The sequence below is a fragment of the Denitraticella aggregata genome, assembly GCF_048158365.1.
Taxonomy (GTDB): domain Bacteria; phylum Pseudomonadota; class Gammaproteobacteria; order Burkholderiales; family Rhodocyclaceae; genus Azoarcus_F.
Window position 1 is genome coordinate 222682 of the sequence record NZ_JBLLNL010000003.1, and the last position, 53322, is coordinate 276003.

The window sequence follows — 53322 nt, forward strand, 5'->3', positions numbered from 1 at the left end:
CCGGTATCGCTCGCCAGCAAGGTCCTCGAACAGATCGTGGCGAGCGGCGAGGTCACGCGCGGCTGGGTAGGGGTCGAGATACAGGAGATCACGCGGGATCTCGCGCTGTCCTTCGGCCTGAAAAACACCGCTGGCGCTTTGATCTCCGGCGTGCTGCGGGGCAGCCCCGCCGAAAAGGCGGGAATCCGCCCCGGCGACATAGTGGTCGAACTCGATGGCCGCGCGGTCATCGGCGCACGCGAAATGCTGGAGATGGTGGCGGAACTCGCACCCGGCCAGAGGACGCCATTCAAGCTTCGCCGTTCAGGTGGAGAGGTCGAGGTGGCGGTCGGAATCGGACGCCGCCCGACCCCGTCCGCCAACCGGCGGCCCTGATTACTTCGGACCCTGTTCCGCTTCCTCGATCCGATCCAGTTCCTTGTCCAGATCCTCTTCGCTCGGCGTTGTGTAGACCTCGTCCTTATCGGTGGCGGATTTCGGTTTCGACAACATTCTCGCAAGGATGATGCCGACCTCGTACAGCACGATCATCGGCACCGCGAGCATGAACTGCGAGATCACGTCGGGCGGCGTAATGATTGCGGCGATGATGAAGGCACCGACGATCACGTAAGGGCGGGCGTCCTTGAGCTTTTCCACGCTCACCACACCGGCCTTGACCAGCAGAATCACCGCGACCGGCACCTCGAAGGTGATGCCGAACGCGATGAACAGCGTCATCACGAAGGACAGGTACTGCTCGATGTCAGGCGCCGGGACGATGCTCTTTGGCGCGAACTCGGCGATGAACCTGAACACCGTGCCGAACACGAAGAAATAGCAGAACGCCATGCCAGCCAGGAACAGCAGCGTGCTGCCCAGCACCAGCGGCAGGCCGACCCGCTTTTCGTGCGAATAGAGGCCCGGCGCGATGAAAGACCACGCCTGATAGAGAACTACGGGTAGTGCCAGAAGGAAGGACACCAGCAGTGTGACCTTGACCGGCACGAAGAACGGCGTCACGACGCCGGTCGCGATCATGTTCGTGCCCTCGGGCAGCGTGTTCATCATCGGTAGCGCGAGGATGTCGTAGATGTCCCCGGCCCACGGCATCAAGACGACGAAGAACACCAGGATCACGACGACCGCGCGCAGCACGCGGTCGCGCAATTCGACCAGATGCGAGATGAAGGTTTCCTGCACGGTGCTCATGATCGGTCGACCGTCTGCTTGCGCTTGGCCGATGCATCCAGACCGAGTTCGAGTTGCGGCCCGCCGCCACCGGCATCCGTCGCATCCTGCGGTCCTCCCCCTGAGGCGTCTAGCGACTTGCCATGGGTGTCCGGCATCGGCGGGGACGAGTCATGCGCGAGTGCGCCGGTGACCGCACCGGAAGCCGGCCTGACCGGGGAGGTGTTGTGCTGCCCGATCGCAAGATCCTTTTCGAGCCCCGCCGCCGTCTTTCCGATGTCGCCCTCGACCTTGCTCATCTGGCTACGGACCGAGGTCTCGAGATCGCGCGCCTGCTCCTCGACCTGCTTCTGAAGCTTCTTGAGATCCTCCAACTGCATTTCACGGGTGATGTCGGACTTGACGTCGGAAACATAGCGCTGCAGACGGCCGAGCAGATGTCCGGCAGTCCGCGCCACCTTGGGCAGGCGCTCCGGTCCGACGACGATCAGCGCCACCAGCGCCACCAGCATGAGTTCCGTGAAACCGAAATCGAACATTTAGGAAACCATCAAAGCAGAGGGGCGCCCTACCGCCGCCCCTCGATCCATCGTTCTGAAACCCGGACTGTCGCGTCAGGAACTGACCTTGTCGGATTTTTCCCGGACTTCGGCATCGATCGTCTTCTCGCTGGCCAGCTTTTTCTTTTCGGCGTCGGCGTCGGCATCCGCTTCCTTGATGCCTTCCTTGAACCCCTTGACCGCACCGCCGAGGTCCTGGCCGATGTTGCGCAGCTTCTTCGTTCCGAACACCAGCATGACGATCAGCAGCACGACCAGCCAGTGCCAGATACTGAATGAACCCATTGGTTTCTCCTTATCTCTTCAACATGGCAGGAAGTACCTCCGTGCCACCGAGAACATGAACGTGCAGATGATACACCTCCTGGCGCCCCACCCGACCCGTGTTGATTATGGTCCGAAAGCCCTCGGTGCATCCTTGTTCCCGGGCAAGTTTTCCGACCATCGTCATCAACTTCCCGAGCAGCGGTGAGTCCTCCGCCTGCACATCGGCCATCGACGGAATATGGCGCTTCGGGATTACGAGAAAATGAACCGGGGCGACCGGATGGATATCATGGAAGGCGACGATGTCGTCGTCCTCATGGATCTTATTGGACGGAATCTCCCCCGAGCCGATCTTGCAGAAGATGCAATCACCCATGTCGATCTCCCTTTGACGCACGCGCTTTCTTCTCGTCTATGCCTGAGACCCCTTCCCGACGCCGGAATTCGGCCAGCACGTCATCCACGGACAATCCGTGATGGGCGAGCAACACCATGGAGTGGAACCACAGATCGGTGACCTCCCATACGACATGCAGCAGGTCACCGTCCTTGGAGGCCATGATGGTTTCCGCGGCCTCTTCCGCGATCTTCTTGCAGATCGCGTCGGTGCCCTTCGCGTACAGGCTAGATACATACGACGCATCCGGATCGGCGGCCTTGCGTTCGGCCAGCGTTGCGGAGACGCGGTGCAATACTTCGATATCGATCATTTGTATATGTCCTCGGGTGCTTTCAAAATCGGATCGACGGCTTCCCACGCGCCATCGGCGAGGTATCGCTGGAAGAAACAGCTGTGCCGCCCGGTGTGGCAGGCGATGCCACCTACCTGCTCGACCTTGAGCAGGATCACGTCGTTGTCGCAGTCGATGCGCATCTCGACGACTTTCTGGATGTGACCGGATTCCTCGCCCTTGTGCCAGAGCTTGCGGCGCGAGCGCGACCAATAGACTGCCTGCCCGAGCTCTGCGGTGCGCTCCAGCGCCTCGCGGTTCATCCATGCGAACATCAACACGTCGCCGGTGCCCGCCTCCTGGGCGATCACCGGCACCAGGCCCTGGTCGTCCCATCTGACCTCGTTCAGCCAGCTCGAGCGTCTTACGATCGTCACAGCCTCACCTCGATGCCACGCGAGCGCATCAGTTCCTTGGCTTCGCGAACCGTATGCTGCCCAAAATGAAAGATGCTGGCGGCCAGCACGGCATCGGCATGCCCGTCCGAGACGCCTTCGGCCAGGTGTTCGAGCGAGCCGACGCCGCCACTGGCGATCACCGGCACCGAAACCGCATCGGACACGGCGCGGGTCAGGCCGAGATCGAACCCGCTCTTCGTTCCGTCCCGATCCATGCTGGTCAGCAGGATCTCGCCTGCGCCCAGGCATACCACCTTGCGGGCCCATTCGATTGCATCGAGTCCCGTGTTGTTGCGCCCGCCATGGGTGAAGACCTCCCACTTGCCGGGCCCGGTCTGCTTTGCGTCGATCGCGACCACGATGCACTGGCTGCCGACCTTGCCGGCCGCATCGGCCACCACCTGGGGATTGTTGACCGCTGCAGTGTTGATGCTGACCTTGTCGGCACCTGCATTCAGCAGGCGGCGCACATCCTCGACGGTACGCACGCCACCGCCGACCGTGAGTGGAATGAAGACCTGGTCGGCGACCTGTTCGACCACGTGCAGGATGATTTCACGGGCATCGGAACTGGCGGTGATGTCGAGGAAGGTGAGCTCGTCCGCGCCCTGTTCGTCATATCTTCGCGCAATCTCGACCGGGTCTCCGGCATCCCGCAGCGAGACGAAGTTCACACCCTTGACGACACGCCCGGCGTTGACATCGAGACAGGGGATGATGCGCTTGGCCAGCATCAGCGGGGACCGCCGCCCAGTTCGTCCGCACGCGCCTGGGCACGTGCGAAATCGAGGGTGCCCTCGTAGATGGCGCGACCCGTGATCGCGCCCATCACGCCTTCGCCCTCTACCGCGCACAGGGCATCGATATCCGCGAGTGTGGCGATGCCGCCACTGGCGATGACCGGAATGCGCAGCGCGCGGGCCAGTCGCACCGTCGCGTCGATGTTCACCCCGGAAAGCATGCCGTCGCGTCCGATGTCCGTATAGACGATCGCTTCGACCCCATAATCCTCGTACTTCCTGGCCAGATCGATGACGTCATGGCCGGTCATCTTGGACCAGCCGTCGGTGGCGACCTTGCCCTCCTTCGCATCCAGTCCGACGATGACATGTCCCGGGAAAGCGCTGCACGCATCATGCAGAAAGCCCGGGTTCTTGACCGCTGCCGTCCCGATGATCACATAGGTGATGCCGTTGTCGAGATAGGCTTCGATCGTGTCCAGATCGCGGATGCCGCCGCCGAGCTGCACCGGAATATCGTCACCGACCTCTTCGACGATGGCACGTATCGCAGCCTGGTTCTTGGGCTTGCCCGCAAATGCGCCATTCAGATCGACCAGGTGCAGTCGCCTCGCCCCCTGATCGATCCAGCGCCGCGCCATCGCACCGGGGTCTTCCGAGAAGACGGTCGCGTCGTCCATTTCGCCTTGCTTCAGGCGAACACAATGACCGTCCTTGAGGTCGATGGCAGGAATAAGCAGCATAGGGAAGAGAGTCTGAGGAGTTGATCGGATCAAACGGAGAACGGCGCCGTCACGGCACCCAGCGAACGAAGTTGGCCAGTAGCTGCAGTCCGGCCTTCGCGCTCTTTTCGGGGTGAAACTGGACCGCAAAGATATTATCCCTTGCCACTGCGCTGGTAAACCGCGAGCCGTATTCGGTTTCGGACGCAATCAGCGCGGCTTCGGCCGGCGCGACATGGTAGCTATGCACGAAATAGAAGCGCTCGCCATCCGGAATCGCGTCCCACAATGGGTGCGGACGCGTCCGATACACCTGGTTCCAGCCCATGTGAGGCACCTTGAGGTGACCGCCGTCGGCAGTGGGCATGCTCTCCGCGGCCGGAAAGCGCACCACCTCGCCCGGCAGGATGCCCAGGCCCGGCACGTCGCCTTCCGCGCTATGGTCGAAGAGCATCTGCTGGCCGATGCAGATGCCCAGAAACGGTTTGTTGCGGGCCGCGTCGAGCACGGCCCGCCGAACCCCGCGCTCATCGAGCTGACGCATGCAGTCCGGCATCGCGCCCTGACCGGGAAACACCACCCGCGCGGCTGCCGCGACCACGCCGGGATCCGACGTGACGACGACATTCAGCCCGGGGGCGACATGTTCGATGGCTTTCGACACCGAACGCAGATTGCCCATTCCGTAGTCGATAATGGCCACATCAGTCATGGCGTTTCACTTGATTGGAGTCGCTGGAAAGGCGGGTCCGGCGGCGCGCACCGGATCAGAGCGCGCCCTTGGTCGAAGGCACGGCCCCGGCTGCCCGCTCGTCGCGCTCGGCCGCCATGCGCAGTGCACGCCCGAAGGCCTTGAAGATGGTTTCGCACTGATGGTGAGCGTTGTCGCCGCGCAGATTGTCTATGTGCAGCGTCACGCCGGCGTGATTCACGAAACCCTGGAAAAATTCGCGCGCCAGATCAACGTCGAAGTCACCGATGCGCGCGCGCGTGTAGTCGACGAAGTAGTGCAGGCCCGGACGACCCGAGAAATCGACCACGACCCGCGACAAGGCCTCGTCGAGCGGCACATAAGCATGGCCGTAACGGCGAATGCCGCGCTTGTCGCCGAGCGCCTTGGCGAAGGCCTGACCGAGCGTGATGCCGACGTCCTCGACGGTATGATGATCGTCGATATGGGTGTCGCCGCTCGCACTGACGTCGAGGTCGATCGCGCCATGGCGCGAGATCTGGTCCAGCATGTGGTCGAAGAACGGCACGCCGGTCGCGAGGCAGGACTTGCCGCTGCCGTCGAGATCGATCTTGACCGTGATGCGGGTTTCCAACGTGTCCCGACTGACTTCTGACTGCCGCATGAGATTCCGGATGAGCTACGCTTGCGTTGATGGGGGTCTTCGTCCGACATGATAACATCGGCGGGTGTTTCGGCCACACTCCGGACGGTCACGCACGCCCCGGGCGTCCTGTGCCGCGCGAGCTCCGAACGCACGATCCGATCCTGACCCAATGGCGATCCAACACGATGAGCCGATACTGGAGCCCCCTCGTACGCGGGCTGACACCATATGTGCCGGGCGAGCAGCCCAAACTGGACCGGCTGGTCAAGCTCAATACCAACGAACATCCGTTCGGTCCGTCGCCCCGCGCGCTCGACGCGATTCGCGCCGAGACTTCTGATGTGCTGAGGCTGTACCCGGATCCGAATGCGGATCGCCTCAAGCGGGCGCTCGCGGCGCGTTTCAAGGTGGAACCGGACCAGGTATTCGTCGGCAACGGATCGGACGAAGTGCTGGCCCACACCTTCCTGGGCCTGCTGAACCAGGACCGTCCGCTGCGGTTTCCGGACATCACCTACAGCTTCTATCCGGCCTACTGCCGCCTGTATGGCATCCGGTTCGAGACGCGCGCGCTCGACGAGCACTACCGGATCGTGCCGGAAGACTATCTGCCCGAACGTGACGGGCCCGCCGGCGGCATCATCTTCGCGAATCCGAATGCGCCGACCGGCCGATTCATGCCGCTTCACGATGTGGCGCGCATCGTGGCCGGCAATCCTGACTGCGTCGTGGTCGTCGACGAGGCCTATGTGGATTTCGGTGGCGACAGCGCGATCGCACTGGTGGACCGTCACCCGAATCTGCTGGTGGTGCACACCTTCTCGAAATCGCGCTCACTCGCCGGCCTGCGGGTCGGTTACGCGATCGGGCAGCGCGATCTGATCGAGGCGCTCGAGCGCGTGAAGAACAGCTTCAACTCCTATCCGCTCGATCGGCTCGCGATCGCCGGCGCGGTCGCGTCGGTCGAGGATGAGGCCCACTTCACCGAGAGTTGTCGCAAAGTGATCGCGCTGCGCGAGGAACTGACCCGCAAGCTGTCGGCCCTCGGCTTCGACGTACTGCCCTCGGTCGCGAATTTCGTCTTCGCGCGTCACCCCGCCCATGCCGGCGATGCGCTGGCGCAGGCCTTGCGCGAGCGCTCGGTCATCGTGCGACATTTCGCCAAGCCGCGGATCGATCAATTCCTGCGCATTACGGTCGGAACCGAAGCACAGTGTCAGGCCCTGATCGACGCGCTCACCGACATTATGGACCGCTGACGCGGCCCGACAGGCCACGCCGGGCCCGCCGCGCTGACATGCCGCACACCCTCGTGGGAGGGCGAGCGGTCCAGCAAACCTGATGCGGCGCGCTGGAAGGGGGCGGGCGCCCCCTATCAGTTGCGTAACCGCATCTCCGCCGAGCGCGCATGCGCCTGCAGGCCCTCGCCATGCGCGAGCACCGAGGCGACCCGCCCCAGCGTCTGCGCGCCGGCCTCCGAGATATGCACGATGCTGGTGCGTTTCTGGAAGTCATACACGCCGAGTGGCGACGAAAATCGGGCGCTGCGCATCGTCGGCAACACATGATTGGGCCCGGCACAGTAGTCGCCCAGCGCCTCGACCGACCAGTGACCGACGAAGATCGCGCCGGCGTGGCGGATGTGGTCGACCCACCGCTCGGCATCCTCGATCGCGAGCTCGAGGTGCTCCGGCGCGATCCGGTTGGCGAGCGCACATGCCCGCTCCAGACTTTCGACATGGATCAACGCACCTCGGTGGGTCAGCGACGCGGCGATCGTCTCGCGCCGCGGCATCGTCGGCAACAGGCGCGCAATGCTGCTGGCCACCGCGTCGATGAAATCGCGATCGGTGCTCAGCAGAATCGATTGCGCGAGTTCGTCGTGCTCGGCCTGCGCGAACAGGTCCATCGCGACCCAGTCGGGGTCACCGCTGCCATCCGAGATGATCAGCACTTCGGAGGGACCCGCGACCATGTCGATGCCGACCGTGCCGAACACCCGGCGCTTGGCCTCGGCGACGTAGGCGTTGCCCGGGCCGACGATCTTGTCGACCTGCGGCAGCGTCTGCGTGCCATAGGCGAGCGCGGCGACCGCCTGCGCCCCACCTATCGTGAACACGCGGTCGACGCCAGTGATCGCCGCGGCCGCAAGCACCAGCGGACTGCGTTCGCCGCGCGGCGTGGGCACGACCATGATCAGTTCCTGGACCCCCGCCACCTTGGCTGGGATCGCATTCATCAGCACCGAACTCGGGTAGGAAGCCCGCCCGCCCGGGACGTACAGCCCGACCCGATCGAGCGGCGTGACCTTCTGGCCGAGGCGCGAACCGTCGGGCTCGGTATATTCCCACGACGACGCGACCTGGCGCTCGTGATACATCCGTACCCGGTCGGCGGCGATGCGCAGCGCCTCGCGCTGCTCGATCGAAAGGCTGTCGAGTGCGGCCTTCAACTCCGATTTCGGCAGTTCGAGCTCGAACATGGCACGCACGTCGAGTCGATCGAAACGGCGCGTGTACTCGATCACGGCCGGATCACCGGCGGTGCGCACCGCCTGCAGGATTTCGGTCACGGCGTCATTGATCCGCTGATCCGCGCCCCCTTCGAACGCAAGCAGCGCATCCAGCGTCGCCAGGAATTCGGCATCCCGGGCATCCAGACGGCGGATGTCGGCATGCACCTGCCTGTCGTTCGTCACGATGGTTGGATCGGTCATTTGACAGCTCCTGAAATGGCCTCCAGCACCGGCTGGATCAAGTCGCGCTTGAGTTTCAACGAGGCCTGATTCACGATCAGGCGCGAGCTGATCGGCATGATCTCCTCGACCTCCTCCAGATTGTTCGCGCGCAGCGTCCCACCGCTCGAAACGAGGTCCACGATCGCATCGGCGAGCCCCACCAGCGGGGCCAGCTCCATCGAACCGTACAGCTTGATCAGGTCGACATGCATGCCCTTGGCCGCGAAGTGCGCCCGGGCACTGTTGATGTACTTGGTCGCCACCCGGATGCGGCCGCCGGGCCGGGCCGCAGCCGCATAGTCGAAACCCTTGCGCGTGGCCACGCACAGCCGGCATTTCGCGATCCGCAGGTCGAGCGGCTGATAGAGTCCGTCCCCGCCATGCTCCAGCAACACGTCCTTGCCCGCGATGCCCAGATCGGCCGCGCCATACTGTACGTAGGTCGGCGTATCGGTGGCTCGTACGATGACCACCCGCACGTCGGGCCGGTTGGTCGCTATGATCAGCTTGCGCGAAGACTCCGGATTGTCGACCGGCTCGATCCCTGCGGCTGCGAGCAGCGGCAGGGTCTCCTCGAAGATGCGCCCTTTCGAGAGGGCTAGTGTGATACTGGACACGCGTGAAACCCCGCAATGGTTGGACCCGGGATTGTAACCCGTGAGGCTGCGTGATAGCCTAGGCGTCTGGCTGAGCCGTCACGTGCGGGCTCGGCCTTTTTACTTCTCCAGCCTTGACGGAACCGCATGACCATGAAACCCGAGATCATCATCTCCTCAGCCGACATGGAGCGTCTGGAAGGTCTGCTCCACGCCCCCGGCGCACGCAACCGCGCCGACCTGGACGGCCTGCGCGACGAACTCGAGCGCGCCGACGTCAGGGCGTCGGAGGACATGCCGGCCGACGTGATCCGGATGAACAGTCGCGCGCGGATTCGCGAACAACCCAGCGGCAAGGAACGCGAACTGACCCTCGTGTATCCGGGCAATGCGGTCGGCGACAGCAGTCGCATCTCCATCTTTTCGCCCGCGGGCAGCGCGCTGCTCGGCCTGGCCAAAGGGCAATCGATCGACTGGCCGACCGTAGAGGGACACATCGTTCACCTCGAGGTGCTCGAGGTCACGAATCCGGCGAGCGTCGCTGACGACGGCCGTTGATGGATGCTCCTGTGCGCCGCCGCGGGACGCTCAGCTGATCCGGCGTGCCCGGGCTCCGAGTGCGGCGAGCTTTTCCTCGAGGCGCTCGTAGCCTCGGTCGAGATGGTAGATGCGCTCGATGAGCGTCTCCCCCTCGGCCACCAGACCGGCGATCACCAGACTGGCCGACGCGCGCAGATCGGTGGCCATCACGATCGCACCCTGTAGTCGGGGCACGCCGGTCACCACCGCGGTGTTGCCGTCGATGCCGATCTCGGCGCCGAGTCGCTGAAGCTCGACCGCATGCATGAACCGATTCTCGAAGATGGTCTCGCGAATCACCGCCGTACCGTCCGCGATCGCATTCAGGGCCATGAACTGGGCCTGCATATCCGTCGGAAACGCCGGATAGGGGGCGGTGCGCAGATTCACCGCCCGGGGACGAACCGGTGCCTTGAGCCGGATCGCATCGGACTCCATGCCGACTTCGCAACCGGCGTCGATCAGCTTGTCGACCACCGCCTCGAGATAAGAGGCCGACGTTCCGGTCAGACGCCCTTCACCCCCGCTCGCCGCAATCGCGCACAGATAGGTTCCGGTCTCGATCCGGTCGGGCATGATCCGGTGGGTCGCACCGTGCAGCCGCTCGACACCGATGATCCGGATCACGTCGGTTCCGACGCCGGAAATCTTCGCCCCCATCGCGATCAGGCAATACGCCAGGTCTGCGACTTCGGGCTCGCGGGCCGCATTCTCGATCACCGTCTCGCCGTCCGCGAGACAGGCCGCCATCATCAGATTCTCGGTGCCGGTTACCGTGACCATGTCGGTGAACAGGCGTGCTCCGTGCAGACGCTTCGCGACCGCATGCACGTAGCCATGCTCGACCGAGACTTCGGCGCCCATCGCCTGGAGACCCTTGATGTGCTGATCGACCGGGCGCGCACCGATCGCACAGCCTCCCGGCAATGACACCCGCGCCTCGCCACAGCGTGCCACCAGCGGTCCGAGGACCAGGATGGACGCGCGCATGGTCTTGACCATCTCGTAGGGCGCGACCGGGTTGTCCAGGGCGGAGGCGTCCAGGGTGACCGTATCCCCGTCGCGCTCTATCCGCACGCCCATCTGCCCGATCAGCTTCAGCAGGGTGCTGATGTCGTTGAGGTGCGGCACGTTGGTGAAGGTCACCGGGTCACGCGTCAGCAGCGCGGCGCACAGGATCGGCAGCGCAGCGTTCTTCGCGCCCGAGATCGCGACCTCGCCTTTCAGCCGCACCCCGCCTTCGATCAAAAGCTTGTCCATCAGAGCCCGAGATCCTTGCGCACCACCTCCCAGCGCGCGGGCGAGTAGGTCTTCAGGCCGAGGGCGTGGATCTCGTTGCCGAGCAGCTTGCCCAGCGTCTGCTTCACCGCCCGATGCTGGTCCAGCATCGATTTCCCCTCAAAGCTCTGGCTGACGACGATGCCCGAAAAATGCACACCGTCGTCACCCTGCACCATTACGAACTCGCACGGAAGACCGGCCGAGATCAGGCGCTCGATTTCTGCTGCATCAAACATTTCACACCTCAGTTACGCAACTTGTAGCCCCGCGCCAGCATGCCGAGCGTCAGCATCGCCAGAACGACGAAACAGCCGCCGACCACCGCCAGGCTCAACCATGGCGACACATCGGACTGGCCGAAGAATCCATAACGGAAACCGTCGATCATGAAGAAGAACGGATTCACATGTGACACATCCTGCCACAGCCTGGGCAGCGAATGAATCGAGTAGAAGACACCGGACAACATCGTCAGCGGCATGACCAGGAAGTTCTGGAATGCGGACAGCTGATCGAACTTGTCCGCCCAGATCCCGGCAATGACCCCGAGCGAACCCAGGATCGCCCCGCCGAGCACCGCAAAACCCAGCACCCACAGCGGATACGCAATCGGAAGATCGATGAAGGGCAACGCGACCAGCCACACGCCGACGCCGACGAACAGACCACGCAGCACCGACGCGACGACATAGGCGGCATAGAACTCACGATGGGAGATCGGCGGCAACAGCACGAAGATGATGTTGCCGGTGATCTTGCTCTGTATCAGCGACGACGAACTGTTCGCGAACGCGTTCTGCAGCAGCGACATCATGATCAGGCCGGGCACCAGGAAGGTGGTGTAACCGATGTCGCCATAGACGGTCACATGCCGGTCGAGCACATGCGAGAAGATCAGCAGAAAGAGCACTGCATTGAGCACCGGCGCGGCCACCGTCTGGAAGGCGACCTTCCAGAAGCGCAGGATTTCCTTGTAAAGCAGCGTTCTGAAACCGATCCAGGATGCGTGCACCGGCTGGGCGGGCTCAGTCACGATTCATGACCTCCACGAACACCCTTTCCAGGTCCGGTTCCCCAAGCTGAAGTTCCTCGATGCCGGCACCGGCCTCCCGCAGGCGCGCCAGCAGTTGCTCCACGTCGGCGTAGGCATCGAAGCCGAACCCGACCCAGTCGTCACCCTCAGCGGTGCCGCCGAGCGCGATGCCGGCCTCAGGCATGCTCAGGCGCGCGCGCAGACTGTGGGACGCGAACTGCTTCAGCAGTGCCCGCGTGCTGTCCAGCGCCACGACACGGCCGGCCTTGAGCATCGCGATGCGACCACACAGCGTCTCGGCTTCTTCCAGATAATGGGTCGTCAACACGATCGTGTGACCATCCCGATTGAGCTTGCGAATGAATTCCCACAGGCCGTGGCGCAATTCGACATCCACACCGGCGGTCGGCTCGTCGAGCACGATCACCGGCGGTCGGTGCACCAGCGCCTGTGCGACCAGCACTCGGCGCTTCATGCCGCCGGACAGCGTGCGCATGTTGGCATTCGCCTTGGGCAGCAGATCCAGGCTGCCCAGTATCTCGTCGATCCAGTCGTCATTGTGCCGGATACCGAAATACCCCGACTGGATCCGCAACAGTTCGCGCACCGAGAAGAACGGATCGAAGACCAGTTCCTGCGGCACCACGCCAAACTTCATGCGAGCCCGCCGATAGTCGGACACGACATCGTGCCCCATGACCGCCAGGCTGCCCGAACTCGGTCGGGTCAGGCCCGCCAGGGCCGAAATCAGCGTGGTCTTGCCTGCCCCGTTCGGACCGAGCAGACCGAAGAACTCACCCTGCGCAACCTCGAGGCTCACGCCTGCAAGCGCCTGGAAGTTTCCATACAGCTTGGTGACCGAATCGATCCGGATCGCGGGAATGGCCATCGAAGAACCCGGACCTAGGCTTCGACCGGCAACAGATCGGTCAGATCGTAGAGGTCGGCGAGACTCGTCATGCCCGCCGGAACACCTTTCAGGGACAACGCATGCCCGGACCTGCGCGCGGCCCGGCACCAGTCGAGCAGGAGGGCCAGGGACGCGGAATCGACCTCGGTCACCGCAGACAGGTCCACCGCCAGAGGTCCGCGCTCGAGCCTGGAACGCCCCTCGGCCAGATGACGCGCCACGGTGGACATCGTCAACGGCCCCTGCAGCACGAGGCAGTCGCGGTCCTGCTGCGCCATCAGGATTGTCCGGCCGGCTTTTCTATCGGCATCTCACGGCTTTCAAGGGACTTGATCAGCCCGTCGATGCCGCCGACGCGAATCTCCTGTGTGAAGGTCCCGCGATAATTCGTCACCAGGCTCGCACCCGCGACCACCACGTCGAAGACCTTCCAGCCGTCGGCTCCCTTCTCCATCACGTAATCGACACCGACCGGCTGCGCGCCCGATTGACGGATCGACGTCTGCACCCGCACCGTGGTGTCGCCCGGACTCATGCGCAACGGACGAAAGTCGATCGTCTGGTCCTTGTACTGGGTCAGCGCGTTGGAATAAGTCCTGACCAGCATGTGGTAGAACCCGTCCATCAGACGCTGCTGCTGCTCCGGTGTCGCGTCACGCCAGTCGCGCCCGACCGCAAGCATGGTCATCCGGCGGAAGTTGAAATGCGGCAGCACGACCTCTTCCACCAGTTGGACCACCTCGCTCGGATCCCCGTTGCGCAGCTTTTCATTGCTGCGAACGATGTCCAGCACCTGATCCGACAGATGGCGCACCAGCTGATCCGGTTCGAGCGCTTCGGCCGATACGTTAAGCGGCGCCAGCGCCACCAGAAACATCAGTAAGAATCCGTGCAGAAGCTTCATCGTCATCACCTGATTACAAATTGCTCGAGCTCGGAGCGCGTTTCGACCAGACTGACCAGTTCCAGGCTCTCCACCGCGATCTCCGCCACCGCGTCCGCTTCGCTGCGAACCGGCAGCATCGACACGCCGTTGTCGAAATCCTCGTATTCGAGCGGCACATCGCCGTCCCTGACCTGGTAGCGACGCTGCTGGAGGAAGAAGTCGCGGGTGAACGCATATTTGTCGAGCGCGCCTTCCTCGAGCGTCTTTTCAGCGCCGAGCAGCGTCGCTCTTCCATGCACGACCCACAAGCCGAGCAACGTATTGCGGGTCGGCACGTGATCGACCGTCGCGATCAGGTTGCCCTGCCAGTCGACCGGCAAGGCCGCGGTGTCGCGAATCGTGCTCGGCCCCAGCAGCGGCAGCACCACGAACGGCCCCTCTCCCACGCCCCACACCGCCAAGGTCTGGCCGAAATCCTCGTCGTTCTTGTCCAGCCCCATCCCGGTCGCGATATCCAGCACGCCGAGCAAGCCCAGGGTCGAGTTCACGGCGAAGCGCATCAGATCGGACATGCCGTCGGCGACCTTGCCCTGCAGTATGTTGTTCACCGCGATCCAGGGGTCCCTCAGGTTGCCGAAAAAATTCCCGACTCCGGTGCGGACCACCCTGGGGGTGATCGTCTCATACACCTCGGCCGCCGGTTTCAGCACCGCCTTGTCCACGCCTTCGTTGAAACTGAACATCGTGCGATTGAATCGTTCCAGCGGGTCGTCCGGATTGGCCGGCACCGAGGCGCAGCCGCCGAGCGTCAACGCAGCCAGAACCAGTGCCAGCAGCAGTGCTGCTCGGGTCCGAAATGCGGCTTTGATCATGATGAGTTCCTTCTTGTTGTTGTTGCGATCAGTCCGAGGCCGCACCGGCGCGATCGAACAGGAACTGCCCGATCAGCTTCTCGAGCACCACGGCCGACTGCGTGAGCTGCAGCGCGTCGCCGCTTTGCAGCATGTCGATGTCGACGCCGGCGTCCAGGCCGATGTATTGCTCTCCCAGCAGCCCGGAGGTCAGGATCGATCCGATGGTATCGCGCGGGAATTCATACCGGGTTGCGATCGAAAACACCACCTCGGCCCTGTAACTGTTCGTATCGAAACGGATTTCCTCGACTCGCCCGACGACCACGCCGGCGCTCTTGACCGGTGCGCGCACCTTGAGCCCGCCGATGTTGTCGAACTGCGCCCTGACAGTATAGGTCTGGGACAGATCGACGCTCGCCAGATTTCCCACACGCAGCGCCAGAAAGAACAGTGCCCCCATTCCGATCAGGACGAAGACGCCCACCCACAAGTCGAGCGTTGTACGGCTCATGACTAACCCCGAAACATGAAAGAAGTAAGCACAAAATCAAGTGCCAGAATGGTGAGCGCCGAACTCACCACGGTGCGCGTGATCGCCCGTGACACCCCCTCGGCGGTCGGCGTGCAGTCGTAGCCCTCGAACACCGCGATCAAGGACACCGCGACACCGAAAACCGCGCTCTTGATCACGCCGTTCAAGATGTCGTCCCGAAAATCGACCGCCGACTGCATCTGCGACCAGAACGCGCCTTCGTCCACGCCGATCATCACGACACCGATCAGCCAGCCACCGAGCACCCCCATCGCCGAAAAGATCGCCGCGAGCAGCGGCATCGAGATCACGCCGCCCCAGAATCGTGGCGCCACCACGCGGGCGATCGGATTGATCGCCATCATGTCCATCGCCTTGAGCTGCTCGGTGGTCTTCATCAGACCGATTTCCGCGGTGATCGCCGACCCCGCGCGACTTGCGAACAGCAGCGCCGCCACCACCGGTCCAAGCTCCCTTACCAGTGACAGTGCGACCAGGATGCCGAGCGCGTCGCCCGAACCGAAACGCTGCAGGGTCTCGTAACCCTGCAGGCCGAGCACCATGCCGACGAACAGGCCGGACACCGCGATGATCAGCAAGGACAGCACACCGCCGAAATAGATCTCCCGGATCGTCAGATGCAGACGCAGGAAGGACTGGCCGGAATAGCGCAGCAGCAGCATGAAAAAGCGCGCAACCAGCCCGAGTTGCCATACACCGTCTATGACGAAGCCGCCGACCTTGCGCACCAGACTCATCTGCGCGCCTCCGCGCCGAGGAAGTCCTCGGCCATCGACCGGGCGGGATAGTGAAACGGCACCGGCCCATCGGCCTCGGCGCAAACGAACTGATGCACGAACGGATCCCTGGATGCGCGAATCTCGTCCGGCGTGCCCCGGGCTACGATCTGCCCGTTCGACACAAAATAGACGTAATCGACGATCTCGAGCGACTCGTGGATGTCATGGGTGACCATGATCGAGGCCGCGCCGAGCGCATCGTTCAGCCGACGGATCAACTGACCGATCACGCCAAGGGAGATCGGATCGAGGCCGGCAAACGGTTCGTCGTACATGATCAGCATCGGATCGAGCGCCACCGCCCGCGCCAGCGCGACCCTCCGAGCCATGCCGCCCGAGAGTTCGGCCGGCATCAGCGATCCCGCCCCGCGCAACCCGACCGCATTCAACTTCATCAGCACCAGGTCGCGAATGATCTCCGGCGGCAAGCGCGTATGCTCGCGCATCGGGAACGCGACATTGTCGAACACCGACATGTCGGTAAACAAAGCACCGAACTGGAACAACATGCCCATGCGCCTGCGCAGCTCATACATCGCGTCGCGCCCCACATGGCCGAGATCCCGACCATCGACCGAAACCACGCCCGCACTGGCGCACAACTGCCCGCCGATCAGTCTCAACAGCGTGGTCTTGCCGCAACCACTGCCACCCATGATCGCGACGACCTGCCCCCGCCGGACAGTCAGGTCGATGCCACTCAGGATTTCTCGATCGCCATAGGCAAAACGAACACCTTCGAGGCTGACGAGCGGATTTTCGGACACTTCGGACAAGGCGGTATTCAGTGGCGGCAAAGGCGAGTAGTCTAGCAGAGTCGCTCGCGTCTGAATGCACGGTCGCCGATGGGATTTCGTGGTCGCGTGGAATTCTCGCGCCTTGGCTCGGGAGCCCGATCGGTCGGCCTGATATAATTCGACCGATCCGCTCCAGTTGGTCTCGGCGTCCTGCCGTTGCATCCCATGCCCGCCGATCACTCGAAAGTCCGAACATGATTTCAGATGAATTGCCGCACGCTGCCACGCACAACGCCATCCCGATGGCGCGTCGGGTGTTACGCATCGAAGCGGATGCGGTGGCGGCCCTGGCGGACCGTCTGGACGCGGGCTTCGAACAGGCGGTGCGACTCGTACTCGAACGGCACGGACGTGTCATCGTGACCGGCATCGGCAAGTCCGGCCATATCGGTCGGAAAATCGCCGCCACGCTCGCGAGCACCGGCACCCCCGCCTATTTCGTACACGCGGCCGAAGCCGCCCACGGCGATCTGGGCATGATCACGCCCGAAGACATCGTTATCGCCTTGTCCCATTCGGGTACCAGCGAGGAGGTGCTGACCATCGTTCCGCTGGTCAAGCGTCAGGGTGCGAAACTGATCGCGCTGACCGGCAACCCGGACTCCGCGCTGGCGCGCGAGGCCGATGTGCATCTCGATGCCGCGGTGCGTGAAGAGGCCTGCCCGCTCAATCTCGCACCGACGGCCAGTACCACCGCTGCGCTCGCGCTCGGTGATGCACTGGCGGTGGCGCTGCTGGACGCGCGTGGATTCAGTAGCGACGACTTCGCGCGGGCCCACCCCGGCGGCGCGCTGGGCAGACGATTGCTGACCCACGTGCGGGACGTGATGCGTGGTGCCGGCGCCGTTCCGCGGCTGTCGGAACAGGCGTCGATTCCCGAGGCTCTGCTCGCCATGTCGCGCGGCGGGCTCGGCATGACCGCGGTCGTGGATGGTCAGGATCGCCTGATCGGAATTTTCACCGACGGCGATCTAAGGCGCGCGATCGAACGCGGGGCCGACATCCGCACGGCCCGGCTGGGCGATATCATGACGTCGTCCCCCCAGCACATTCGCCCCGACGCGCTGGCGGTCGAGGCCGTGGAGATGATGGAACGCATGCGCATCAGCCAGTTGCTGGTGGTCGATGAGGCGGGCGTGCTGCTCGGGGCGCTGAACACCCATGACCTGATGCAGGCGAAGGTGATCTGATGCCTGCACGCGATCGCGCCGCCGACGTGCGCCTGATGGGTTTCGACGTGGACGGAGTCATGACCGACGGCAGCCTGTATTTCACGCCCAACGGCGACGAGATCAAGGCCTTCTCCAGTCTGGACGGGCATGGCCTGAAGATGCTGCAGGCCGGCGGCATCGAGGTGGTCATCATCAGCGGGCGGCGTTCGCGGGCACTCGAGCTGCGCGCGCTCAACCTGGGGATCAGCGAACTCCATATGGGAGTGGAAGACAAGCTGGACTGCCTGGACGGGCTGCTGCAGGCTCGCGGCCTGAGCCGCACCCAGGCCGGCTATATGGGCGATGACGTGGTCGATCTTCCGGTGCTGTGCGTCTGCGGCTTCGCCGCGGCGCCGTCGGACGGTCATGATTTCGTCCGGCAGCAGGTGGGTTACGTCGCGCACAAGCCGGGCGGACGCGGTGCGGTGCGCGAAGTCTGCGACCATCTGTTGCGCGCCCAGGGCAAGCTCGAAGCGATGCTGGCTTCCTATCTTCGCTGAGGCGTGACCCGGATGTGGATTCCGCTCGACCGTCTGTATCCAATCATTGCACTGGCCGCGCTCGCGGGTGCGACGCTGTGGCTGGAACGCGCTACCCGCAGCGAAGAGCCCCGCGCACGTGCCGAAGCTCGGCAGTTTCCGGACTTCATCGGCGAGCAGGTCAGGATGAACCGCTTCGACGCGACCGGGCAGCGCCGCTACGAACTGATCGCCGACAAGGTGACGCACTTTCCCGTCGGCGATGTGACCGAGTTCGAGCAACCCCACCTGCGCTACGAGACCGCCGACGGGCCGCTGCGGATCACCGCGGCATGGGGTGCGTCACGCGAAGGCGGCGAAACGCTCCATCTGGTCGGCGATGTCGAGGTTTTCCGGGACGGCATCGACGGGAACGTCGACATGAGTCTCACGTCTGACACATTGACGGTCTGGCCGGACGACGAACGCGCGGCCACCGACGATCCGGTCGTTCTGACCCGCGGTGCGACCGTCGCGACCGGCAACGGCATGCGGGCCGACAATCTGTTCGGCGTCCTGCAACTGATCGGCGACGCACGCGTGGTGATGCCCCGCGCCCCGAGGAACTGAACATGACGAGATTCTTTGCACGCCTCCTTCCGCTGATCCTTGCCTGCACACTGCTGTCGCAACTCGCGCACGCCGAACGCGCGGACCGCAGTCAACCGGTCAATATCGAAGCCGACCGCGCCACCGTCGATGACCGCAACAAGACCCACACCTTCGAAGGCAATGCCATCCTGACTCAGGGCACACTGACGATCAGAGGCGAGAAACTGGTCGTGCTGCAAGGCGCGGACGGCTTCCAGACCGGAATCGCGACCGGCGGTCGTAACGGGCTGGCGACCTTTCGCCAGCGCCGAGAGGGCACCGACGAGTATGTCGAAGGCGAGGCGGAGCGGATCGAGTACGACAGTCGCAACGAGCAGGCCAAACTGTTCAACCGGGCCCGGGTGACCTCCGGTGGAGACGAAGTTCGCGGAGATTACATCGAGTACGATGCGCTGACCGAAAACTACGCTGCACGCAGTCGAGCCGCTGCGGCCGGCGGCGACGGCAGGGTCCGTGCCGTGATCCAGCCTCGCAGCAGCGACAACGCCGGAAACTGAAACGAGCTTCATCAACCCAGCCTCCACCCGGGGACTGTCGAACCAGGGAGACAACATGAACTTCGAGAACATCGTCGTCGAGACAAAGGATCGCGTCGGACTGATCACACTGAACCGGCCCAAGGCGCTGAACGCCCTCAACGACGCACTGGTCGACGAGGTCGGCCAGGCGCTGGACGTGTTCGAAGCGGACGAGAACATCGGCGCGATCGTCATCACCGGCTCGGACAAGGCGTTCGCCGCCGGCGCGGATATCGGTGCAATGGCGAGCTTCTCTTATATGGACGCCTACAAGGGTGACTACATCACCCGCAACTGGGAGCGGGTCAAGACCTGCCGGAAGCCGGTGATCGCCGCCGTCGCGGGATTCGCGCTCGGTGGAGGCTGCGAACTGGCGATGATGTGCGACATGATCATTGCCGCGGACACCGCCCGCTTCGGTCAGCCCGAAATCAAGCTTGGCGTGCTGCCCGGCGCCGGCGGCACGCAGCGGCTGCCTCGCGCGGTCGGCAAGGCGAAGGCGATGGACATGTGTCTCACCGCCCGCATGATGAATGCAGACGAGGCCGAGCGTGCAGGTCTGGTGGCGCGTGTCGTTCCGGCCGACAAGCTGCTCGACGAGGCCATGGCCGTCGCGACCACGATTGCCGGATTCTCGTTGCCCGTCGTGATGATGATCAAGGAATCGGTGAATCGTGCATTCGAGAGCAGCCTGAACGAGGGTCTGCTCTTCGAACGGCGTGTATTCCATTCTGCCTTTGCGCTGCAGGACCAGAAGGAAGGCATGGCCGCGTTCGTCGCCAAGCGCAAGCCCGCGTTCAGGCACGACTGAAAGTCGCTCAGAGCGCCCCAGCCGGCCGTCACTCCGGGGGGCGCCTCCCGCCCCCGCGCGCTCCCCGGCCGCCCACGGCTGGGTCGTGTGTAGATCCAGTCGCATGTGCAATGCAGCGACAACGACTCCGACATCATGGTGCAAACCCGCCCGCACATCATTGCGCTGCATCAACGGCCAACCTCATCATGGAAGCGGTTTAAATATTATTTAAAGCAATGACTTACGGCGAATTCATGCGGAATCGATGACCCGCCGCCTTTTCGTTGTGCGCCGCACCAAATATCGCTTGACAACGCGAACAGAGTCCCTATAATTCGATCCATGCTGCAGCGCAACAAGTACGGTGCGGATGCTGCAAAACCCGCTTCAACACTGTCATCATCATCAGGAGATCTACATGTTTGCCACGCCCGAACAATTCGCCGCTTCCAACAAAGCCAACATCGAAACCGCACTGACCGTTGCGAATACCGCTTTCGCCAACGTCGAGCGTCTTGCCGCTCTGAATCTGAACACCGCCCGCACGCTGCTGGAAGAGTCCATCGCGAACACCAAGGCCCTGCTCGGCGCCAAGGACGTTCAGGAACTGATCAACCTGCAGACCGCCTTCGCGCAGCCGCTGGTCGAGAAAGCCGTCGCCTACAACCGTAGCGTCTACGAAATCGCGACCCAGAGCCAGGAAGAAGTCTCCAAGCTGGTCGAAACCCAGGTCGCCGAGATGAACAAGAACCTGGCCGCTGCGCTCGACAAGGCCGCCAAGTCCGCTCCGGCTGGTTCCGACGTCGCCGTTGCCGCTGTCAAGTCCGCGATCGCTGCGGCCAACAGCGCCTACGACAGCGTCAGCAAGGCTGCCAAGCAGGTTGCCGAGATCGCCGAAGCCAACGTGACCGCCGCGACCAACGCGACCGTCAAGGCCGTCGGTACCGCTGCCAAGGTCGCCCCGGCCAAGAAAGCTGCCTGATTCAGCCAGTCAGTCGAAACAAGAAACCCCGCCAAGGCGGGGTTTCTTGTGTGCACGCCAGGTTCGATTCAAGAACGAAAATGGTGCGGAAAGAGCCGGTGCATCTCGGCGTCGATCCATTGTTCGACCCGGGCATTCACTTCCGCGGGTTCAAGACCGGCGGTATCGATCGGCGGCCCGATGCTGACGCTGATCTCGCCCGGGCGCTTCACAAATGCATTGCGGCGCCAAAACTCGCCGGCGTTGTGGGCCACCGGCACGGCCGGGACCCCGGCATGATGCGCCAGCCACGCGCCGCCCGGCTTGAAGCGCCGCTTCGCACCGACAGGCACGCGCGTGCCCTCCGGAAAAACGACCACCCAGAAGCCCTCGTCGAGGCACTTCCTGCCCTGCTCGAGTACCTGGCTCAGCGCGTCCTTGCCCGCCGCCCGGTCGATCGCGATGTTGGGCAACTGCGCCAGCCCCCAGCCGAAGAACGGCACCTTCAGCAGCTCGCGCTTCAACACGAAGCTGATCTGCGGGAACAGTGCCTGCAGGGCCAGGGTTTCCCAGGCCGACTGGTGTTTGCACAGCACCACCGCAGGCTCGGCCGGAATGTTCTCGCGACCGATGACCTTGTAACGAATCCCCAGCAGGTGCCACACAAACCACAGCACCAGCCTGGTCCACGATGTCATGATCCGGTAGCGGGTGAGCGGGCGGAACGGAAAGGTCAGAAAGCCGAAAAGTGCGTACGGAGGGGTCGTGATGACCAGCACCACGGCGAACAGAAAGGAACGAAGGAAGATCATGGCTTATTTTGGGTCCGGCAGTTGGACGGGCCGACTGTGCGATGACCGCGACTCAGACGAGGAGGTCGGCGACGACACTGGCGAGATCGGCACGGATCAGCGTGCCGGGGGGCAGCTCCGGGTCTGCGCTGGTCTTCTGTCCCTTGCCGGTGAGCACCAGATAGGGCTTGCAGCCCACCGCGATGCCTGCCTGCAGGTCGCGCAGACTGTCGCCGACCGCCGGCACACCCGCTAGATCCAAATTGAAGCGCTCGGCGATCTGTATGAACATGCCCGGCTTGGGCTTGCGACAATCACAGGTCGAATCGGCCGGATGCGGGCAGAAGAAGATCGCATCCAGACGCCCGCCAACCTGCGCCAGAGTCTTGATCATCTTGTCGTTGATGGCGTTCAGCGTGTCCATGCCGAACAGACCACGCCCGATGCCCGACTGGTTCGACGCAATCACGACACGCCAGCCCCACTGATTCAGTCGGGCGATAGCCTCGAGTGAACCGTCGATCGGCTTCCATTCGTCCGGCGACTTGATGAACTGATCGGAGTCGTGGTTGATCACGCCATCGCGGTCGAGGATGATGAGTTTCATGCTTCGCGCCCCGTAGCAGCACCGTCCGGTCGATGAGTACCGGCCCGGTGATCAGTTGGTCGAAAGACGGGAGAGGTCGGCCACGCGATTCATCATCCCGGCAAGCCTGCTCAGCAGGGCCAGGCGATTGCGGCGCAGCAGCGGTTCGTCGACCATGACCATTACCGAATCGAAAAAGCTGTCAACCTCGACGCGCAGACCCGCAAGCACCACCAATGCCTCGGTGTAGTTTTCGTTGTCGACATGCGAACGGACCAGCGGCGCGACCTCGACGACCTTGTGCACCAGGGCCTTCTCCGCGTCTTGCTGCAGCAACGCGACATCGAGTTCCGGCAGCGCATCATCCGCCTTCCGGAGGAGGTTGACGATACGCTTGTTCGCCGCTGCGAGCGCCTCTGCCTCCGGCAGCGCACGAAACGCAACCACGGCCTCCAGTTTGGCCGGCACCACATCGACGCGCGTCGGACGCAGCGCCAGCACCGCGTCCACAACATCGACAGCGTGCCCGGCATCGCGCAACTGGTTGCGCAGGCGTTCGAACATGAAGTCGAGCAGGATGGTCCGGAAACCGTCATTCGCCAGCAGACCGGGCGCGAAACCCGCGGCCGCGTCGTCGATAAGCTCGGCCAGGTCGAGCGGCAGCGGCGCCTCGATCAGCATCCGCAGCACCCCGAGGGCGGCGCGGCGCAGGCCGAACGGATCCTTGTCGCCGGTCGGGACCTGACCGATCCCGAAAAAACCGACCAACGCATCGAGCTTGTCCGCCAGCGACACCGCGAGCGCAACGTTGCCGACCGGCAGCCGGTCACCCGCAAAGCGCGGCAGGTAATGCTCCGCGATCGCGTCAGCGACGACATCCGTCTCGCCGTCGTGGCGTGCGTAGTACCGACCCATCACACCCTGCAGCTCCGGAAATTCCCCGACCATCTCGGTGACCAGATCGGCTTTTGCAAGCCGCGCGGCCCGGCTGGCCGCTGGAACATCGGCATGCAGACGGGATGCGATCAGGCCGGCCAGCCGCTCCAGTCGGGCAACCCGGTCGAACTGACTGCCCAGTCTGTTGTGATAGACCACCGGCGCGAGCCGTGCCAGACGGCTTTCCAGCGTATGCCTGCGATCCTGCTCGAAGAAGAAACGGGCATCGGCCAGTCGCGGTCTGACCACACGCTGGTTGCCCTGGATGATGTGGGACGGATCGGCCACACGCATGTTGGACACGATCAGAAACCGGTTGAGCAGTTTTCCATTTTCGTCGAACAGCGGAAAGTACTTCTGATTGGCCCGCATCGTCAGGATCAGGCACTCCTGCGGGACGGCGAGATACTCGGGTTCGAATTCGCCGGCATAGACGCTGGGATGTTCGACCAGTGCAGCGACCTCTTCCAGCAGATCCCGATACTCGCCCAGCGAAGCCCCCTGCCGCCCGGCCTCGGCGAGCAGCAGGCGCTCGATTTCGGCCAGCCGTGCGGCGAAATCCGGCACCACCTTGCCTTCGGCCAGCAGCGTCGGCTCATAGGCTTCGGCGGTCGCCAGCTCGATCTCGCCGCGGCTCATGAATCGGTGCCCCAGCGTGATCCGGCCGGACTCCAGCCCGAGCACCCGGCCCGGCACGACATCCGGCCCATGCATCATTACCAGCCTGTGCACCGGACGCACGAACTGCACGTCGCTCGCCCCCCAGCGCATCAGTTTGGGAATGGGCAACGCCTTGACCGCGTCCGCGACGATTCCTGCGAGCACATCAACGAGCCGGGCGCCGGGTTCGGCACGTGTATAGAACAGCGCTTCGGCCTTGCCGTCCTGCCGGCGCTCGAAGTCGGCGATACGCTCGAGCGGGATACCCCTGGCTTCGAGCTTCTTCAGCAGCGCGGAACTGGGTCGTCCGGCAGCATCGAACGCGACCTGTACCGGCATGATCTTGTCGGTCACATCGCGCGACGGCGCCTGGGCCAGGACCCCCGGAACGGTGACCGCAAGCCGGCGCGGTGCGGCATAGCCATTGAATCGGCCGTCGACCGCAACCAGTCCGTGGCGCCTCAGGCCGTCGACGATCGTCTTCGCGAACACCTCGCCGAGTCGCGGCAAGGCCTTGGGCGGGAGTTCCTCGGTCAGCAGTTCGACCAGCACGGCAGCATGCGTCATCAGGCAGTCTCCCCCAGATCGTGCCCGACATTCGTTCGGAGCAGCGGAAAGCCCAGCGCCTCCCGCGACGCGTGATAGGCCTGGGCGACCGCACGCGACAGATTGCGAATGCGACCGATGTAGGCAGCACGCTCGGTGACCGAAATCGCGCCGCGCGCGTCGAGCAGATTGAAGGTGTGGCCCGCCTTCAGCACCATCTCGTAGCCCGGCAGGACCAGCCCGGCCTCGGTCAGGCGACGCGCCTCGGACTCGTAATTGCCGAAAAGCCCGAACAGAAACTCGATATTCGCGAACTCGAAGTTGTAACGGGACTGCTCGACCTCGTTCTGATGGTAGACGTCACCGTAGCTCACCTCGGTGCCGTCCGGATAGACGGTCCAGATCAGGTCATAGACGTTCTCGGCGCCCTGCAGGTACATCGCCAGCCGTTCCAGCCCGTACGTGATCTCACCCAGCACCGGCCTGCAGTCCAGGCCGCCGACCTGCTGGAAGTACGTGAATTGGGTGACCTCCATGCCATCGAGCCAGACTTCCCAACCGAGCCCCCAGGCCCCCAGCGTCGGATTCTCCCAGTCGTCTTCGACGAAGCGGATGTCGTGCACGGCCGGATCGATGCCGAGCGCACGCAGCGAATCCAGATAGAGTTCCTGGATGTTCGGCGGCGATGGCTTCAGCGCCACCTGATACTGGTAGTAGTGCTGCAGCCGGTTCGGATTCTCGCCATAACGACCGTCCTTCGGACGACGCGAAGGCTGCACATAGGCCGCATTCCACGGCTCCGGTCCGATCGCGCGCAGACAGGTCGCGACATGCGAAGTCCCGGCGCCGACCTCGAGGTCGATCGGCTGCATCAGTACGCAGCCATGATCGCCCCAGTATTGCTGCAGCGTCTGGATAATCTGCTGGAAAGTCGGTTTGGTGTGTGACATGGTCCGTTTGACGGCGAAGCAAAAGTATCGATTTTACTGGCTTTCAGCGCGTCGGTCGAAGAATCTGCCCAGCCGGGCGTCGCGCCGATCAATCCGGTCGGCCAACGGCAGCGGCCAGCCCGCCCGCGACCAGCGCAGCGAGCGCCAGCACAAGCGCGGGCAGATCGCCCCAGCGCGCGTAAGGGGTCATGCCCTGATAGCCGCGCACCTCGACCGCGAGCGCACCCCGCACGAACTGCGGCAGCAGGGCATCCACCCGCCCGTCGGGCATCACCAGCGCCGTCATGCCGGTGTTGGTCGAGCGCAGCATCGGCCGGCCGGTTTCGATCGCCCTGACCCGCGCGATCTGCAGATGCTGTGGCTGTGCCAGCGAATGGCCATACCAGGCCAGGTTGGACAGATTCAGCATCAGCGTCGCATCGGGCAGGTTGGGTAGTAACGCGCGACCGAACAAATCCTCGTAGCAGATGTTGATCGCGATGAGCTGATCGCCGAATTTCATCGGCGCCGCTCCGGCACCAGGGGTCTGATCCGACATCGGAATGTCGGCCCATCGATAGAACCAGCCGAACAAGGGCGGCGAGTACTCGCCGAACGGCACCAGATGCTGCTTCGCGTAAAACTGGGGAGCGGACACCCCGAGGCTGATCGCTGCATTGTAGATCCGCCCCTCAGCGTCACGCGAGAACACGCCGACGATGAGATCGCCATTTCGCCGTCGCGCCTGCGTTCGCAGCAGATCGAGATAACCGTCCGGGAGGTGTTCGACCAGCAGCGGGAGCGAAGTCTCCGGCAACACCACCAGATCGGCATCATGACCGCCGGCCATGCGCGCGTTGACGCCGAGCCATTCGTCGAGCATTTCAGGTTGCCATTTGAGTCCTTGTTCGATGTTGGTCTGCGCGAGCACCACGCGCAGCGGCGCCCCCACCGGATCGGTCCATGCGATCCGCCCCAGACCGAGCCCGATCCCGATCAGCATCACGACCGGCAGCAACGCCGGCAGCGCGATGCCGGCACGCCGCCACGGCACGAGCACCAGCAGGGCCGAGACCAGGGCCACCAGACCGCCGACCCCGTAGACACCGACCACGGCGAACCAGCCCGCAAACGGGCTCGGCGGTGTCTGCGAGTACCCGATCGCAAGCCACGGAAACCCGGTGAACACCCAGCCGCGCGCGAGTTCGGCCAGGACCCACAAACCGGCGAACAGCAGCGCCTGCGATCTGCCCGATGTGCGCCGCAGCCGCACGAACGCCGCGCCGACCAGGCCCGGATAGAGTGCAAGATAGGCGCAGAAAATCGCGATCGCCAGCGCCGCGACCGGCATCGGCACGCCCCCGTAGCGATTCAGCGCGATATAGAGCCAGGACACGCCGGCCAGAAAGGCCCCCATACCCCACGCCAAGCCCAGCACGAATCCGCTGCGTACATCGACTGCGCGCCGCAACAACAGGAACAGCACGGCCAGGCTCGCGAAGGCCAGCACGAACACATCGAATGGCGAGAACGCGAGAACCGAGCAGGCGCCGGCCAGCGCTGCAGCAAGCCAGGCCGGGCGCATCAATCGCCGGGCGTCTGCACGACGGGGAGCGCGCGTTCGACCAGCAACGTGTGCACCCTGCGGCTGTCGGCACGCATCACCTGGATCTTCAGACCGTCCAGCGTGATGACCTCGCCCCGTTTGGGCAGGCGCCCGAGGTGGCGGATCACCAGACCACCGATCGTATCGACATCCTCATCACTGAACGCAGTGGTGAAGGCGTGATTGAAATCGGCGATCTCGGTCGTCGCCTTGACCCGGTAGCGTCCGTTCTGGTCGAGCTTGATGCTGTCGCCGGCCTCGTCGAAGTCGTACTCGTCCTCGATGTCGCCGACGATCTGCTCGAGCACGTCCTCGATCGTCACCAGGCCGGCCACGCCGCCGTACTCATCTACGACGATCGCCATGTGATTTCGACTGACCCGAAACTCGCGCAGCAGCACGTTCAGGCGTTTGGACTCCGGCACGAACACGGCGGGTCTCAGCATGTCGCGCAGGTCGAACTCTCGCCCGGCGTAATACCGGAGCAGGTCCTTGGCCAGAAAAATGCCGACGACATCATCCTTGTTTTCGCCAACGGTCGGAAAGCGGGAGTGCGCGGTGTCCACCACGAAGGAGACGATCCTCTCGACCGAGTCGGTCAGATGGATCACGTCCATCTGCGCCCGCGGAATCATCACTTCGCTGACGTTCATGTCCGACATCTGCAACGCGCCCTCGATGATCGAGAGCGCATCGGCATCGATCAGGTTACGGTCACAGGCCGAGCGAAGTCGCGCGAGGAGGTCTTCACGATCTTCCGGTTCGCGCGAGAGAAGGGCCGAAAGTCGTTCGAGTAATGACGGTTTGCCCGAGGGACTGTCCATTTAAGCTTTGTGGCTGAAGAACGAGGCTTTGGGACCAGATGTCAGACGCCACAGGGGCCCGCTCCCAAAGCCTCGGTCCTCAAGGCTCACGCTTCGCTTCGTATGGATTGCCGTATCCGAGCGTCTGAAGGATATCGACTTCAAGCGCCTCCATGGCCTCGGCCTCGTCCGGACGCTCGTGATCATATCCCTGCAAGTGCAGCATACCATGGACCACAAGGTGGGCGAAATGCGCATCCAGTTCCTTGCCCTGGTCACCGGCTTCGCGCACCACGACCGGAACGCACAGGGCCAGATCGCCCTGGAGCAGGCCCTGCCGCTGCGCGACCGGGGCCTCGCCGTCGCGATAGCTGAAAGTCAGCACATTGGTCGCATGATCCTTGCCGCGATAATCCCGATTCAAGGCTCGCCCCTCGGTCTCGCCGACCAGCCTGATCGTGACGTCCGCATCGTGTTCGAGCAATGCGGCGCGGGCCCAGCGACGAATACGGTGTTTGCGCGGGGCCACGCCCCGCTCGTCTTCACTCAGGGCCTTCTGCACCCGCAACTGCAGCATCGGCGTCGGCATTGCGGCAGGTAGCGCCAGGGCGGGCTCAACGGAAAGCAATGCAACTCGGATCGCATTGTCCGCGATCGATGAAACCGACAGTACAGGCGCCCCACCCTCCTCGTCTGCAACGATTTCCAGTGCGGGTTCATTTCCGCCGCACAGACGGATCGTCAGGCGGCGACCCGTTTCGAATTCCAGTTCGAGGCATTCCGCCCGCAGCTGCTCTACCGCGCCGTGCCGGTCGGTTGCCCGTACTTTGATGCCGCGTTTGTCTTTGGCCATGATTTCAGTTCGCGCCGGAAGCTTTCGGCGCAGCCGCGGAGGCCTTGTCATAGGCTTCGACGATTCGCGCAACCAGCGGATGTCGCACCACATCCTCCAGTCCGAACTCGGTGAAGGCGATGCCCCTGACCGCGGCCAGCACCTCGCGAGCCTCGAGCAGACCGCTGCGATTTCCCTTGGGAAGATCGATCTGCGTGACGTCCCCGGTGATCACCGCCTTGGCACCGAACCCGATCCGGGTCAGGAACATCTTCATTTGCTCGGGCGTGGTGTTCTGCGCCTCGTCGAGGATGATGAACGCGTGATTGAGCGTGCGTCCGCGCATGAAGGCCAGCGGTGCGACCTCGATGCTGCCGCGCTCGAACAGTTTGGTCACACGCTCGAAGCCCATCAGGTCGTAGAGCGCGTCGTACAGGGGCCGAAGGTAGGGATCGACCTTTTGCGCCAGATCCCCCGGCAGGAAGCCGAGCCGCTCGCCCGCCTCGACCGCGGGGCGCGTCAGGATGATACGCTCGACCAGTTCACGTTCGAACGCATCCACAGCGGACGCCACCGCGAGATAGGTCTTGCCGGTTCCCGCCGGACCCACACCGAAGGTGATGTCATGCGACTGGATATAGGTGAGGTACTCGACCTGTCGCGGCGTGCGGCCGTGCAGTTCGGTCTTGCGGGTGAGCAAGGCCGGCGCGGCCGAACCGGCCTGCTTGCGGCTGGCCAGTTCGACCAGCCCGAGCTGGATGTCGTCCAGGCTCAGATGCTGGTTCGCCTGCTCGTAGAACGCATGCAGGGCTTTGGCCGCCAGCTGCGACTGCGCGGGCTGACCGGTAAGCTTGAAGCGCTCCCCGCGGCGCACGATACTGACGTCGAACGCAGACTCGATCTGCCGCAGGTTCTCGTCCAGCGCACCGCACAGATTCGCGAGCCGCTCGTTGTCGGCCGGCTCCAGCACCACTTCGGTCGGACGTGCCATTCAGGACTCCCGTGTCACGATCTCGCCGCGCAGGCTGTGCGGCAACGCTGCAGTGATGCGCACATCGACGAATGCCCCGATCAGGCGCGCATTCGCGGCGAAATTGACCACCCGGTTGTTCTCGGTTCGCCCGGCCAGTTCGGCCGGATTCTTGCGCGAATGACCCTCGACCAGGATCCGCTCCGTCCGCCCGACCATCGCTTCGCTGATCGCCATCGCCTGTTCCTCGATGCGCTTTTGCAGGCGTGACAACCAGCGCAGCTTGGTCTGCTGCGGCACCGGATCGTCCAGGTCGGCAGCCGGCGTCCCCGGTCGGGCACTGTAGACGAAGCTGAACGAGAAATCGAAGCCCACCTCGTCGATCAGGCGCATGGTCTTGTCGAAGTCCTCCTCGGTCTCGCCCGGAAAGCCGACGATGAAGTCGGACGACAGCGAGAGATCCGGGCGAGCCGCCCTGAGCTTCCTGACCACCGACTTGTATTCGAGCACCGAATAGCCCCGCTTCATCGCGGCCAGCACCCGGTCCGATCCGGACTGCACCGGCAGGTGCAGGTGGCCGACCAGCTTGGGGATCTTCTCGTAGGCGTCGAACACGCGCTGCGTCATCTCGCGCGGGTGCGAGGTGGTGTAGCGCAGGCGCTCGACCCCGGGAATCTCGGCGACACATTCGAGCAGGAAGGCGAAGTCGCCGAGCTCGCCGCCATGCCGCGTGATCTCGCCCCGCCAGGCATTGACGTTCTGTCCGAGCAAGGTGATCTCCTTGACACCCTGTTCGGTCAGACCGGCGATCTCGGTCAGGATGTCGTCGAGCGGGCGCGACACCTCTTCGCCCCGTGTGTACGGAACGACGCAGAAGGTGCAGTACTTGGAGCAGCCTTCCATGATCGACACGAACGCGCTCGCGCCCTCGACCCGGGCCGGCGGCAGATTGTCGAACTTCTCGATCTCCGGGAATGAAATGTCGACCTGGGAACGACCGCTGCGCTGCCGCTCGGCGATCAACTGCGGCAGGCGGTGCAGCGTCTGCGGCCCGAACACGAGGTCGACATAGGGCGCGCGCGCGACGATCGCGTCGCCCTCCTGGCTGGCCACGCACCCACCGACGCCGATGATCAGGTCCGGATTGGCCTGCTTGAGATGCTTGACCCGGCCCAGATCGTGGAACACCTTCTCCTGCGCCTTCTCGCGCACCGAGCAGGTATTGAACAGGATCACATCCGCCTCTTCCGGATTGTCGGTCTTCTCGAGCGGACCTTGAGCGCGAAGCACGTCCGCCATCTTGTCGGAGTCGTACTCGTTCATCTGGCATCCGAAAGTACGGATGTAAAGTTTCTTCATTCGCGACACGTCCTGCTTGACGCTCTATTTTGAAAACCGCTATATTAGCAGGCTTGTTGGTGATGTAGCTCAGACGGTTAGAGCGATGGATTCATAACCCATAGGTCGGCGGTTCGATTCCGCCCATCACCACCATGACTTCAGGGGCTTGCAGCGATGCAAGCCCTTTTTCAGTCATGGCCGGAGACGAGGTTCTCCGCGCAGGATCCGCGCGGTGGACGGGGGCTCCATCGGGACAGGAACATCATTGGCCATCGATTCGGCACTCGAGCCCGCGACTGCTCGGCAGGCAGCCGAGGCCGCGCGGACACGACACTCACTTGAATCGATCGGCGGCGTCCCTGAAGGCCTTCGACATGCTGTCCCAGGCCGATTCCATGCCGTGACGCAGGCTATCCCACACGTCCTCGCTGGCGGCCTCGAGTTCGCGCATCCTCTCACGCGCATGCTCGCGCTGCTGTCGCATCGTGGCAAGCTGCTCCTCATACTTTATCTTCATGCCGGCCTCGGCCTGTCTTGTCCTGGCCTCGAGTTTCTCTATATCGGCATTCCACTCATCGATCTTCGCCTTCATCTTCTGCACATAAGCTTCACGGCTGCTCATCTCGATTTTCTCCTTCAGTCGGCCCGTGTCAAGGGCATGTGTGTCGGTTGACGCGACGATGACGCCATCGTTCCCGAACTCCTGGCTGCGGCCCTAAGGTCCAGGACTGCTAGAATCGCCGCGACCCGAACTCCTATCACCGTCCGTCGTTCGCAGCACTCCGCATCCATGATCGCCCTCCAGAAACTCGTCGAATCCTCCCGTTTCCACCGCTTCGTGATCGGCGTCATCATCATCAATGCGATCACGCTCGGCCTCGAAACATCGGCTACTGCGGTCGCGGCTGCAGGCGGGCTACTGTATATGTTAGACCGCATCGCGCTCGCGATATTCGTGGTCGAGATCGCGCTGAAGCTGATCGTGTATAGGCACAACTTCTTTCGCGAAGGCTGGAACGTTTTCGACTTCCTGGTGGTGGCGATCACGCTGGCGCCGACCGGTGAAGGCCTTGCGGTGCTGCGCGCGCTGCGCATCCTGCGTGCGCTGCGCCTGGTGTCGGTCGTCCCGTCGATGCGCAAGGTGGTCAATGCCCTGCTCAAGGCCATCCCGGGCATGACCTCGGTGCTGACGCTGCTGCTGCTGGTGTTCTATGTCGCCGCGGTGATGTCGACGAAGCTTTTCGGCGCATCCTTTCCCGAATGGTTCGGCACGCTGGGGGCGTCCTTCTACACGCTGTTCCAGGTCATGACGCTGGAGTCGTGGTCGATGGGCATCGTGCGCCCGGTGATGGACGTCTACCCGATGGCATGGATGTTCTTCATCGTCTTCATCCTGCTGACCACCTTCGCGGTGCTGAACCTGTTCATCGCGATCGTCGTCGATGCGATGAGCGTGACCGAACATCAGGAGCAGGAAGAGACACGCGCACTGGTCACCACCGATCACCAGGAACTGATGAACGAATTGCGCGCGCTGCGGGAGGATCTGGGCGAACTGCGGCGCTCACGCGAGCAGACCTCCCATGCCCCGCATGATCGCCCGCCAGGACCACTTCAGCCCTGATCCAGCGACGGTGCGTGTCGAACCGGCTTCAAGCTCGTTCGCGCGGGGAACATTCGCGACGACAGGCATCGCGACAGACCCGGATCACGCGTGATCGCCGCAGCGCCCGATCGGGCTTGAGTCAGCGCAAACGTTCGGCGAGATGGCGACGAACCGAAATGGCGCTGCCCAGCCATCCCAGAAAGGCCGCAAAGCCGAGGATCGCCAGGATTTCGGCGGCGCCGGGTCCAGCCAGCACGAAGACCGCGCCGTAGGTGGTGGCAAGCCCCTCGACCGGCGAGCCGAGCGCGCGCACCATCATCCACACGGTGCCGAGCGCCACCAGCCCACCCAGCAACCCCTGAAGACTGCCGAACCAGTAGAACGGGCGCCGGATGAACGGATCGGTCGCCCCGAGCAGACGGGACACGTCGATCTCTGGCCGCTGGGTCAAAATCTGCAGACGAATCGTGTTGAAGGTCACGATGACCAACGCGAAACCGAGCAGGGCCGCGAGCAGCAGCACCGCTGACTTTCCCAGGTCGAGCAGGGCATTGAGCCGCTTCACCCACGCGGAGTCCAACTGCACATGCTCGACCGCATCCCATTCGATGAAGCGCGCCTCGAGCCGCTCGTAGAGTTCCGGATCGTCACCGCGCGGGGTCACGACGAAGGCATCGGGCAAAGGGTTGGCCGAGAGCCCGCCGAGAACGTCACCCAGGCCGCTCTGTTCGAGATGGCGCAATGCATCGTCGCGCGACACGAACCGGTAACTGGCGACACTGGCCTCGCGCCGCAGGCGTTGCTCGAGCGCGGCAAACTGTTCGGCACCAGCCTGACGGTCCATGAAGATACTGATCTCGGGGGTGCCCGACACACCACGCGCTAGCGTGGCGACGTTGTCGAGCAACACATAACCGGCCGCCGGCAGCGACAACGCGATGCCCACCACCAGCGCCGAGAGCAGCGTCCCGAGCGGCTGCCGCACGAGTCGACGGATCGCCTGCAGGGCCGCACGGCCATGAAGAGCGAACCATCTCATCATGGCGCGTCCCCGACCAGAATGCCCTTGCTCAGGGCCAGTCGCCGCGGACGGTAGCGCGCGAACAGGTTCTCGTCATGAGTCGACACCAGCACCGTCACGCCCGCCTGATTGAAGGAATTGAACAGGTCGGCGATCTCGGACGCGTAGGCGGCATCCAGATGCGCGGTCGGCTCGTCCGCGATCAGAATCGCCGGCCGGTTCACGATGGCCCGCGCGATCGCGACCCGCTGCTGCTCGCCACCGGACAGTGCGGCCGGCATCTCGTGGTCACGACCATCCAGCCCGACCCGCTCCAGCGCGGCAGCCACCCGGCGCGCTGCGTCGCGCGGCGGGTGGCCGGTGATCAGCAGCGGAAGCATCACGTTGTCGAACACGTTGCGATCGAACAGCAGGCGGCTCTCCTGCAGCACCAGGCCGAGACTGCGGCGCAGATAGGGGATGGCCGAGGGTCGCAGGCGGGACACGTCCTGGTCGTTGATGCGCACGACGCCCTCGGTCGGACGCTCGATCACCGGAATCATCTTCAGCAGCGTGCTCTTGCCCGCCCCGGAATGTCCGGACAACACGACCAGTTCGCCGTGTCGCAGCTCGAAACTCACGCCGGCCAGCGCAACGTAATTACCCGGGTAGCGCTTGACGACCTCGTCGAAGACGATCATGAGTCGGCGTCGGCACCCGGTGTGCGGGCGAACAAGGCATCGACGAACTCGCGCGCCCGGAACGGCTGCAGGTCGTCTATGCCCTCACCCACCCCGATGAAGCGAAGCGGCTTGGGCGACTGACGTGCGATCGCCGCGACCACCCCGCCCTTGGCGGTGCCGTCCAGCTTGGTCAGCACCAGGCCGGTGACGCCGATCGCGGCATCGAACGCCTTGACCTGGGTCAGCGCGTTCTGGCCGATGTTGGCATCGAGCACCAGCAACACCTCGTGCGGCGCGCCCGGGTCGGCCTTCCCGATGACCCTGCGGACCTTCGCGATCTCCTCCATCAGGTGCAGCTGCGTCGGCAACCGGCCGGCCGTGTCCGCGAGCACCACGTCGATGCCGCGCGCCTTGGCCGCATTGACCGCGTCGAAGATCACGGCGGCCGAATCCCCGGACGCCTGCGCGACCACGGTCACGTTGTTGCGCTCGCCCCAGGTCTGCAACTGTTCGCGGGCAGCGGCGCGGAAGGTGTCGCCGGCCGCGAGCAGCACGCTCTTGCCCTGCGCCTGAAAATACTTGGCCAGCTTCCCGATCGATGTCGTCTTTCCCGAGCCGTTGATGCCGGCGATCATGATGATGAAGGGGGAGTGACCGCCGACATCCAGTGGTTGCTCCAGCGGCGCGAGGATTTCCAACAAGCCCTGGGCCAGCGCCTGTTGCAGCTGATCCGCGGTCTCGAGTTTGTCGCGTTTCCATCGTTTGCGCAGCTGATCGAGCAGATGTTGCGTCGCTTCGACGCCGCAGTCGGCCATCAGCAAGGTGGACTCGAGTTCCTCGAGCAGGTCCTCGTCGATCCGACGTCGACCGAACAGGCCGGCCAACCCGCCCCCCAGTTGCTGACGGGTGCGGCTGAGTCCGGCCTTCAGACGATCGGCCCACGAAAGTCGCGTTGCGGGCTGCGGAGCAAGCTCGACCGCCGGGTCACGCATTTCCGTTTCGCCCGATGCCGGCTGTTCCGCAGCTGGCGCATCGGCCACCGCCTCGTCTGCAATGGGTGACGGTTGCAGCTGCTCCGGCTCGGACTTGGGCTTGGGAGACTTCTTCAGGAAACCAAACATGGCGACTCGGGTCTGTGTGAATGTTCTTCAGGAACGGGTGCCGGACGGATTGACGCTAAGATGCGCGGACGGGGCGAACGCCTCAGCCCGCTCTGCGTGCGCCGGACAGGGCCCGTTGGGCGCAAATTCTACCAGACGCAGGACATCTCCATGATTCGCCAACTCGCGAGCAATACATGCGTATTCGTCTCCGGCCTGTTGCTGGCCGGCACACTGCATGCCAACCCTTTTGAAACCACCCTGGACAACGGTCTGAAGGTGATCGTCAAGGAAGACAGGCGTGCTCCATCGGTCGTTCACATGGTCTGGTACGGTGCCGGCGCGATGGATGAACCGGACGGCGTCTCGGGTATCGCACACATGCTGGAGCACATGATGTTCAAGGGTACCGAGAGCATCGGGCCGGGGGAGTTCAACCGCCGCGTGTCGGCCGTCGGCGGGCGCGACAATGCCTTCACCGGTCGGGACTACACCGCCTATTTCCAGCAGATCCCGCCCGAGCACCTCGGACAGATGATGATGCTCGAGGCCGACCGGATGACCAATCTGCAGCTCGCGCACGAGCAGTTTCTGCCCGAAGTCCAGGTCGTGAAGGAGGAACGCCGTCTGCGCACCGACGACAACCCGCGGGCACTGGTGTTCGAACAGCTGATGGCCACGGCCTTCCAGGGCCACCCCTATCGCCGACCCATCATCGGCTGGATGTCGGACATCGAGGCCTACACCCTCGCCGACGCCCAGCGCTGGTACGACGACTGGTACACCCCGAACAACGCGAAGCTGGTCGTCGTCGGCGACGTGGATCATGAAGCGGTGTTCGAACTGGCTCGGCAACACTACGGGCCGATCGCGAAACGCGAGCTGCCGGCGCGCCGGATCACCGACGAACCGCCCCAGCGGGGTCCGCGCCACACCGTGGTACGCGCACCGGCCGAACTGCCCTTCGTCGCGCTTTCGTGGCGCGTCCCGACATTGCGCGATCCGATCGAGGATCGCGAAGTCTACGCGCTGGAGGTGCTCGCCGCAGTGCTCGACGGCTATGACGGCGCGCGCCTGCCGCGACGCCTGGTCCGCGAAGGTCAGGTGGCGGTTTCCGCCGGCGCGAGCTTCGGCGGCAGCGGACGCGGCCCGTCCCTGTTCACTCTGACCGCGTCGCCAAGCGAGGGGCGCACCGTCGCCGAGGTGGAGGCCGCCTTGCGGGCCGAGATCGCTCACATCGCGGTGGAAGGCATCGACGAGGACGAGCTTCATCGGGTTCGCACCCAGGCGGTCGCGTCGCAGGTGTATAAACGCGATTCTCTGATGGGACAGGCGATGGAGATCGGCTTTCTCGAATCGGTCGGATTGTCCTGGCGTGACGACGAGGCCTTGCTCGAGGGGATTCGACGCGTGACCGCCGACGAGGTGCGGGCAGTCGCCGCCAGGTATTTCGACGACACCACGCTGACCCGGGCCGAACTCGCACCACTGCCGACCGAGGGCGCGCCGCGCCGCCTGCCCTCTACCGCACTGCGTCACTGACAGGAACGAGATCGACATGATGAGAGTGGATGCGATATACAAGCTGTTGGGGACCCTGGCAATCGCGATGCTGGCCGGAACGGGTGTCACCTGGGCCGGACCGGACATCCAGCATTGGGAATCCGAGTCGGGCGCGCGCGTGTTCTTCGTCGAGAGTCGTTCGCTTCCGATGATCGACGCGCGTATCGATTTCGCGGCGGGCAGCGCCTACGATCCGCCGGAGCTGAAAGGGCTGGCTGCCATGACCCGTTCGCTGCTCGATACCGGTGCGCAGGGGCTGGACGAGAATTCGATCTCGGAGCAGATCGCCGACACCGGCGCACAATTCGGCGGCGGGACCGATCGCGACCGCAGCGGCCTCACCGTGCGCACACTGTCCAGCGAAACGGAACGAGAGGCCGCACTCGCGCTGGCCGCACAGTTGCTTGCCCGGCCGACCTTCCCGGCCGACATCCTGGAACGCGAACGCAATCGCGCCATCGCCGGCTTGCGCGAAGCGCTCACTCGGCCGGCCACGCTCGCCTCCCGCGCATTCAATGCGGCCGTGTTCGGGACGCACCCATACGGCAAGGAGACCACCGAGACGTCGCTCGGCCGGATCACGCGGGCGCATCTGGTGGATTTCCATCAGAGCCACTATGGCGCACGCAACGCGACCGTCACCATCGTCGGGGACGTCGACCGGGCCGGGGCGGAGCGCATCGCGCAGATGCTCACCGCCGCGTTGCCGGACGCCGATCCGCCGCCGGCCCTGATGCCACCGGCGATGCCGCCGCGCGTGACCGAGCGCATCCCCCACCCCTCCGCCCAGGCGCATGTCGCGGTCGGCATGCCGGGCATGGCCCGCGAAGACCCCGACTACTATCCGCTGCTGGTCGGCAACCATGTGCTCGGGGGCGGCGGCTTCACGTCTCGACTGACGCGGGAGGTCCGCGACAAACGGGGGTACGCGTACAGCGTGTTCAGTTTCTTCCACCCGCATCAGGTGGCCGGCCCATTCCAGATCGGTCTGCAGACTCGCGGCGGCCAGGCCGAGGCTGCGCTCGACGTGGTCGAGGAAGTCCTGGCCCAGTTCATTGCCGACGGGCCGACCGAAGACGAGGTGCAGGCCGCGCGCGACAATATCATCAACGGCTTCGGCCTGCGTCTGGACGCGAACAGCAAGATTCTCGACCATGTTGCGATGATCGGGTTCTATCGTCTGCCGCTGGACTGGCTCGAAACCTACACGGAGCGGGTCGCGGCGGTCGACGCGGACGCGATCAGGGACGCGTTTGCACGCAGGATCCGGCCGGAACACCTGGTTGTCGTCATAGCGGGCGGCGACGGCGACCGTCCGACCGGCGATGACGCAGCTCAAGGTGGAGCCGGCGCGCGTTGAGCCAGGTCCGTATCGTCGGGGGCCAATGGCGCTCGCGACGCCTCGGCGTTGCAGATGTGCCGGGACTGCGCCCCACCCCTGACCGGGTGAGGGAGACACTGTTCAACTGGCTCGGACAGGATCTGCACGGCCTCACCTGCCTCGACCTGTTTGCCGGCACCGGCATCCTCGGCTTCGAAGCCGCATCGCGCGGTGCCGCAGCGGTGACCCTGGTCGAACGCAACCCGACCGCAGTCGCTGCGCTGCGACATGCGGCAAAAACCCTACAGACGTCGCATGTAGAGTTAATTCGTGGCGATGCGGTAGAATTTGTCCGGTCTGCAACGCTACCCTTCGACATCGTGTTTCTGGACCCGCCTTACGGCCAGGGCTGGATCGAGCGAATCGAACCGTGGCTGCAGAGGATCCTGAAGCCGGAAGGCTGGCTGTACGTCGAGGCCGAAGCCGCGCTCGCATCGCTCGGGCAGTTCAAGACGACACGATCAGGCCGCGCAGGACAGGTTCATTTTCATCTGATGCGAGGACAAGGCGAATGAAGGAAGCGGTGGCGGTCTATCCGGGAACGTTCGACCCGTTCACGCGCGGCCATGAGGATCTGGTGCGCCGTGCCGCGCTGTTGTTCGACCGTGTCGTCGTCGCCATCGCCGAGAGCCGCGGCAAGACACCGATCTTCGCGCTGGACGAAAGGGTCGAGATCGCCCGGGAGGTCCTGAAGCCGTTCCCGAACGTGGAGGTCGTCGGATTCGATGGACTGCTGATGGATTTTCTGCGCGTAAACGAAGCGCGACTCATCCTGCGTGGTCTGCGCGCGGCCTCCGACTTCGAGTACGAGTTCCAGATGGCCGGCATGAACCGCAAGCTTTTCCCGGATGTCGAAACCATATTCATGACGCCCGCAGACGAGTACATGTTCATCTCGGCCACGATGGTCCGCGAGATCGCCAAACTCGGCGGGGACGTGAGCAAGTTCGTGCAGCCGGCCGTGCTCGACCGGCTGCACCAGAAAATAGATCCGAAACCCTAGAAAGGAGCCGACATGGCCTTGATGATCACCGACGAATGCATCAATTGCGATGTATGCGAACCGGAATGTCCCAATGGTGCGATCTACCAGGGGGAGGAAATCTACGAGATCGACCCGTCCAAATGCACCGAATGCGTCGGTCATTTCGACGAGCCGCAATGCCAGCAGGTCTGTCCTGTGGACTGCATCCCGCTGAACCCGGACGTGGTCGAAAGCAAGGAACAGCTAATGGAAAAATTTCTGAAGCTGACCAATCAGGAAAGCTGATCGAACCCTGGGAAGCCCGGGTCAGGCTGCAGTCGACAGCGTCTCGGGCGACTCGGCGGGCAGGCCCAGCGTAGCGGAAATCTGGGCCTCGATCGCCTCCAGCTCCTGCAGTTGCTGCATCATCGAAGCTTCGGCCTGGTACAACTCCTGCACCCGTTCCTCCAGCGTGTCGGTCGCCTGATGGATGCGCTTCACGCTTTCGAGCCTGCGCTTGAGCTGAAGCTGGTACTCGCGCACCTGGGTCTCGAGCGGCGCCATCACGGCCCGCAGCCAGTGTTCGACATCCCGATTCGCGAGTTCGAAGGTCCGCCTGGCCTGCACCGCCACCGTCTCGAAAAATCGCTGGGTCAGCGCATGCTTCTCGGTCGTCACCAGCGTCAGCGTGGTGTTCAGTTGACGATTGAAAGCCGCCTCCAGCCGGTCCAGCTCTTTCTCGTAGCGCAGCGTCGAAAAACTCTCGGGCGGCGTGAGCTTGAGCCCGTGCTCCACGCTGAAGCGGCGGTACATCGAATCGAGCATCGTGGTGATCTCGCGAATCTCGTCCGACGACATGGCCAGATTCGAGCGCAGGTGCTTGAAAAAGCCCTCCATCGCGTCGCGCAGGCCCTTGGTGAAGGTCGACTCCAGCATCGCATCCCGGGTGCGACGGGTTTCGTCCCGCAGCGCGTCGAGTCCGAGATGGGCCAGCAGATTATTGGTCAGGTTCGAAAACACGCTGCGCACCGCATAGTACTTCTGCAGCCCCTGCTCGAACTCATTCTTCTCCATCCGGATCTTGCGCATCATGTATTCGATGACGCTCTGGTTCTTGCCCCGCAGATCGGTCAGTTCCTTGAGCTGTTCGCGCACACCACCGAGCCGGGCGAGGATCAGCTCGCGCGTCTGACGCGCCACATCCGACACCTCTCCGATCGTGCCGTCCCGAACGATCTGCTGCTTGGTCGGCAGCACATCCTGCGCCAGCGCCCGCTCGAGCGCAGGAAGACGACTGCGCTCGACCAGGGCCTGATCGCCGTTTATCCGGCCGACCAGTCCCTTCTGTGCCGAAACCGGAAAAACATTGCGCTCGGGCAGATCGAGCGTCGAAGCGACCTGCCGGATCTGCCGCTGGATCTCGAGTTCGATCCGATCCTCGTCACGCAGTCCGTCCCACAATCCGTCGATCTTGTTGAGGGCCACCAGACTGCCCCTGCCATGTCCGAGTCCGGACTGTACATACTCCCGCCAGACCGCGAGGTCGCTCTGTGTGACGCCGGTATCCACCGACAGCACGAACAGCACCGCATGCGCGTTAGGCAGCAGCGACAGTGTGAGCTCCGGCTCCGCACCGATCGCATTCAGCCCCGGGGTATCCAGCACGATCAGGCCCTGCTCAAGCAGCGGATGCGGAAACTGGATCGACGCATGGCGCCAGCTCGGAATCTCCACCAGCCCATCGGCACCCGGCTTGAGCCCCGCCTCGCCGCGCGGATCTACATGGAACCCGAGTGCAACCGCCTCGCCCTCAGGGACACGCTCGGTTTCGCCGACACGGGCGAGTGCGGTCCGCAGATCCTCGGCCGACGACGGATTCAGAGGCTGGATCAACCACTCGTCCGGATAACGCTTCAGTTCGGTGACGCTGGCGCTGGTCCGGCGCGAGCGAATCGGCAGCAGGCGAATCTCCGGGCTCGCGCCGGCCGACCATTGAAGCTCGGTCGGACACATGGTCGTGCGTCCGGCGCTCGAGGGCAGCACCCGGTCACCGAAATCGGAGAAAAAGATCGCATTGATCAATTCGGACTTACCGCGGGAGAACTCGGCCACGAAGGCCACGGTGAGCTTGTCCTCGCGCAGACGATCCAGCACGTAACTCAGCCTCAGATCGGCCTGGGCATCGCTGACATCATTGCGGGTCAACCACCGGCGCAGCGTCTCGACCGAGGTCGCGGCGCCATCACGCCACTGGGCATAGGCGGAGAATTGATCGGCAAGACTCATGCTCGACTCACGGTCGCGCCTCCGCCGGGGCCGAGGACACGGGAATGTTGAGGTTACAAAGGATAGCGCCGAAATGTGCGCCTTCCAATCATCCGTGCATTCGACATGACGGGCGGCAAGCACGTCGCGACGGACGCCCGCGCCATCAGCGCCGCTGACAGTGCGGGCACCAGAAGGTGGCGCGCTGCGCGACGGTCGCCTTCACGATCGCCTGCCCACACACCCTGCAGGCCTGTCCAGCGCGACCATAGACGAAGTACTGCTGCTGGAAATACCCGGGACGACCATCCCCGCCGACGAAATCGCGCAAGGTGCTGCCGCCGGCGACAATGGCGTCCTGCAGCGTCTCGCGCACGCAGCCGACCAGTCTTGCGCAGCGCACTCGACCAAGCGTTCGTGCGCTGACGAGCGGATTGATGCACGCACGAAACAGGCTCTCGGATGCATAGATGTTACCGACCCCGACCACCCGCCTGCCGTCCATCAAGGCCTGTTTGATCGGCACCTGCGTCGCACGCGTCGCGCGATACAGCCAGCCGGCATCGAACCCGGCCTCCAGCGGCTCGGGCCCGAGGTGCCGCAGCAGGGGGTGGGCGAGCGCGTCTCCGTCGTGCCAGACGATCAGGCCGAAGCGTCGCGGATCACGCAGACGCAAGGCCGACGCACCGAATACCAGGTCGACATGGTCGTGTGGCCCGGGGGGCAAGTCCGCCGGCACCACCCGAAGGCTGCCCGACATGCCCAGATGGACGATGACGCAACCCGCATCGAAGATCAGCAGCAGATACTTGGCTCGGCGCCCGACGTCGAGCAGCTTCCGCCCGGTGACCCTCGATTCCATCAGATCGCAGACCGGCAGGCGCAGACGCGGGTTTCTGACACGACAGCCGGTGACGATCCGGCCGGTCAGCACCGGCAGGATGCCGCGCCGCGTCGTCTCGACTTCAGGCAGTTCGGGCATGTGATCTTTCCTCTCAAGCGATCGGGGCGAAGACGTGCGCGCAGCCCCGGCGCGACCCGGGGCCTGCAGCCGCCCCAGGGGCACGGGAAGGGTCGGAGGTCTTTCGCGGGCCACCTCGAAATGACGACCCGCTTGCCGCCGCCCCTTAAAACTACATAACATGGGCAGAACGGAATCGGATTATCCACCTCTAAGACCCCATTGGCAGCGCTGGCCAAGCCGGCGTTCAGGCTCCGACCAACCGACAGGGCATGAAATTATTCCTCATGCGCCGCCCGATGCCCCCATGGACCCGAACACATGAATTTCAAGCTTTCCACTCTCGCTGCCGCCATCGGCTTACTCGGGGCCTTGCTGGTGCCCCCCACCGCCCATGCTCAGGCTCATCCGGAGATCATGAGCGCTCCGGTGGAGCCGAGTTCGCTGCCTGCGCAGGAGCTGACCGCGGAGACGCTGTTCATGGTCCTGCTCGCAGAAATCGCGGGCGCGCGGGGCGAGATAGCGGTATCGACCGACGCCTACCTGCGGGCGGCCCGCCTGACGCGCGATCCCCGTATCGCCAGACGGGCCACCGAGATCGCGCTGTACTCGCGCGACACGAATGCCGCCGCCGAAGCCGCACGCCTGTGGGCCGAGATCGAACCGGAGTCGAACGAGGCGAGGCGTGTGTTGGCCGGCGTGCTCGCCACTAGCGGCGAACGTCTGAACGAAGTACAGATCCAGCTCGCCCGCATTCTCGCCGGCTCGCCAGAGCAGCTCGAGCAGAACCTGCTGGGATTGAACCGGGCACTCGCCCGTGTGCCGGACCGGCAGACCGTCCGGTCCATCGTCGATCGGCTGACCGAACCCTACCTTAAGGAGCCGTCGGCACATTTCGCGCGCGCCCAGGTGGCCATCTCGGTCGAGGACGGCATCGGCGCGGTCGCTTCCCTGGAGGAGGCCCTGCGTCTGCGGCCGGACTGGGAGCCTGCGGTACTGCTCAAATCGCAACTGCTGGTCCAGCTCGGCGCCACCCGAGATGCGATGACGCTGCTGGAGGCCTACCTGCGCACGCATCCCGACAGTACCCAGGCCCGCCTTGCCTATGCCCGCACGCTGGTCTCGGCGCGCGAGTTCGAGAAGGCCCATGACGCGTTCCAGGGGCTGCTCGACGAATCTCCGGAGGACAGGGACCTGCTGTATGCGGTGGCGCTGGTGTCCGCCCAGATCGGCAACCATGACGAAGCGATCGATCTGTTCGAGCGAGCACTCGATGGGGGACATCCGGAAACCGATCACATCCGCATGAACCTCGGTCATCTGACCGAACAGCGCAACCGGGTGGACGACGCGCTCGGCTGGTATCGGGCGGTCGAGGACGGTCCGCAGTATCTGGACGCGCAAATCCGGATCGCAGTGCTGCTCGCGCGCCAGGGCCATGTCGACGCGGCCCGCCTGCACCTGCGCAGCCTCGAAACCGGCGAGGAAGACGCGCGTCGCATGTTGTTCGCCGAAACCCTGGTGCTGCGCGAAGGCGGTCGCTACGCGCAAGCACTGGAGCTGGTCGACCGGGCGCTGCTCGACGATCCGGACAGCACCGAGCTGCTCTATGAATCCGCGATGCTCGCGGAGCGTCTGGACGAGCTCCAACTGATGGAGGCGCGCCTGCGCAAGCTGATTGCGCTCGACCCCGAACATGCGCATGCATACAACGCGCTCGGGTACTCGCTTGCCGAGCGGGGCATACGCCTGGACGAGGCCGAAGAGTTGATCGTGCGTGCGCTCGAACTGTCACCGGACGATCCTTTCATACTCGACAGCCTCGGTTGGGTACGCTATCGCATGAGCGACCTCGAGGGCGCGCTCGGCCACCTCGAACGTGCTTACGAACTGAGACCGGATCCGGAGATCGCCGCGCATCTGGGCGAAGTGCTGTGGACACTGGAGCGTCGGGATGAAGCCGATCGCATCTGGGAAGAGGCACTGCGCGACCATCCGGGTAACGACACGCTCAGGGCGACGATCGAGCGCTTGCTGCAAAGATGAAACGGCGAGGCTTCACGCGTGCGCTCGCGTTCTTGGCGGGCCTTGCGGCACTACTCCTGTCCGCCTGCTCGACCGCACCATCGTCACCGGACGCCCCGGCCCTGGTCAGCCGCGCCGCGGCGAGCGCGTTTAAGCTCGAGGGACGGGTATCCGCGAGCGACACCGGGCGGGCGGCGAGCGGACGGTTGGCATGGTCGCACGCTCCCGAGTTCGACGAATGGACCGTTTTCAGCCCCCTCGGCCAGGTCCTCGCCCAGCTGGTCAGCACGCCGGCCGGTGCGGTACTGCAAACTGGTGACGGACGCAGTGTCCATGCCGACAGCGTCCAGGAAATGCTGCCGGAGATCCTTGGCGTCGCGGTCCCGGTGAACGGGCTCGCGCACTGGGTGCAGGCCGTGCCGCGCGCCGGTGCGCGCGTGCTGCTGGCAGACGACTTCGGCCGCCCGGTGCGGGTATTCGACAGCGGCTGGCTGATCGAATACCGGGAATACGCCAGCGAAGACGCCGCCGCCGCTGTGCGCCGGATCGACGCAAGCCGCGGCGACGCCAGAATCAGACTCATCGTGGACGAATGGACGCCATTCCCGTGAGCCGGCTGGACGCCTGCCCCGCCCCGGCGAAGCTGAACCTGTTCCTGCATGTCGTCGGGCAGCGTGCCGATGGCTATCATCTGCTTCAGACCGCCTTTCGCCTGCTCGACTGGCATGACCTGCTGTCCTTCGAACTGCGCCCGAACGGTAGGATCAGTCGTGCGACCGACCTGCCGGGCGTGCCGGAACAGCAGGACATCACCGTACGTGCCGCGCGCCTGCTGCAGCAGGAAAGCGGCACCCGACTGGGCGTATCGATCTCGATCGACAAGCGGCTGCCGATGGGCGGCGGCCTCGGAGGCGGCAGTTCGGATGCGGCCACCACGCTGATCGCGTTGAACCGTCTGTGGCGCACCGGTTTGTCACGCACCGATCTGGCCCACCTCGGCCTACGGCTCGGTGCGGACGTGCCGTTCTTCGTTTTCGGTCGTGACGCCTTCGCGGAAGGCATCGGCGAGCGCCTGACCCCGTTGCCGCTGGCGCCAGCCCGGTACGTCGTGGTGTGGCCTGACTGCCACGTCCCGACGCAAGCGATTTTCGCATCGAAGGAGTTGACGCGAAATACCGAACCCATCACAATCTCGGACTTCGCTTCGCGCGCCACCCGGAACGATCTGCAAGCCGTCGCTTGCAAACTCTATCCGCAGGTGGCCGCCGTCGTAGAGTGGTTGGGGCAATATGCTCCTGCAAGGATGACCGGTTCCGGCGCATGCGTGTTCGCCGAGGTGGATGACGAGACCTCCGCCCGTCGCATCGTCGAGTCCTGCCCAGCGCAATGGCAGGCATGGGGCGTGAGGTCAATCGCGCAGCATCCGCTTCACCACTGGCTCGACTGATGTGCGAAACGGGTTTCTTGGGGAGTCGCCAAGTCGGTCAAGGCACCGGATTTTGATTCCGGCATTCGAGGGTTCGAATCCTTCCTCCCCAGCCACACACCGGGCAGGCCATGTGCCTGCCCGATTCGTTTCAAGTGTAGTCATTGTCATTTTTCGGCACTGGAGAATCGGTCATGCCCCGTGGCAGCCTGATGGTCTTCACCGGCAACGCCAACCCCAAGCTCGCAGCGGATGTGGTGCGCAGACTGGGAATCAGCCTGGGGTCTGCAACCGTGGGCCGTTTCTCGGATGGGGAAGTCAACATCGAACTCCTCGAGAACGTGCGTGGCAAGGATATCTTCGTCCTGCAGCCCACCTGTGCGCCGACCAACGACAATCTGATGGAACTGCTGGTACTGGTCGACGCGCTGAAGCGCGCTTCGGCCGGACGCATCACCGCAGCGATGCCCTACTTCGGCTACGCGCGTCAGGACCGCCGGCCGCGCTCGGCCAGGGTGCCCATCACGGCCAAGGTCGTCGCCAACATGCTGCAGGCCGCGGGCGTCCAACGGCTGCTCACGATGGATCTGCACGCCGATCAGATCCAGGGATTCTTCGACATCCCGGTGGACAACGTCTATGCGGCGCCGGTATTGCTGGCCGACCTGGACAAGCAGAAGTACGACGATCTGCTGGTCGTGTCGCCGGACGTCGGTGGCGTGGTCCGGGCGCGCGCGTTTGCGAAGCGCCTGGAATGCGACCTGGCGATCATCGACAAGCGCCGGCCCAAGGCCAACGTATCCGAAGTCATGAACATCATCGGCGAGGTCAAGGACCGCACCTGTGTGATCATGGACGACATAGTCGACACCGCCGGCACGCTGTGCAAGGCGGCCACCGCGCTCAAGGAGAATGGCGCGAGGCGCGTGCTGTCCTATTGCACCCATCCGGTGCTCTCCAGCGCGGCGGCGGCACGCATCGCCGAGTCGGATCTGGACGAACTGGTCGTGACCGATACGATCCCGCTGCGTGAGGATGCGCGCGACTGCCCGCGCATCCGCCAGATTTCGGTCGCATCCCTGATGGCAGACACCATGCTGCGCATCAGCAACGAGGAGTCGGTCAGTTCGCTGTTCATGGAATGAATCCGGTCGGCGGTCTTGGCCGCGGACCTCAACCCATCCGTCTGGTCGCGGGCGGATCTGTCTCAACCCAGGAGTAATCACATGCAAATCAAATTCAAGGCCACCAAGCGCGTGGAACAGGGCACGGGTGCGAGCCGCCGCCTGCGTCGCGCCGGCCAACTGCCGGGCATCATCTACGGCGCAAGCCAGGAGCCGATCCCGGTCACGCTCGATCACAACGAGCTCTACCACCTGCTCCGCAAGGAGGCCTTCCACTCGTCGATCCTGATCGCCGACGTCGATGGCAGCAAGGAGTCGGTCGTGCTGCGTGATGCGCAGTGGCATCCGTTCAAGCAGCTGGTGCTGCACCTCGACTTCCAACGTGTCAGCGCCACCGAGAAGCTGCACCTGAAGGTGCCGTTGCACTTCGTCAATTCCGAAATCAGCCCGGCCGTCAAGCTCGGCGCTCAGATGGTCTCCCATGTAGTCAACGAGATCGACGTTGCGTGCCTGCCCAAGGACCTGCCCGAGTTCATCGAGGTCGACCTCAAGGACCTCGAGGCCGACCAGTCCATCCACGTGTCGGACCTGAAACTCCCCGCGGGCGTCGAAGTGGTGTTCCACGGCGAGGGCGACCCGGTCGTCGCGACCGCATTGAAGACCGGTGGTGCAGTCGCGGCCGAAAGCGAAGAAAGCGGCGAAGCGGCCTGATCGACAATCGATCGTACGAAACAGGCCACCGGCAAGCCATGACGGCCACCCCGCCACGCCTGATCGTCGGCCTCGGAAATCCCGGGGCCGAGTACACCGAAACCCGGCACAACGCCGGGTTTTGGTTTTGTGAGCGCCTTGCAGACGCGCTCGGCGCCCGCTTCGGTCATGAGTCGCGTTTTCACGGCCTTGTCGCCAAGGCGCCGGCTTCGGGCGCCTTGCTGCTGATGCCGCAAACCTTCATGAACCGTTCCGGCCAGGCCGTCGGCGCGCTGGCCCGCTTCTACCGGATCCCGGCCGCCGAGATCCTGGTCGTGCATGACGAACTCGACATCCCGCCCGGACAGCTTCGCCTGAAGTTCGGCGGCGGGCTGGGCGGACACAACGGACTGAAGGACATCACCGCCCATTGCGGCACGCAGGATTTCTGGCGGCTCAGAATCGGCATCGGCCATCCCGGCAACCGCAACGAAGTCATCAACTTCGTGCTGAAGCGCCCCGGCCGCGAGGAACAGGAACTGATCGACGAGGCCATCGAGCGTGCGCTTGCGGCCTGGCCGCTGTTGTCCCGCGGCAATCTCAATGCGGCGGCGACACAACTCAACACGCGCGCCGGCTCCCCCGCCCCGAAAAGGCCTGGCGCCTGAGCGATCCGGCTCACGCGGACGCGCCGACCCGCTCGGACCGCTCAGTCCGCCCGCTCACCCGCCTTCGTAACCCACCTCGGCCAGCACGGCCAGCGGCCCGACCCGTCGGATCGTGTCGATCTGCTCCGGCCGCCGCACGTAATGCGTGCCGCCATAGTTGATCGCCGCGATCGAGATCCCCTCGAAACACTCCGCGCGACGGGGCACCACCAGCATCCAGCCATCGCCCACCAGCAGATTGAACGGAGGCAGCAGTCCGTCCGCATCGGTGCGCAGATCGAGAAACGCAAGCGCCAGTCCGAACGCCTCGTGCAGGCTGCGCGCGGCGGCCTCCGCCGCACCGGCGCGCACGGCCACACGCACGAAGCAATGCCGCATCTTCAGCGCGGCATGGGTCACCAGCTGATGCTCTCGCGCGTCGGCCGGCAGGCCTGCAACATAGAGCCGCAGGTTCGCATTCCCCGCAGCGGCCGGAATCCACTGCACATGCTTGTGCCGCTGGCTGGCGCCGGCCGCCGTGCCGCCATTGTAGAAACCGAGACCGTCCGCCTCGCACAGAACGCTTGCGAGCGCCGCGAAGTCGCTCAGAGCCAGCGGGGTCAACTGCTCCTCGAACTCCCGCCGCGCCAGCACCAGATGCCGATCGCACACCGGGAACTTGTTCAGGATCGCGGTGTGCATGTCGCCCACCGGACCGACCGTCAGGGCCGGATCCGGCGCCTTGAACGGATTGAAGTCGGGATCGCGCGGTCCGCCCGGCATCGTCAGCTTCGCGGCCTCCACCTTGGCCGCATCCTTGACCGCCAGCGACGACACCCAGCGCACGACGAAACGCACCCCCGCCTCGTCGATCGCGCTCTCCTCGGCCTGGATCGGTTCGAGCGCGCCCGATGCCAGCGCCGACGCGATGCGTTCATCCACCTGTTCGATGAAAGTCTTCCCCATGTACCCTCCTGGTGCAGTCACAAAAAACCGTATGCGCCACGCAGCCTGCGCAAGCTTCGCCAATTCTAGGCCTTGCAGCGACCGATCGGCGAGCCTGCGTCGCGAACCATCGCTTTGGACGCACTCAGCGGCAGGGTAGAATCACGGGTCTGGTGGCCCGAAAGCCCGGCCGCCCCCGATTCACGGAGCGTCCACCAATGAGCCTCAAATGCGGAATCGTCGGCCTGCCCAACGTCGGCAAGTCGACCCTGTTCAATGCGCTGACCAAGGCCGGCATCCAGGCCGAAAACTACCCCTTCTGCACCATCGAACCGAACGTCGGCATCGTCGAGGTCCCGGACCCACGCCTGGCCCGCCTGGCCGAGATCGTGAAGCCACAGAAGATCCAGCCGGCGATCGTCGAATTCGTCGACATCGCGGGATTGGTCGCGGGCGCCTCCAAGGGCGAGGGCCTCGGCAACCAGTTCCTGGCGAACATCCGTGAAACCGATGCGATCGTGCACGTGGTGCGCTGTTTCGCCGACGACAACGTCGTGCATGTGTCGGGATCGATCGACCCGATCCGCGACATCGAGGTCATCGACACCGAACTCGCACTGGCCGACATGGCGACCGTCGAGAAGGCGCTCAATCGCTACCGCAAGCCGGCCAACGCCGGAGACAAGGACGCGAGGACGCTGGTCGCGGTGCTGGAGCAATGTTTCGCGCAGCTCAACGAAGCCAGGCCGGTGCGCGCGCTGACGCTATCGAAGGAGGAATGGGCGAGCCTGAAACCTTTCTGCCTGATCACCGCCAAACCGGTGCTGTACGCAGCCAACGTCGCCGACGACGGTTTCGAGAACAATCCTCATCTGGACGCGGTGCGCGCGCATGCCGAGGCCGAGGGCGCCGGCGTGGTCGCGCTGTGCGCCGCGATCGAGGCCGAGATCGCCGATCTCGACGACGCGGACAAGCTGGAGTTTCTCGAATCCATGGGTCTGGAGGAGCCCGGCCTGGATCGCCTGATCCGCGCCGCCTACAAGCTGCTGGGGCTACAGACCTACTTCACCGCAGGCGTGAAGGAAGTGCGGGCCTGGACCATCCATGTCGGCGACACCGCGCCACAGGCGGCCGGCGTGATCCACACCGACTTCGAGCGCGGCTTCATCCGCGCGCAGACGATCGCCTTCGACGACTTTATCGCTTGCAAGGGCGAGGCCGGTGCCAAGGAAGCAGGCAAGATGCGCGCCGAGGGCAAGGACTACGTGGTCAAGGACGGCGACGTGATGAACTTCCTGTTCAACGTCTAACGCCTGACGGTCGTGCGCTCGCTGACCGACTTTTTCGCATATCCGTGACGACCGGGACGAACCGAGGCTACGTCGGCCGGTTCGCGCCGTCGCCGACCGGTCCGCTGCACTTCGGATCGCTGGTGGCGGCCGTAGGCAGCTATGTCGATGCACGCCATGCCGGAGGAAGGTGGTCGCTGCGCATCGAGGATGTGGACGAGCCGCGCTGCACGCCGGATGCGGCCGATGCCATCGTCGCCAGCCTGGTTCGCCTCGGATTCGAGTGGGACGGCGAGATCGTGTGGCAGAGCCGGCGTGTCGCGGCCTACCGGAACGCGTTCGAACAACTCATCGCTCGCAGCGCGGTATTTCCGTGCGCCTGCACGCGACGCGAGATCGCCGACTCGGCCCTCGCTCCGGACGGGTCTCGCATCTATCCGGGCACCTGTCGGAACGGTGTGCCTGCAGGGCGGACGGCACGGGCGTGGCGCGTCAGGGCCGAGGGCCGCTATGCGTTCGAGGACCGTGTGCAAGGGCTGCAGCAACAGGACATCGCCACCGAGGTGGGCGATTTCGTGGTGCTGCGCGCCGATGGCCTGTTCGCCTATCAGCTCGCGGTGGTGATCGACGACGCCGACGCCGGCGTGACCGACGTGGTCCGGGGCGCCGATCTGCTGGGTTCGACCGCACGCCAGATCCATCTGCAGCACCTGCTCGGTCTGCCCACACCCCGGTACGCCCATCTGCCGGTGGTGGTCAATGCCGCGGGCGAGAAGCTCTCCAAACAGACGCTGGCGGCTCCGGTCGACCTGTTCGCCCCACACGACGCGTGGCTGGCGGCCCTGTCGTTTCTCGGTCAGAATCCACCGGAGAAGTTGCGACAGGCTTCGCTGGCGGACATACGTGAATGGGCAATCCGCAACTGGTCGTGCGATCGCATCCCTCGCCAGCTTCAGGCCGAAGCACCGCCGCAGCTCGCGCACAGCGGACGATGACGCGACCGCGCCATCAGGAACACCCCTCGGAGAACGCAATGATCGATGACATTGCCGGCATTCGCCGGATTCTGGCGGAGACCCGCACGATTGCAGTGGTCGGTCTGTCGGCCAACTGGCACCGACCGAGCTATTTCGCGGCGAAGTACATGCTCGATCACGGCTATACCGTGATCCCGGTGAATCCGGCCTACCCGGAGGTGCTGGGGCAGAAATGCTACCCTAGTTTGCGCGACATTCCGGCTCCGGTCGACATGGTCGACGTGTTCCGCAAACCCGAGGACGTGTTGCCGCTGGTCGACGATGCGATCGCGATCGGCGCGAAGACGTTCTGGATGCAACTCGGCGTCATCAACGACGAGGCGGTCGCCCGGGCCGAGGCGGCCGGTCTGCAGGTCGTCGCCGACCGCTGCGTGAAGATCGAGTATGCGCGTCTGTTCGGCGGCCTGAACTGGGCGGGCGTCAACACCGGCGTGATCTCGGCCAAACGTCCGGTCGTACCGACTCGCGGCTGACCGCAGGCCGCTGACGGCTGACCGCTTACGGTTCAAGCCTTCCATCGACTTGTGTGAGCCCTGTCAGAGTCTGCCGCGAAAGCCGGCGATGCCGATCGCGAAGCGCACGAACTGATAGGCAAACCAGGTCGCCATGCGGCGCAGCGCCGGCAAGCGTCGCCAGTGCTCCTTGTGGAGCTCCGACGCACCGGCCACGATCGCATTTTCGAGGCTGTCGCGCAATCGGGTCGCGAATATCGGATCGTCGACGACCACGTTGGCCTCGCGCGCGAGCAGCAGGCTGAACGGGTCGATGTTGCTCGATCCGACCGTCGCCCAGTGCCGGTCGATCACCGCGACCTTCGCATGCAGATAGCTTTGGTGATACTCGAACAGCCGGATACCGCGATCCAGGAAATAGGGATACAAAGCCTTTGTCGCATAGGCCAGGATCGGGTGATCGGACAGCCCCTGCAGCAATATGATCACGCGCACGCCCCGCCGGGCTGCAACCGTGAGCGCGTGACGGAAGCGACGCCCCGGAAAGAAATACGCGGACGCAATCAGCACTTCCTCGCGCGCCGCGTCAATCGCGCCCAGATAAGCCTCTTCGATGTCGCG

The 53322-nt window shown here is 64.3% G+C and carries 63 protein-coding genes and 2 tRNA genes (2 of these 65 cut by a window edge); 26 read left to right on the forward strand and 39 right to left on the reverse strand.

Annotation, left to right across the window (positions count from 1 at the left end):
* Positions 1-375 carry the 3' portion of a trypsin-like peptidase domain-containing protein gene (locus ACKVEX_RS06025; protein WP_473214796.1) on the forward strand. Its footprint begins 795 nt before the window's first position, so 375 of the gene's 1170 nt are visible here — the last part of the coding sequence; the start codon falls outside the window, past its left edge; the stop codon is at positions 373-375.
* On the opposite strand, the gene tatC is transcribed toward ACKVEX_RS06025, so the two are convergent.
* The 10 genes from tatC to hisB form a co-directional block, all read right to left on the reverse strand.
* On the reverse strand, positions 376-1191 hold the full coding sequence (gene tatC / locus ACKVEX_RS06030) for a twin-arginine translocase subunit TatC (protein WP_473214797.1): 816 nt from the start codon (positions 1189-1191) through the stop codon (positions 376-378).
* On the reverse strand, positions 1188-1709 hold the full coding sequence (tatB, locus tag ACKVEX_RS06035) for a Sec-independent protein translocase protein TatB (RefSeq protein WP_473214798.1): 522 nt from the start codon (positions 1707-1709) through the stop codon (positions 1188-1190). Before tatB ends, tatC begins: the two co-directional genes overlap by 4 nt.
* Positions 1710-1784: 75 nt before the next feature.
* Entirely contained in the window at positions 1785-2015 is a 231-nt protein-coding gene (gene tatA, locus ACKVEX_RS06040; protein WP_473214799.1) for a Sec-independent protein translocase subunit TatA, read from the reverse strand.
* 10 nt (positions 2016-2025) lie between these two features.
* The gene (locus tag ACKVEX_RS06045; protein ID WP_473214800.1) at positions 2026-2373 is read right to left on the reverse strand and encodes a histidine triad nucleotide-binding protein; all 348 of its coding nucleotides are present in this window, start codon (positions 2371-2373) and stop codon (positions 2026-2028) included.
* Complete coding sequence (locus ACKVEX_RS06050) at positions 2366-2707, reverse strand: phosphoribosyl-ATP diphosphatase (protein ID WP_473214801.1); 342 nt, start codon at positions 2705-2707, stop codon at positions 2366-2368. Before ACKVEX_RS06050 ends, ACKVEX_RS06045 begins: the two co-directional genes overlap by 8 nt.
* Positions 2704-3099, reverse strand: a complete 396-nt coding sequence (gene hisI / locus ACKVEX_RS06055) for a phosphoribosyl-AMP cyclohydrolase (protein WP_473214884.1) — start codon at positions 3097-3099, stop codon at positions 2704-2706. Before hisI ends, ACKVEX_RS06050 begins: the two co-directional genes overlap by 4 nt.
* A 2-nt stretch (positions 3100-3101) precedes the next feature.
* Positions 3102-3860, reverse strand: a complete 759-nt coding sequence (gene hisF / locus ACKVEX_RS06060; RefSeq protein ID WP_473214802.1) for an imidazole glycerol phosphate synthase subunit HisF — start codon at positions 3858-3860, stop codon at positions 3102-3104.
* Entirely contained in the window at positions 3860-4609 is a 750-nt protein-coding gene (hisA, locus tag ACKVEX_RS06065; protein WP_473214803.1) for a 1-(5-phosphoribosyl)-5-[(5-phosphoribosylamino)methylideneamino]imidazole-4-carboxamide isomerase, read from the reverse strand. Before hisA ends, hisF begins: the two co-directional genes overlap by 1 nt.
* 49 nt (positions 4610-4658) lie before the next feature.
* Complete coding sequence (gene hisH, locus ACKVEX_RS06070) at positions 4659-5300, reverse strand: imidazole glycerol phosphate synthase subunit HisH (protein WP_473214804.1); 642 nt, start codon at positions 5298-5300, stop codon at positions 4659-4661.
* A 55-nt stretch (positions 5301-5355) separates the two neighbouring features.
* Positions 5356-5943, reverse strand: a complete 588-nt coding sequence (hisB, locus tag ACKVEX_RS06075) for an imidazoleglycerol-phosphate dehydratase HisB (RefSeq protein ID WP_473214805.1) — start codon at positions 5941-5943, stop codon at positions 5356-5358.
* Positions 5944-6110: 167 nt separating this feature from the next.
* Between hisB and hisC the strand changes: the two genes are divergently transcribed.
* Entirely contained in the window at positions 6111-7184 is a 1074-nt protein-coding gene (hisC, locus tag ACKVEX_RS06080; RefSeq protein WP_473214806.1) for a histidinol-phosphate transaminase, read from the forward strand.
* 116 nt (positions 7185-7300) lie between these two features.
* On the opposite strand, the gene hisD is transcribed toward hisC, so the two are convergent.
* Positions 7301-8641, reverse strand: a complete 1341-nt coding sequence (gene hisD, locus ACKVEX_RS06085; protein WP_473214807.1) for a histidinol dehydrogenase — start codon at positions 8639-8641, stop codon at positions 7301-7303.
* Positions 8638-9279 carry an ATP phosphoribosyltransferase gene (gene hisG / locus ACKVEX_RS06090; protein WP_473214808.1) on the reverse strand — a complete coding sequence of 214 codons (642 nt, stop codon included), beginning with the start codon at positions 9277-9279 and terminating at the stop codon, positions 8638-8640. Before hisG ends, hisD begins: the two co-directional genes overlap by 4 nt.
* Before the next feature lie 126 nt (positions 9280-9405).
* On the opposite strand from hisG, the gene rnk reads away from it, so the two are divergent.
* A complete protein-coding gene (rnk, locus tag ACKVEX_RS06095) occupies positions 9406-9816 on the forward strand; it encodes a nucleoside diphosphate kinase regulator (RefSeq protein WP_473214809.1) in 411 nt (136 codons plus the stop codon).
* Between the two features lie 30 nt (positions 9817-9846).
* Here the strand turns inward: rnk and murA are convergent, their stop codons facing one another.
* The 10 genes from murA to ACKVEX_RS06145 are packed head-to-tail and all read right to left on the reverse strand — an operon-like array spanning position 9847 to position 16900.
* Complete coding sequence (gene murA / locus ACKVEX_RS06100) at positions 9847-11097, reverse strand: UDP-N-acetylglucosamine 1-carboxyvinyltransferase (protein WP_473214810.1); 1251 nt, start codon at positions 11095-11097, stop codon at positions 9847-9849.
* Positions 11097-11354, reverse strand: coding sequence for a BolA family protein (locus ACKVEX_RS06105; RefSeq protein WP_473214811.1), 258 nt, complete (start codon positions 11352-11354; stop codon positions 11097-11099). The genes murA and ACKVEX_RS06105 overlap by 1 nt, the downstream gene beginning before the upstream one ends.
* An 8-nt stretch (positions 11355-11362) precedes the next feature.
* On the reverse strand, positions 11363-12151 hold the full coding sequence (locus tag ACKVEX_RS06110; RefSeq protein ID WP_473214812.1) for an ABC transporter permease: 789 nt from the start codon (positions 12149-12151) through the stop codon (positions 11363-11365).
* Positions 12144-13040: an ABC transporter ATP-binding protein gene (locus ACKVEX_RS06115; protein WP_473214813.1), complete on the reverse strand. Its 897-nt coding sequence runs from the start codon at positions 13038-13040 to the stop codon at positions 12144-12146. The genes ACKVEX_RS06110 and ACKVEX_RS06115 overlap by 8 nt, the downstream gene beginning before the upstream one ends.
* A gap of 14 nt (positions 13041-13054) precedes the next feature.
* Entirely contained in the window at positions 13055-13339 is a 285-nt protein-coding gene (locus ACKVEX_RS06120; protein WP_473214814.1) for an STAS domain-containing protein, read from the reverse strand.
* Entirely contained in the window at positions 13339-13965 is a 627-nt protein-coding gene (locus ACKVEX_RS06125) for an MlaC/ttg2D family ABC transporter substrate-binding protein (protein ID WP_473214815.1), read from the reverse strand. The genes ACKVEX_RS06120 and ACKVEX_RS06125 overlap by 1 nt, the downstream gene beginning before the upstream one ends.
* A 5-nt stretch (positions 13966-13970) precedes the next feature.
* Positions 13971-14819: an MlaA family lipoprotein gene (locus tag ACKVEX_RS06130; RefSeq protein ID WP_473214816.1), complete on the reverse strand. Its 849-nt coding sequence runs from the start codon at positions 14817-14819 to the stop codon at positions 13971-13973.
* Positions 14820-14847: 28 nt separating this feature from the next.
* Positions 14848-15312, reverse strand: coding sequence for an outer membrane lipid asymmetry maintenance protein MlaD (gene mlaD, locus ACKVEX_RS06135; RefSeq protein WP_473214817.1), 465 nt, complete (start codon positions 15310-15312; stop codon positions 14848-14850).
* A 2-nt stretch (positions 15313-15314) separates the two neighbouring features.
* Positions 15315-16091, reverse strand: a complete 777-nt coding sequence (mlaE, locus tag ACKVEX_RS06140) for a lipid asymmetry maintenance ABC transporter permease subunit MlaE (protein ID WP_473214818.1) — start codon at positions 16089-16091, stop codon at positions 15315-15317.
* Complete coding sequence (locus ACKVEX_RS06145; RefSeq protein WP_473214885.1) at positions 16088-16900, reverse strand: ABC transporter ATP-binding protein; 813 nt, start codon at positions 16898-16900, stop codon at positions 16088-16090. Before ACKVEX_RS06145 ends, mlaE begins: the two co-directional genes overlap by 4 nt.
* 224 nt (positions 16901-17124) lie before the next feature.
* On the opposite strand from ACKVEX_RS06145, the gene ACKVEX_RS06150 reads away from it, so the two are divergent.
* The 6 genes from ACKVEX_RS06150 (at position 17125) to ACKVEX_RS06175 (ending at position 21564) form a co-directional block, all read left to right on the forward strand.
* Complete coding sequence (locus ACKVEX_RS06150) at positions 17125-18120, forward strand: KpsF/GutQ family sugar-phosphate isomerase (RefSeq protein ID WP_473214819.1); 996 nt, start codon at positions 17125-17127, stop codon at positions 18118-18120.
* Positions 18120-18641 (forward strand): KdsC family phosphatase, encoded by a 522-nt coding sequence (locus ACKVEX_RS06155; protein ID WP_473214820.1) that lies wholly within the window; start codon positions 18120-18122, stop codon positions 18639-18641. The genes ACKVEX_RS06150 and ACKVEX_RS06155 overlap by 1 nt, the downstream gene beginning before the upstream one ends.
* A gap of 12 nt (positions 18642-18653) precedes the next feature.
* Complete coding sequence (gene lptC, locus ACKVEX_RS06160; protein WP_473214821.1) at positions 18654-19229, forward strand: LPS export ABC transporter periplasmic protein LptC; 576 nt, start codon at positions 18654-18656, stop codon at positions 19227-19229.
* A gap of 2 nt (positions 19230-19231) precedes the next feature.
* The gene (lptA, locus tag ACKVEX_RS06165) at positions 19232-19768 is read left to right on the forward strand and encodes a lipopolysaccharide transport periplasmic protein LptA (protein ID WP_473214822.1); all 537 of its coding nucleotides are present in this window, start codon (positions 19232-19234) and stop codon (positions 19766-19768) included.
* Positions 19769-19823: 55 nt separating this feature from the next.
* Positions 19824-20600, forward strand: a complete 777-nt coding sequence (locus ACKVEX_RS06170; RefSeq protein WP_473214823.1) for an enoyl-CoA hydratase — start codon at positions 19824-19826, stop codon at positions 20598-20600.
* Between the two features lie 400 nt (positions 20601-21000).
* Positions 21001-21564 carry a phasin family protein gene (locus tag ACKVEX_RS06175; protein ID WP_473214824.1) on the forward strand — a complete coding sequence of 188 codons (564 nt, stop codon included), beginning with the start codon at positions 21001-21003 and terminating at the stop codon, positions 21562-21564.
* 68 nt (positions 21565-21632) lie between these two features.
* Here ACKVEX_RS06175 and ACKVEX_RS06180 read toward each other — a convergent pair whose 3' ends face one another.
* From ACKVEX_RS06180 to miaB, 9 genes are all read right to left on the reverse strand, one after another.
* Positions 21633-22355 carry a lysophospholipid acyltransferase family protein gene (locus tag ACKVEX_RS06180; RefSeq protein ID WP_473214825.1) on the reverse strand — a complete coding sequence of 241 codons (723 nt, stop codon included), beginning with the start codon at positions 22353-22355 and terminating at the stop codon, positions 21633-21635.
* Between the two features lie 52 nt (positions 22356-22407).
* Positions 22408-22941, reverse strand: coding sequence for a D-glycero-beta-D-manno-heptose 1,7-bisphosphate 7-phosphatase (gene gmhB / locus ACKVEX_RS06185; protein ID WP_473214826.1), 534 nt, complete (start codon positions 22939-22941; stop codon positions 22408-22410).
* A gap of 51 nt (positions 22942-22992) precedes the next feature.
* Positions 22993-25083 (reverse strand): glycine--tRNA ligase subunit beta, encoded by a 2091-nt coding sequence (gene glyS / locus ACKVEX_RS06190; RefSeq protein ID WP_473214827.1) that lies wholly within the window; start codon positions 25081-25083, stop codon positions 22993-22995.
* Complete coding sequence (glyQ, locus tag ACKVEX_RS06195; RefSeq protein WP_473214828.1) at positions 25083-26012, reverse strand: glycine--tRNA ligase subunit alpha; 930 nt, start codon at positions 26010-26012, stop codon at positions 25083-25085. Before glyQ ends, glyS begins: the two co-directional genes overlap by 1 nt.
* A gap of 88 nt (positions 26013-26100) precedes the next feature.
* Complete coding sequence (gene lnt / locus ACKVEX_RS06200) at positions 26101-27576, reverse strand: apolipoprotein N-acyltransferase (RefSeq protein ID WP_473214829.1); 1476 nt, start codon at positions 27574-27576, stop codon at positions 26101-26103.
* The gene (locus tag ACKVEX_RS06205; RefSeq protein WP_473214830.1) at positions 27576-28421 is read right to left on the reverse strand and encodes an HlyC/CorC family transporter; all 846 of its coding nucleotides are present in this window, start codon (positions 28419-28421) and stop codon (positions 27576-27578) included. Before ACKVEX_RS06205 ends, lnt begins: the two co-directional genes overlap by 1 nt.
* 79 nt (positions 28422-28500) lie before the next feature.
* Positions 28501-29325: an rRNA maturation RNase YbeY gene (gene ybeY, locus ACKVEX_RS06210; RefSeq protein WP_473214831.1), complete on the reverse strand. Its 825-nt coding sequence runs from the start codon at positions 29323-29325 to the stop codon at positions 28501-28503.
* Positions 29258-30223: a PhoH family protein gene (locus ACKVEX_RS06215; RefSeq protein ID WP_473214832.1), complete on the reverse strand. Its 966-nt coding sequence runs from the start codon at positions 30221-30223 to the stop codon at positions 29258-29260. The genes ybeY and ACKVEX_RS06215 overlap by 68 nt, the downstream gene beginning before the upstream one ends.
* The gene (gene miaB, locus ACKVEX_RS06220; protein ID WP_473214833.1) at positions 30224-31561 is read right to left on the reverse strand and encodes a tRNA (N6-isopentenyl adenosine(37)-C2)-methylthiotransferase MiaB; all 1338 of its coding nucleotides are present in this window, start codon (positions 31559-31561) and stop codon (positions 30224-30226) included.
* Positions 31562-31619: 58 nt separating this feature from the next.
* Between miaB and ACKVEX_RS06225 the strand changes: the two genes are divergently transcribed.
* Positions 31620-31696 (forward strand) — tRNA-Met (locus ACKVEX_RS06225).
* A 181-nt stretch (positions 31697-31877) separates the two neighbouring features.
* On the opposite strand, the gene ACKVEX_RS06230 is transcribed toward ACKVEX_RS06225, so the two are convergent.
* On the reverse strand, positions 31878-32165 hold the full coding sequence (locus ACKVEX_RS06230; protein ID WP_473214834.1) for a sll1863 family stress response protein: 288 nt from the start codon (positions 32163-32165) through the stop codon (positions 31878-31880).
* A 168-nt stretch (positions 32166-32333) separates the two neighbouring features.
* On the opposite strand from ACKVEX_RS06230, the gene ACKVEX_RS06235 reads away from it, so the two are divergent.
* Positions 32334-33167, forward strand: a complete 834-nt coding sequence (locus ACKVEX_RS06235; protein WP_473214835.1) for an ion transporter — start codon at positions 32334-32336, stop codon at positions 33165-33167.
* Positions 33168-33288: 121 nt separating this feature from the next.
* Here ACKVEX_RS06235 and ftsX read toward each other — a convergent pair whose 3' ends face one another.
* From ftsX to ftsY, 3 genes are read right to left on the reverse strand one after another with little or no spacing between them, the layout of a single operon-like run.
* Entirely contained in the window at positions 33289-34191 is a 903-nt protein-coding gene (gene ftsX / locus ACKVEX_RS06240) for a permease-like cell division protein FtsX (RefSeq protein ID WP_473214836.1), read from the reverse strand.
* Positions 34188-34850, reverse strand: a complete 663-nt coding sequence (locus tag ACKVEX_RS06245) for a cell division ATP-binding protein FtsE (protein WP_473214837.1) — start codon at positions 34848-34850, stop codon at positions 34188-34190. Before ACKVEX_RS06245 ends, ftsX begins: the two co-directional genes overlap by 4 nt.
* Entirely contained in the window at positions 34847-35953 is a 1107-nt protein-coding gene (ftsY, locus tag ACKVEX_RS06250; protein ID WP_473214838.1) for a signal recognition particle-docking protein FtsY, read from the reverse strand. The genes ACKVEX_RS06245 and ftsY overlap by 4 nt, the downstream gene beginning before the upstream one ends.
* 150 nt (positions 35954-36103) lie before the next feature.
* Between ftsY and ACKVEX_RS06255 the strand changes: the two genes are divergently transcribed.
* The 5 genes from ACKVEX_RS06255 to ACKVEX_RS06275 are packed head-to-tail and all read left to right on the forward strand — an operon-like array spanning position 36104 to position 40146.
* Complete coding sequence (locus ACKVEX_RS06255; RefSeq protein ID WP_473214839.1) at positions 36104-37474, forward strand: M16 family metallopeptidase; 1371 nt, start codon at positions 36104-36106, stop codon at positions 37472-37474.
* 19 nt (positions 37475-37493) lie between these two features.
* Positions 37494-38855, forward strand: a complete 1362-nt coding sequence (locus ACKVEX_RS06260) for a M16 family metallopeptidase (protein ID WP_473214886.1) — start codon at positions 37494-37496, stop codon at positions 38853-38855.
* On the forward strand, positions 38852-39391 hold the full coding sequence (rsmD, locus tag ACKVEX_RS06265; protein WP_473214840.1) for a 16S rRNA (guanine(966)-N(2))-methyltransferase RsmD: 540 nt from the start codon (positions 38852-38854) through the stop codon (positions 39389-39391). Before ACKVEX_RS06260 ends, rsmD begins: the two co-directional genes overlap by 4 nt.
* Complete coding sequence (coaD, locus tag ACKVEX_RS06270) at positions 39388-39879, forward strand: pantetheine-phosphate adenylyltransferase (RefSeq protein ID WP_473214841.1); 492 nt, start codon at positions 39388-39390, stop codon at positions 39877-39879. The genes rsmD and coaD overlap by 4 nt, the downstream gene beginning before the upstream one ends.
* A 12-nt stretch (positions 39880-39891) precedes the next feature.
* On the forward strand, positions 39892-40146 hold the full coding sequence (locus ACKVEX_RS06275; RefSeq protein WP_473214842.1) for a YfhL family 4Fe-4S dicluster ferredoxin: 255 nt from the start codon (positions 39892-39894) through the stop codon (positions 40144-40146).
* A gap of 21 nt (positions 40147-40167) precedes the next feature.
* On the opposite strand, the gene ACKVEX_RS06280 is transcribed toward ACKVEX_RS06275, so the two are convergent.
* A complete protein-coding gene (locus ACKVEX_RS06280; RefSeq protein ID WP_473214843.1) occupies positions 40168-42126 on the reverse strand; it encodes a dynamin family protein in 1959 nt (652 codons plus the stop codon).
* A 145-nt stretch (positions 42127-42271) separates the two neighbouring features.
* Positions 42272-43087 (reverse strand): bifunctional DNA-formamidopyrimidine glycosylase/DNA-(apurinic or apyrimidinic site) lyase, encoded by an 816-nt coding sequence (gene mutM, locus ACKVEX_RS06285; RefSeq protein WP_473214844.1) that lies wholly within the window; start codon positions 43085-43087, stop codon positions 42272-42274.
* A gap of 300 nt (positions 43088-43387) precedes the next feature.
* On the opposite strand from mutM, the gene ACKVEX_RS06290 reads away from it, so the two are divergent.
* The 7 genes from ACKVEX_RS06290 (at position 43388) to pth (ending at position 48999) form a co-directional block, all read left to right on the forward strand.
* On the forward strand, positions 43388-45112 hold the full coding sequence (locus ACKVEX_RS06290) for a tetratricopeptide repeat protein (RefSeq protein WP_473214845.1): 1725 nt from the start codon (positions 43388-43390) through the stop codon (positions 45110-45112).
* A complete protein-coding gene (gene lolB / locus ACKVEX_RS06295) occupies positions 45109-45702 on the forward strand; it encodes a lipoprotein insertase outer membrane protein LolB (RefSeq protein WP_473214846.1) in 594 nt (197 codons plus the stop codon). Before ACKVEX_RS06290 ends, lolB begins: the two co-directional genes overlap by 4 nt.
* Positions 45684-46538, forward strand: coding sequence for a 4-(cytidine 5'-diphospho)-2-C-methyl-D-erythritol kinase (gene ispE / locus ACKVEX_RS06300; protein ID WP_473214847.1), 855 nt, complete (start codon positions 45684-45686; stop codon positions 46536-46538). The genes lolB and ispE overlap by 19 nt, the downstream gene beginning before the upstream one ends.
* Before the next feature lie 18 nt (positions 46539-46556).
* Positions 46557-46633 (forward strand) — tRNA-Gln (locus ACKVEX_RS06305).
* A 78-nt stretch (positions 46634-46711) separates the two neighbouring features.
* The gene (locus ACKVEX_RS06310) at positions 46712-47662 is read left to right on the forward strand and encodes a ribose-phosphate pyrophosphokinase (RefSeq protein ID WP_473214848.1); all 951 of its coding nucleotides are present in this window, start codon (positions 46712-46714) and stop codon (positions 47660-47662) included.
* An 81-nt stretch (positions 47663-47743) separates the two neighbouring features.
* Entirely contained in the window at positions 47744-48352 is a 609-nt protein-coding gene (locus ACKVEX_RS06315; RefSeq protein WP_473214849.1) for a 50S ribosomal protein L25/general stress protein Ctc, read from the forward strand.
* 38 nt (positions 48353-48390) lie between these two features.
* The gene (gene pth / locus ACKVEX_RS06320) at positions 48391-48999 is read left to right on the forward strand and encodes an aminoacyl-tRNA hydrolase (protein WP_473214850.1); all 609 of its coding nucleotides are present in this window, start codon (positions 48391-48393) and stop codon (positions 48997-48999) included.
* A 54-nt stretch (positions 49000-49053) separates the two neighbouring features.
* On the opposite strand, the gene ACKVEX_RS06325 is transcribed toward pth, so the two are convergent.
* Positions 49054-49944: an ATP adenylyltransferase family protein gene (locus ACKVEX_RS06325; RefSeq protein WP_473214851.1), complete on the reverse strand. Its 891-nt coding sequence runs from the start codon at positions 49942-49944 to the stop codon at positions 49054-49056.
* A gap of 197 nt (positions 49945-50141) precedes the next feature.
* Here ACKVEX_RS06325 and ychF point away from each other — a divergent pair, with 197 nt between their 5' ends.
* The 3 genes from ychF to ACKVEX_RS06340 are packed head-to-tail and all read left to right on the forward strand — an operon-like array spanning position 50142 to position 52722.
* The gene (gene ychF / locus ACKVEX_RS06330; protein WP_473214852.1) at positions 50142-51233 is read left to right on the forward strand and encodes a redox-regulated ATPase YchF; all 1092 of its coding nucleotides are present in this window, start codon (positions 50142-50144) and stop codon (positions 51231-51233) included.
* Positions 51234-51277: 44 nt separating this feature from the next.
* On the forward strand, positions 51278-52207 hold the full coding sequence (gene gluQRS / locus ACKVEX_RS06335; RefSeq protein ID WP_473214853.1) for a tRNA glutamyl-Q(34) synthetase GluQRS: 930 nt from the start codon (positions 51278-51280) through the stop codon (positions 52205-52207).
* Positions 52208-52245: 38 nt separating this feature from the next.
* A complete protein-coding gene (locus tag ACKVEX_RS06340) occupies positions 52246-52722 on the forward strand; it encodes a CoA-binding protein (protein WP_473214854.1) in 477 nt (158 codons plus the stop codon).
* Positions 52723-52785: 63 nt separating this feature from the next.
* Here ACKVEX_RS06340 and clsB read toward each other — a convergent pair whose 3' ends face one another.
* Positions 52786-53322: the end of a cardiolipin synthase ClsB gene (clsB, locus tag ACKVEX_RS06345; RefSeq protein WP_473214855.1), read on the reverse strand. The gene runs 621 nt beyond the window's last position; only the last 537 of its 1158 coding nucleotides appear in the window; its start codon lies beyond the right edge, outside the window; it ends in the stop codon at positions 52786-52788.

What these genes read in the sequence shown, in the direction of transcription:
- ACKVEX_RS06290 (WP_473214845.1), top strand. Translation starts at nt 43,388, where the DNA reads ATGAATTTCAAGCTTTCCACTCTCGCTGCCGCCATCGGCTTACTCGGG.
- ACKVEX_RS06150 (WP_473214819.1), top strand. Translation starts at nt 17,125, where the DNA reads ATGATTTCAGATGAATTGCCGCACGCTGCCACGCACAACGCCATCCCG.
- hisD (WP_473214807.1), bottom strand. Translation starts at nt 8,641, where the DNA reads ATGACCGATCCAACCATCGTGACGAACGACAGGCAGGTGCATGCCGAC.
- ACKVEX_RS06310 (WP_473214848.1), top strand. Translation starts at nt 46,712, where the DNA reads ATGCCCCGTGGCAGCCTGATGGTCTTCACCGGCAACGCCAACCCCAAG.
- ACKVEX_RS06045 (WP_473214800.1), bottom strand. Translation starts at nt 2,373, where the DNA reads ATGGGTGATTGCATCTTCTGCAAGATCGGCTCGGGGGAGATTCCGTCC.
- ACKVEX_RS06155 (WP_473214820.1), top strand. Translation starts at nt 18,120, where the DNA reads ATGCCTGCACGCGATCGCGCCGCCGACGTGCGCCTGATGGGTTTCGAC.
- ACKVEX_RS06125 (WP_473214815.1), bottom strand. Translation starts at nt 13,965, where the DNA reads ATGAAGCTTCTGCACGGATTCTTACTGATGTTTCTGGTGGCGCTGGCG.
- tatB (WP_473214798.1), bottom strand. Translation starts at nt 1,709, where the DNA reads ATGTTCGATTTCGGTTTCACGGAACTCATGCTGGTGGCGCTGGTGGCG.
- ACKVEX_RS06280 (WP_473214843.1), bottom strand. Translation starts at nt 42,126, where the DNA reads ATGAGTCTTGCCGATCAATTCTCCGCCTATGCCCAGTGGCGTGATGGC.
- ACKVEX_RS06340 (WP_473214854.1), top strand. Translation starts at nt 52,246, where the DNA reads ATGATCGATGACATTGCCGGCATTCGCCGGATTCTGGCGGAGACCCGC.
- ACKVEX_RS06180 (WP_473214825.1), bottom strand. Translation starts at nt 22,355, where the DNA reads ATGATCTTCCTTCGTTCCTTTCTGTTCGCCGTGGTGCTGGTCATCACG.
- ftsX (WP_473214836.1), bottom strand. Translation starts at nt 34,191, where the DNA reads ATGATGAGATGGTTCGCTCTTCATGGCCGTGCGGCCCTGCAGGCGATC.
- murA (WP_473214810.1), bottom strand. Translation starts at nt 11,097, where the DNA reads ATGGACAAGCTTTTGATCGAAGGCGGGGTGCGGCTGAAAGGCGAGGTC.
- pth (WP_473214850.1), top strand. Translation starts at nt 48,391, where the DNA reads ATGACGGCCACCCCGCCACGCCTGATCGTCGGCCTCGGAAATCCCGGG.
- ACKVEX_RS06315 (WP_473214849.1), top strand. Translation starts at nt 47,744, where the DNA reads ATGCAAATCAAATTCAAGGCCACCAAGCGCGTGGAACAGGGCACGGGT.
- lptC (WP_473214821.1), top strand. Translation starts at nt 18,654, where the DNA reads ATGTGGATTCCGCTCGACCGTCTGTATCCAATCATTGCACTGGCCGCG.
- coaD (WP_473214841.1), top strand. Translation starts at nt 39,388, where the DNA reads ATGAAGGAAGCGGTGGCGGTCTATCCGGGAACGTTCGACCCGTTCACG.
- ACKVEX_RS06215 (WP_473214832.1), bottom strand. Translation starts at nt 30,223, where the DNA reads ATGGCACGTCCGACCGAAGTGGTGCTGGAGCCGGCCGACAACGAGCGG.
- ychF (WP_473214852.1), top strand. Translation starts at nt 50,142, where the DNA reads ATGAGCCTCAAATGCGGAATCGTCGGCCTGCCCAACGTCGGCAAGTCG.
- ACKVEX_RS06175 (WP_473214824.1), top strand. Translation starts at nt 21,001, where the DNA reads ATGTTTGCCACGCCCGAACAATTCGCCGCTTCCAACAAAGCCAACATC.
- gmhB (WP_473214826.1), bottom strand. Translation starts at nt 22,941, where the DNA reads ATGAAACTCATCATCCTCGACCGCGATGGCGTGATCAACCACGACTCC.
- lnt (WP_473214829.1), bottom strand. Translation starts at nt 27,576, where the DNA reads ATGCGCCCGGCCTGGCTTGCTGCAGCGCTGGCCGGCGCCTGCTCGGTT.
- miaB (WP_473214833.1), bottom strand. Translation starts at nt 31,561, where the DNA reads ATGAAGAAACTTTACATCCGTACTTTCGGATGCCAGATGAACGAGTAC.
- mlaD (WP_473214817.1), bottom strand. Translation starts at nt 15,312, where the DNA reads ATGAGCCGTACAACGCTCGACTTGTGGGTGGGCGTCTTCGTCCTGATC.
- hisF (WP_473214802.1), bottom strand. Translation starts at nt 3,860, where the DNA reads ATGCTGGCCAAGCGCATCATCCCCTGTCTCGATGTCAACGCCGGGCGT.
- hisA (WP_473214803.1), bottom strand. Translation starts at nt 4,609, where the DNA reads ATGCTGCTTATTCCTGCCATCGACCTCAAGGACGGTCATTGTGTTCGC.
- ACKVEX_RS06130 (WP_473214816.1), bottom strand. Translation starts at nt 14,819, where the DNA reads ATGATCAAAGCCGCATTTCGGACCCGAGCAGCACTGCTGCTGGCACTG.
- glyS (WP_473214827.1), bottom strand. Translation starts at nt 25,083, where the DNA reads ATGACGCATGCTGCCGTGCTGGTCGAACTGCTGACCGAGGAACTCCCG.
- ACKVEX_RS06255 (WP_473214839.1), top strand. Translation starts at nt 36,104, where the DNA reads ATGATTCGCCAACTCGCGAGCAATACATGCGTATTCGTCTCCGGCCTG.
- tatA (WP_473214799.1), bottom strand. Translation starts at nt 2,015, where the DNA reads ATGGGTTCATTCAGTATCTGGCACTGGCTGGTCGTGCTGCTGATCGTC.
- ACKVEX_RS06230 (WP_473214834.1), bottom strand. Translation starts at nt 32,165, where the DNA reads ATGAGCAGCCGTGAAGCTTATGTGCAGAAGATGAAGGCGAAGATCGAT.
- hisH (WP_473214804.1), bottom strand. Translation starts at nt 5,300, where the DNA reads ATGACTGATGTGGCCATTATCGACTACGGAATGGGCAATCTGCGTTCG.
- ACKVEX_RS06115 (WP_473214813.1), bottom strand. Translation starts at nt 13,040, where the DNA reads ATGGCCATTCCCGCGATCCGGATCGATTCGGTCACCAAGCTGTATGGA.
- ACKVEX_RS06050 (WP_473214801.1), bottom strand. Translation starts at nt 2,707, where the DNA reads ATGATCGATATCGAAGTATTGCACCGCGTCTCCGCAACGCTGGCCGAA.
- ACKVEX_RS06105 (WP_473214811.1), bottom strand. Translation starts at nt 11,354, where the DNA reads ATGTTTGATGCAGCAGAAATCGAGCGCCTGATCTCGGCCGGTCTTCCG.
- rnk (WP_473214809.1), top strand. Translation starts at nt 9,406, where the DNA reads ATGACCATGAAACCCGAGATCATCATCTCCTCAGCCGACATGGAGCGT.
- lolB (WP_473214846.1), top strand. Translation starts at nt 45,109, where the DNA reads ATGAAACGGCGAGGCTTCACGCGTGCGCTCGCGTTCTTGGCGGGCCTT.
- mlaE (WP_473214818.1), bottom strand. Translation starts at nt 16,091, where the DNA reads ATGAGTCTGGTGCGCAAGGTCGGCGGCTTCGTCATAGACGGTGTATGG.
- ACKVEX_RS06245 (WP_473214837.1), bottom strand. Translation starts at nt 34,850, where the DNA reads ATGATCGTCTTCGACGAGGTCGTCAAGCGCTACCCGGGTAATTACGTT.
- mutM (WP_473214844.1), bottom strand. Translation starts at nt 43,087, where the DNA reads ATGCCCGAACTGCCTGAAGTCGAGACGACGCGGCGCGGCATCCTGCCG.
- ACKVEX_RS06205 (WP_473214830.1), bottom strand. Translation starts at nt 28,421, where the DNA reads ATGGACAGTCCCTCGGGCAAACCGTCATTACTCGAACGACTTTCGGCC.
- ACKVEX_RS06170 (WP_473214823.1), top strand. Translation starts at nt 19,824, where the DNA reads ATGAACTTCGAGAACATCGTCGTCGAGACAAAGGATCGCGTCGGACTG.
- ACKVEX_RS06325 (WP_473214851.1), bottom strand. Translation starts at nt 49,944, where the DNA reads ATGGGGAAGACTTTCATCGAACAGGTGGATGAACGCATCGCGTCGGCG.
- glyQ (WP_473214828.1), bottom strand. Translation starts at nt 26,012, where the DNA reads ATGTCACACACCAAACCGACTTTCCAGCAGATTATCCAGACGCTGCAG.
- ispE (WP_473214847.1), top strand. Translation starts at nt 45,684, where the DNA reads ATGGACGCCATTCCCGTGAGCCGGCTGGACGCCTGCCCCGCCCCGGCG.
- lptA (WP_473214822.1), top strand. Translation starts at nt 19,232, where the DNA reads ATGACGAGATTCTTTGCACGCCTCCTTCCGCTGATCCTTGCCTGCACA.
- ACKVEX_RS06275 (WP_473214842.1), top strand. Translation starts at nt 39,892, where the DNA reads ATGGCCTTGATGATCACCGACGAATGCATCAATTGCGATGTATGCGAA.
- hisB (WP_473214805.1), bottom strand. Translation starts at nt 5,943, where the DNA reads ATGCGGCAGTCAGAAGTCAGTCGGGACACGTTGGAAACCCGCATCACG.
- hisC (WP_473214806.1), top strand. Translation starts at nt 6,111, where the DNA reads ATGAGCCGATACTGGAGCCCCCTCGTACGCGGGCTGACACCATATGTG.
- tatC (WP_473214797.1), bottom strand. Translation starts at nt 1,191, where the DNA reads ATGAGCACCGTGCAGGAAACCTTCATCTCGCATCTGGTCGAATTGCGC.
- ftsY (WP_473214838.1), bottom strand. Translation starts at nt 35,953, where the DNA reads ATGTTTGGTTTCCTGAAGAAGTCTCCCAAGCCCAAGTCCGAGCCGGAG.
- ACKVEX_RS06120 (WP_473214814.1), bottom strand. Translation starts at nt 13,339, where the DNA reads ATGGCGCAGCAGGACCGCGACTGCCTCGTGCTGCAGGGGCCGTTGACG.
- ACKVEX_RS06260 (WP_473214886.1), top strand. Translation starts at nt 37,494, where the DNA reads ATGAGAGTGGATGCGATATACAAGCTGTTGGGGACCCTGGCAATCGCG.
- ACKVEX_RS06235 (WP_473214835.1), top strand. Translation starts at nt 32,334, where the DNA reads ATGATCGCCCTCCAGAAACTCGTCGAATCCTCCCGTTTCCACCGCTTC.